Here is a 55,917-nt window from a genome sequence, read left to right as displayed (position 1 = left end):
GGACCTGTTCGGCCGGAACGGGTACGAGGGCGCGACGATCCGCGCGATCGCCGCGGAGGCGGGCGTGAATCCCGCGCTCGTGCACCATTTCTTCGGCAGCAAGGACCAGGTTTTCGCGACCGCGCTGCACCTCCCGGCCGACCCCGGCGTCGTCGTCGCCGCGATCCTCGACGGCCCTCGCTCCGAGGTGGGCGAACGTCTCGTCCGGCTGTTCCTCACCCTCTGGGAAACCCCCGCTTCGCGCGACGCGTTCTTCGGCGTGCTGCGCTCGGTCTCCACCACCGAACAGGCCGCCGACATGCTGCGCGGCTTCATCCAGGGCGCGCTGCTGGACAAGATCGCCGACGCGCTCGACATCCCGCCGTTGCGGGTCACCGGCATCGCCGCGCAGCTCGTCGGGCTCGCGATGGTCCGGTACGTCGTGCAGGTCGAGCCGCTCGCGCGGGCCGCGCACGAGGACGTGGTCGGGTTGATCGCTCCTGCCGTGCAGCAGTACGTCGACCAGGCCTGATCCGCGCTCTGGACCTCCCGCTTCCGCCCTCCCCGGCCTTGACAGCGAAATTCCGCGCGCGCAGAATTAACCGCATGATTAATTCCGCGGTGGTCATCGACGGCCTGCGGGTCGTCCGCGGTGGCCGGGAGGTGCTGCGCGACGTGAGCTTCCGCGTCGAGCCCGGTTCGGTGACCGGGTTGCTCGGGCCGAGCGGCTGCGGGAAGACCACGTTGATGCGCGCGGTCGTCGGCGTGCAGGTGACCCACGGCGGCACCGTCACGGTGCTCGGCGAACCGGCCGGCAGCCGACGGTTGCGCAAGCGGATCGGGTACGCCACGCAGGCGCCAGCGGTCTACGCCGACCTCACGGTCACCGAATCCCTGCGTTACTTCGCCTCCGTACTGGGCGCGCCGTCCCGGTCGGTGCCCGAGGCGATCGAGCAGGTCGGCCTCGGTTCGCACGCCGACGCACTGGTCGGGCGGCTTTCCGGCGGCCAGCGCAGCCGGGCCAGCCTTGCCGTCGCGTTGCTCGGCACGCCTGAACTGCTCGTGCTCGACGAACCGACCGTCGGGCTGGATCCGTTGCTGCGCGAGCATTTGTGGAACGTTTTCCATCGGCTCGCCGCCGAGGGCACCACGCTTCTGGTGTCCAGCCACGTCATGGACGAAGCCGCCCGCTGCACCCGGTTGCTGCTGATGCGCGACGGCGCGCTGCTCGCCGACGATTCGCCGGACGCCCTGCGCGCGGCCACCGGCGAACAGGACCTCGAACGCGCGTTCCTGCACCTGGTGAAGGCCCAGCGATGACCGTCTCGATCACTCTCGCCACCACTCGCCGCATCCTCGCCCAGCTGCGGCACGATCCGCGCACCGTCGTGATGCTCGTTCTCGTGCCGACGCTGCTGATGGTGTTGCTGCGCTTCGTGTTCAACTCGGCCGAGACGTTCAGCCGGATCGCGCCCGCGCTGCTCGGCGTGTTCCCGTTCGTGATCATGTTCCTGATCGCGTCGATCACGACCCTGCGCGAACGCACCGCGGGCACCCTGGAGCGGCTGATGACGCTGCCGCTGGGGAAATTCGACCTGCTCGCCGGGTACGCGCTGGCGTTCGGGCTGGTCGCGGTGCTGCAGGTGGCGGTCGCGACGGCGGTCAGCCTGTGGTGGCTGGGACTGTCGGTGGCCGGTTCGGCGTGGTCGCTGCTGCTGATCACCGTGCTCGACGCGTTGCTCGGCATGGCGCTGGGCCTGTTCGTGAGCGCGTTCGCGACGAGCGAGTTCCAGGCCGTGCAGTTCATGCCGCTGTTCGTGCTGCCGCAAACGTTGCTGTGCGGGCTTTTCCAGCCGCGCGACCAGATGGGCTGGGTGCTGCACTGGTTGTCCGACGTGATGCCGCTGTCCTACGCCGTCGAAGCGCTCACGCAGGTGACGCACAGCGCGGACTGGACGACGCCGTTGACCCGCAACATCCTCGTCGTGCTCGGCTGCGCGGTACTGGCACTAGCTCTCGGAGCGGCGACGCTGCGCCGTCGCACGCCTTAGAGCCGCCTCGCCGCCGCCTCGTAAGCCGCGCGGTTGCGGTTGAGCCATTTCTCGAAGTACTGGTCGGACTGCGCGTAGACATATCCCGGCGGCACGAACAAAACGGCGAAGACCACGAAGGTGCCGAGCCCGATAATCACCAGTTTCAGCAAGGCGTCCGGCGGGTTTCTGGACATAAAGGACAGTCCACATACGACAGCGGCTAAACAGCCCATCCCCGCTGCGGCAAAGAAAGCGCCCCGCACGTTCCCCGGCGTACGACCAGCAGGTGGACGCGAACCCGGGTTCAACGCACGTTCGGTCGCGGGCCTGCCCCGCCAGATCAAAACTCCGCCGAGCCACAGCACCGCGAAGAAAACACCGCCGCCCGCCAGGCTGAATCCTCCGGCCGCGGAATGAGCCAGCACCCCGACCAAAATCCCGCTGACGCCGAAAAGCCCGGCGAGGCTGGCCGTCATCACCCGGTAGACCCGCCGGGTGGTGACGATCGCCTGCAGCCGCGTCGTGTAGTCGCGCAGCCGTTGCTCGGGAGTATCCGCGACCGCGCGAACCTGATATCCGCTCACGGCTTCCGGACGAAACCGGCCGCGCGGAGCCGCTCGGTCTCGCGGATGTCGAGGTGCGTGCGCACCCCGCTCCCCACCGTGGTGTCTCCGTTCAGCACCCCGAGCGCGATGATCACGAACCCGAGCGTGCGGATCAGCATCGCCCAGCCCGCCTTGCCGAGCCCGATCCGGCCGCCGTCGCGGAGCCGGACCAGGCGGATCCCGTTGAAGAGCGCGCCGAGGCCGCGTCCGTTGCCGTAAAACCAGCCGTACAGCAGCGGCACGACGATCAGCCCCGCCACCCCGATCACGCTCGCCCCGACGGCGGCGTCGAAGGCGTTCGACTTGAAGTAGTACGCCACCGCCGCGGCCGCCGACAGACCGGTGACCAGGAGGAAGTCGACCAGCCACGCCCAGAGCGTGGAAGCGGTGCGCGCCTCGACGTACAGGTCGCCGTTCTCGAACGCACGAATCCGCGCCGCCGCGCCCTTGCCGAGAACGGGTTCGGCCTGCGCGCGGAGGCGGGCCATGACGTCTTGCTCAGTCTTCACGCCACACTGACGCCGCGCGCGAGCCGCGGGTTCCCCTGGCGAACGTAAATCACCCTCGGCTCAGGCGAAGCTGTAGTCCTCCAACGGGAACCGCGCCGCCTCGCGGTGGGCGCTGATCGTCGAGGTCGGCCGGAGCAGGGTCGCCTCGCCGTGCTGGTTGAAGTAGTAGCTGTTGGCCGTCGCGCACTGGCCCAGCGCGAACACCGAGTGTCCGACCTTGTGCTTCATCCGGCCGAGGAACTCGTCGTTCGCCCGCTGGGTCACCTCGAACACGTCCGAGCCCCGGGCACGCATCCCCTTGAACAGCCGGTCGATGTGCTTCATCTGGCATTCGATGGTCGTGAAGTACGAGAGCCCGCTGTAGGAATACGGGCTGTTGAGCGAAACCAGGTTCGGGAACCCGGGCACGGTCACGCCCTCGTACGCCTGGAACCGGTTGTCACGCCACCACTTCCCGAGGTTCTTGCCGTCGCGGCCGATGATCTCGATCGCCGGGAAGTTCACGTCCCACAGGTTGAAGCCGGTGGCCAGCACGAGCGTGTCGATCTCGGTGCGCTTGCCGTCCGCGGTGACGATCCCGGTTTCGTCGATCCGCTCGATGCTCGTGGTTTCGAGGTGCACGTGCGGGCGAGTGAAGGCCGGGAAGTAGTCGTTGGAGAACGTCGGCCGTTTGCAGCCGAAGGAGTAGTCCGGCGTCAGCTTGCGGCGCAGTTCGGGGTCGCGGACCTGGCGGTACAGATGCGCGCGGCACCAGCGTTCGGCGATCCGGTTGGCGCCGCGGAACTGCCGGTACTGCACCACGCCGGAGATCATCATCAGTTCCAGCACCGAGCTGCCCGCTAGCCGCACCGCGCGCTGTACCAGCGGCAGCTTCGCGAACGCCTGCTGCAGCGGCTTCGGCACGGCGTAGTCCGGCTTCGGGCTGACCCAGATCGGCGTGCGCTGGTACACCGTCAGTTCCGCGGCGACCTTGGCGATCTCCGGGATGAGCTGGACGGCCGTCGCGCCGGTGCCGATCACCGCGGCGCGTTTGCCCGCCAGGTCGTAGCTGTCGTCCCACTTGGTGGTGTGGATGACCTTGCCCGCGAACCGGTCGATGCCCTCGATGTCCGGCATCTTCGGCTGCGACAGGAAACCGGTGGCGGTGAGCAGGTACTTCGCGGTGACCGTCTCGCCGCCTTCGATGCTGACCCGCCAGTTGGAGCCGTCCCAGGTCGCGCCGGTCACGACGGCGCCGAAGCGCATCGAGGCGCGCAGACCGTACTTGTCGGCGACGTGCTCGGCGTACTTTTTCAGCTCCGCGCCCGGCGCGAACAGCCGTGACCAGCACGGATTGGGTTCGAACGAGTAGGAGTAGGTGGACGACGGGATGTCGACGGCCAGCCCCGGGTACCGGTTCACGTGCCAGGTCCCGCCGAGGTCGTCCTCGCGATCGAGAATCAGCAGGTCGCGGTAGCCGAGGCGGCGGAGCTGGATGGCCGCCCCCATGCCGCCGAAGCCCGCGCCGACGATGACTGCGTCGTACTGCGCGTCCATGTCCGACCTCTCGTCCGGAACTACTTGTCAGTAACGGAACGGTATGTCACTTCGGCGGACTTGGCAATACACTGCAGTGCGTGACAGCCCAGGAGAGCCCCCGCACCACCCGAGCCGAGCGCAAGAAGCAGGAACTGCGCCGCGAGATCATCGACGCGGCGTTCGATTGCTTCGCCGACCTCGGCTACCACGCCACCGGGATCTCCGACATCGCCACGAAGCTCGGCATCGGGCACGGCACCTTCTACCGCTACTTCCAGAACAAGCGCGACATCGTCGACCACGTCATCGACGACCTGGTCGCCCGCATCGTCACCGCGCTCACCGCGGAAAACGCGCCGGACGCGGTGTCTACTTTGGACGCCTACCGCGAGCAGACCGCCCGGATCGGCGACGCGCTGGCGCAGATCTTCGGCGAGGACCCGCGCGTGCCGCGGCTGCTGCTGTTCGAGGCCGCCGGCATCGACAAAGCGATGGCGGCGCGCGTACTCGACTTCTTCGAGCTGGCCACGGAACTGACCGCGGCGTATCTGTCGCACGGCGTGGAGCTCGGGTACCTGCGCGCGGACCTCGACATCGAGAACAGCGCGCGGGCGATCAACGGCATGATCCTGGCGTCGGCGATCGCTTCGCTGCGCAACCCGGACCCCGAGGAGCAGCGCCGGGTGAGCGAGGCCGTGCGGCGGATGATGTACGACGGGATCGCGGCTAGGCGAGAGTGATCTCGGTCAGCTTGTCGGGGTTGCGCACGAAACACAGCGTCGACACCCCGGCATCGCCCGCGCGGACGGTGACTGTGGTCGTCGCCTTGCCGTCCTGAAGGAAGACCGCACCGGGGCCGCCGTTGATGATCGCGGGCACGATCGTCACCTCCTCCATCGTGGAAATCCCGATGAGGAACTGCGCGATCCGGTCCCGGCCGAACAACGGCTTGCGCGCGGCGAGCACCTTGCCGCCACCGTCCGAGTACAGCACCGCGTCCGGTGCGATCAACGCTGCCACCTTGTCGATCTCGCCGGACAACACCGCTTCGGCGAGCGTCGCCAGCGCCTCGGCGTCACGATTCCCCTGGTCTGGCAAGGAATCCCCGATCGCCGAGGTCACCGCCCGCTGCGCGCGCGAGACGAGCTGGCGGGCCGCCGCGGGCGTCGTCTCCAGCACCTCGGCGACCGATGGATAGTCGACGTCGAGCACCTTCCGCAAGACAAACGCCGCCGCCTGCTCCGGGGTCAACGTGCTGAGCACGAAGTCGAGCGCCTGGCCCAGACCGTCGCGATGCAGCACCTCCCACTCCGGCGAATCCCCCTCGACCACCGGATCCGGCAGCCAAGGACCGGGATAGTTCTCGCGCCGGCGCCGCTGCGCGCGGACCGCGTTGAGCGCCAGGCGCGAGACCATCACCGACAGAAACGCGTGCGGGGTGCGGACCGTCTCGAGGTCCACCCGGGACCAGGTTTCCCACGCGTCCTGCACGACGTCCTCCGCGTCGTACCGCGATCCGGTGATGTGGAAGGCGGCGGCGAGCATCGTCGGCCGATGCGCGGTGAAGACGTCGCCGTGGTCCATGGCGGCCAAGTCTAGGCGCCGGCCGGCCACGAGTACCGGCCCGCGCGATCCCGTTCCTGGCTCAGCCACCGCACGGTCATCCGGCAGATCGTCTCCTTGACGAGCCCGCCCGCGCGCCCGTCGATCGCGATCGCGCGCTCGGTGTCGTCCGGGTGCAGGAACTGGACACGACCACGTCCGCTGCCGAGGTCGGTGCACTGGAGCACGTAGCCCATCCGGAACGGCTTCCCGGCCTGCCCTTCGCGGCGCGCGGTGATGACGTCGGCGACGTGCGCGCCCATCGGCAGCGCCGTCGCGCACGCGGCGCGGAAGGAGGTGTGCACGGCGTCGCCCGCGCCGAGGATGTTCGGGTGCCCGGGGACGGTGAGTTGCTCGTCCACCAGCAACCGGCCGAACTCGTCGACCGGCAGTCCCGAATCGGCGGCGAGACTCGGCACGGTGAACCCGGTGGTGTCCACGACGAGCCCCTCGAGCTCGGCCGGATCGACGCGTCGGCCGAGTTCGATCTCGACGCCTTGTTTGGCGAGAAACCGCAGGTGCGCCCGGATCGCGCGGCGATCCGGGGCGGTGGAGACCAGCTTCACCGCGCGTCCGGCTTCGCGCAGCGCCCCGGCCAGCTCGACGCCGGTCAGGCCTGCGCCGACGATGGTGACCGGCGCGTCCGGTGCCTCGGCGAGGGCGGCGCGGAGCCGTTCGGTCTCCTCCTCGGAGACGATCCGGTAGGTGCCGTTGTGGACGCTGGTCCCGGATCCGACCGCGTAGACGAGGGTGTCGTAGGGCAGGTTCTCGCCGGAGGCGAGCTGGATCTTGTCTTCACCGATCTTCGTCACGGTGTCCTGGACGACCTCCACGGCCGGGTTCAGCACGGTCTCCAGGTCGAGCCGGGCGTTCTCCCGGATACCGGTGGCCACGCGATGAAGCCGGATTCGCTCGACGAACCACGCGTTCGGCGTGACCAGCACCACTTCCTCGCCACGCCCAGCGAGCCGGTTCGCGGCCATGACCCCGGCGTATCCCGCGCCGAGCACTGTCGTCGTCATGCTGTCCTCCTCCGCTTTCGGGGTTTTCAGCGGATGGACACCGGTCGCGGAAAATCTGTGACAGCTTCAGAGACGGCGAGACAGGTAGGTGCTGTTCGGGTCGTCTCGGTAGTTCCCGAACGGCGCGCACGGGGTGAAGCCCGCTCGCGTGTACAAGGCACGGGCCGGGGCGAAGAAGTCCATGCTGCCGGTTTCCAGGGAGACGCGCTCGATGCCACGGTCTTTGGCGTCCTGGAGCAGGTAGTCCAGGAGCGTGCGGGCGATGCCTTGCCCGCGTCGTGCGGGGTCGGTGCGCATGCTTTTCAGTTCCTCGTGCCGCGGCTCCAGCGTCGCCAGTGCGGCGGTGCCGACGAGGTGCCGGTCGTCCCGGACAGTCCAGAGCCGGACGTGGGGACGCTGGAGCGCGGCCAGGTCGAGGGCATGCCTGCTCTCGGCCGGGGAGGTGGGCGCGAGGTCGTCCAAGTGTGCCTGCAGGAACCGCCGAAGCTGCGGGTCCGCGAAGTCAGCACGCTCGATCAGCAGAGGCATTGCCCCAGACTGCCCTGTGGATGTTTCACCGCTGTTACCTCGCGCCCATCGCGTCAGAGCGCCAACCGCGGCCAGGAAGCCGTGTCGCGCAACAACTGCCGGTCGTGCGTAGCCACCACCACTGCCGCCGACGTCGAGTGCAGGGCGTCGGTCAGTTCGTCGACCAGCGTTGCCGACAGGTGGTTCGTCGGCTCGTCCAGCAGCAGTACCTGCGGGCGCGCGGCCAGCACCAGCGCCAGATCCAGCCGCCGCCGGGCTCCGGTCGACAGTTCGGCGATCGGGCGGTGGCGGTCGTATCCGCTGAGCAAGCCAAGGTCGGCCGAGCCCAGGAGCTCGGCCGCGGTCCGCCGGGCCGGCAGCGCGGATTCCTGGCCCAGCCAGCCGATCCGCACCGACCGGGCGCGGGCGACTGTGCCCGACGTCGGCTCCAGCGTTCCGGCGAGCACCGCCAGCAGCGTCGACTTTCCGGCCCCGTTCCGGCCGGTGACGACGAGCCGGTCCGCGCCGCCGAGGGTCAGGTCGACCGGATGGTCCAGCCGCCCGGCGACGGTCACCCCGGCTGCCCGCAACGCGACGGTTCCTTGGTGCTGCGGCAGTTCCGGCATGGCGAACCGCGCGGGCGGCGGCGGAACAGCCACCACGTGCGCGTTCAACTCCTCCTGCCGCCGGTGCACAGCACGGACCAGACCGGGTGCCCGGGTCGCGCGGCTGTGCTTGCCGTGGCCCTTTTCCGGACGCCAGTTGTCGCGCAATCTGTTCTGTGCGGTGGAAAGGTCGTCCGAGAGCCGCTGCCGTTCGGCGAGTTGCTCGGCGTGCAGCGCTTCCCAGCGAGCCCGTTCGGCTTGCCGGGCCTCGACGTACGCCGGATAGCCGCCGCCGTAGCCGCGCGGCCGGCCGTCGCTCGACGGGTCGAGGTCCAGCACGGACGTGGCGACGTCGGCGAGCAACGCGCGATCGTGGCTCACCAGCACGACCACGCCCGGGTACGCGCGCAGCCGTTCGGTGAGGTGCGCGAGCCCGGACGCGTCGAGGTGGTTGGTCGGCTCGTCCAGCAACAGTACGGAATGTCCCGCGCCGAGCAGGCACGCCAGCCGGACCCGATGCCGCTGCCCGACCGACAACGTGCCGAGCGGGCGGCTCCGGTCGTCGACCGCGTTCAGCGCGGCCAGCGAGACCTCGACCCGCCGGTCCGCGTCCCACGCGTCGAGCGTTTCGGCGGCCGAAAGCGCGGCAGCGAAGGCGTCGTCCGCGCCAGGTCGCCCTTCGGCGAGCGCGGTCGTCGCGTCCTCCAAGCAGGCCAGGGCATTGCGCACGGCCGCCAGTTCGAGGTCGATCAGATCGCCGACGGTTTCCTGTTCTCCCAAGGGAATCTGCTGGTCGGCAACACCGATCGGGCCCGCGCGGCGAACCTCGCCGCGGTCGACCGGCTGCGTCCCGGCGAGCACGCGCAACAAGGTGGTCTTGCCACGACCGTTCTCGCCGACAATGGCGACCCGGTCGCCGGCCGCCGCGACCAGATCGACCCCGGCGAGCACCGGGCGGCCGCCGAACGAGACATGGACGTCGGACAGCCGGACATGCGCCGTACGCACGAGCGCAGGCGAAAGCGGAGATGTCATGAGGGAAATGCCTCCGATGAAACGTGATCAGCAACAAGGACGAGGGCCGGTGCCGCGAACGCGCGCGGTACCGGTGGAGGCGGTGATCCCTCAGAGGTAGAGCTGGTGCTGTATCACGATCACCAGGGTAGGCGTCCGCGAGAAGGCGCGCATCCGAATTTCACGCCACGAGCGACGGGAGCTTCGCGGCGGTCTCCGGATCCGCCGGCAAGCAGGTGAACAGCTTCCGGCCAGTGTCGTCCATAGTGGACAGTTTCACGTAATCGAAGGCGAGCACCCCGGCCCGCGGATGGTCGAAAACGCGCCTGTTGCCCGTGAACGGCGCAACGTCGTGGGCGGCCCACCATTCGGCGAACTCCGGGCTTGCCTCGCGCAGCGCCCGCACCAGCTCGGTCGAACGCGCGTCCTCGGCCCGGGTCGCGGCGTCGGCACGGTACTGCGCGAGGAGATTTCGGGCCTGCCCCGGCCAGTCGACCAGCAGCGTGCGGATCCGCGGCACGGTGAACACCAGCCACAGCAGGTTCCGCTCGCCGCCGGGCAACAGCGCCGGATCGCCGATCAGCGCGGCCTCGGCACGGTTCCACGCGACGAAGTCCCAATGCGGGTCGAGCACATACGCCGGGTTCGGGTCCAGTGCGTCGACCATGCCCTGCAGCAGCCGCGGCGAAGACTCCGCGGGATGGTCTGGCGGTTCCTCAGCGAGAGCGAACAGATGCTGCCGTTCCGTGTCGGAAAGCCGCAGTTCCCGCGCGAGACTTGCCAGGACCTGCCTGCTGACAGTGATGTCCCGAGCCTGTTCAAGCCACGTGTACCAGGTGACGCTGACCCCGGCCAGCTGCGCGAGTTCCTCCCGGCGCAGCCCTGGCGCGCGCCGCCGCGGCCCCGCCGGAAGACCGACCTCCGCCGGAGTGAGCCGATCGCGCCGCGAACGCAGGAAGTCCGCGAGGACGCGCCGGCGCGATGCAGACGACATGCGTTCCTTTCCGGTCCTGGTAGTGGCGATACCAGCATATTCGCCCGCTACCCCCGCGTCCGGCCCGCTGCCGACGATCAAGCCATGCACTCCGTTTCCCCGCACTGGCGCGCGCTCGCGATCCTGCTGGCCGGCGTTTTCATGGCGGTGCTGGACACCTTCATCGTGTTCGTCGCCGCCCCCGCCATCCGGTCCGACCTCGGCGCCTCGCCCGCCGAACTCCAGCTGCTGCTCGCCGGTTACCAGCTCGCGTACGCCGTGGCACTCATCACGTTCGCCCGGCTCGGCGACCTCCGCGGCCGCAAACCGGTGTTCCTGGCCGGACTGCTGCTGTTCACCGGCGCGTCGGCCGCGTGCGCCGCCGCTCCTGGCGCCGGGTGGCTGGTCGCCGCGCGGTTCGTCCAAGGACTCGGCGCCGCGGCGATGTTCCCGCAGGTCCTCGCGATGATCCACGTCGTGGTGCCCGGCCTGCAGCGCCCGAAAGCGTTCGCCGTGCTCGGCGCGGTCATCGGACTTTCCGGCGTCACTGGCCAGCTGCTGGGCGGGATCCTCGTGACCGCGAACCTCTTCGGCAGCCCGTGGCGGGCGATCTTCTGGGTCAACGTCCCGATCGGACTGCTCACCCTCGCCCTCGCCGCCCGCTTCCTGCCGCGAACCCAGCCAAACGGCACCGCGCGACTGGACCTCCGCGGCACCGCCGTGCTGACCGTCGCACTCACCCTGCTCGTCCTGCCGCTCATCACCGGCCGGGAAGCGGGCTGGCCGCTGTGGTCCTGGTGCAGCCTCGCCGGCGGTGCCGTCGCACTCGGAGTCTTCACGGCCGTCGAACGCCGGGTCCCCGCTCCGCTGGTTCGCCCGGGACTGCTGCGGCAGCGCGAATTCAGCCTCGGCATGGGCCTCGTGCTGCTGACCTACGCCGGGATCAATTCGTTCTTTCTCGTGCTTTCCCTTGCCCTGCAGGACGGTCTGGGCCTCAGCCCGCTCGACGCCGCGCTCACGTATCTGCCGTTCGCCGCCGCCTTCCTCGCGCTGAGCCTGCTCGGCAGCCGGGTGCCCTTCGCGCCGCTCCTCGGGGCTGCGACTGCCGGGCTCGGCTACGTCGTGCTGATCACGCTCTCGACCACTCCCTGGTCCTTCGCTCCCGCGCTCGCCTTGATCGGCGCAGGTCAGGGGTTGCTCGTCCCGCCGCTGTTGAACCACGTGCTGGCCTCCGTCCCCCGCGCCGACGCCGGGATGGCCTCCGGCGTGCTGGCGACTGGGCAACAGATCGGCGGAGCGCTGGGAGTCGCGGTGATTGGCGCTGTTTACTACTCCGCTCTACCCGGCTTGCCACTGCACGCACTCGCGCTGGCGTGCGGCGGGATTCTGGTGCTCACTGTCGGGGCGATGGTTGTTCTCCGGATGCTGCCGCGCCGACGAACGCACGGAGCGCCAGCACGATCGGCACCGGCGACCCGGTCTCGGCGAACCGGTCGAACGACAAACCGGCGGCCAGAAACCCGTTCAACAGCTCGGCCAGTGCGTCGTGCTGGGGTTCTGGAGCACACCGTTGGCGCCGTACTCGTTCTCGGTTCCTGCAGCGCCGACGAACGCACGGAGCGCCAGCACGATCGGTGCACCAGCACCGAAACGACCGCATCGACGCTGCGGTCCCCGATCGGCAACCGCTCAGCATCGGCCCGGACGGTCGGCAGCCGAGCCCGGGCGTGCCGCAGCATCCCGCTGGACAGGTCGACTCCGAGCGGTGTCCAGCCCAGCTCCCGCACCAGGTCCGCGTGCACACCGGTGCCGCAGCCGATCTCCAGGCACACCCCGCTGCCTTCGCCGAGAAGATCCCGCAGCGCGCTCGCCCCGGGGTTCACCGGCTGGGCGCGGAGAAACTCCTCCTCGTACCAGTCCGCGATCTCGTCATAGGCCGCCACCACTCCAGTGCACTACCGAATCGCCCCCGTCCGCGACCGATTACGCGTTCGGCGAAGAAACCTTGCGGGCACAGAGAATCGTGTCGTGCAATTCCCCGCCATGCACCTTCCGCGTCCGGTTCTCCGCGACCGTGATCTCCCACTGCCCAGGATCCAGACCGACGTCCTGGACGGTGATCGTCGACTCCGGCGGATGCATCTCCCCGTGGTGATGCCCGACCACCAGCAACGTCCCGCCCGGCGCGACCCACTCCGCGAGCCGCTCGAACAGCGGGCCCGCCGCGTGCACGTAGTGCGTTGCGACCAGGTCGAACTTCCCGTCCGGAGTCCATTTCAGCAGGTCAGCGCACACCCACTCGACCTCGCTCGACCGTTCGCGCGCGTGCCGCAGCACCTCCTCGGACAGGTCGATCGCCGTCACCTGCCATCCGTGCCCGGCGAGCCAGATCGCCTCGTTTCCTTCGCCACAGCCAGCGTCCAGCGCGCGTCCCGGCGGCAGCTTCCCCGCCTCCTCGACCAGCTGCGGATGCGGTTCGAGCTGCGCGTGTCCGGCGGCACCATGCCAGTGCTCGTCCCAATAGGACTGATCGAATGCGTGCGGCACAACGGTTCCTTTCCTGGGGTTCCCGGTTCCACCTTGCAAACCCTCCGGCACATCTGGCAAGGAAGCTTGCCAATCTGTCAAACTCGGGCAATGGACGACGACCGAGCCCTGGACGCAGTCGGCCCCCGGTTGCGCGAGCTGCGCCGGAAGCGGGACGTCACGCTGGCCGAACTAGCCGCGCAGACCGGCATCGCGGCCAGCACGCTGTCGCGACTGGAATCCGGCAACCGGCGGCCCACCCTTGAACAACTGCTGCCGCTGGCCCGCGCGCACGGCGTGACCCTCGACGAACTGGTCGACGCCCCGCAAACCGGCGACCCGCGCATCCATCTTCGCCCGATCAGCTGTGCGGACGGCGTGACAATCCTGCCGCTCACGCGCCGTCCGGGCGGGATCCAGGCGTACAAATTCATCCTGCCCGGACAACGGAAAAAGCAGGAACCCGATCCCAGGACGCACGAGGGCTACGAGTGGACTTATGTCCTCAATGGACAGTTACGGCTGGTGCTCGGCGAGCACGACATGACGCTTTCTCCCGGCGAGGCAGCGGAATTCGACACCCGGGTACCGCATTGGTTCGGCGCGGCGTCGGCGGAACCGGTGGAGTACCTGTGCCTGATCGGACGACAGGGGCAGCGCGCGCACGTGCGGGCCGCACCTAAGGCATGACCGTGGCGGGCAGTCCGAAGGCCGGGAAATGCTCCGCGCCAAGGAAAGACGTGAGGTCGCAGATCCGGTCCTCCCGCAGGGTCAGCACGGTGATGGACCACGCCTCGTGCGGGACAGTTGCCGAACCGCCGAGGTAGAACGCCACGGCCGGTTGGGCATTAGCGCTGATCAGCCGGACGCGCCAGCTGGGGCAGCGCGTCATCGGGACTTGGAAGGCGAACTCCGTGACGGCGGCGCGGCCGCGGTACCAGTGCGGCAGCGGCGGCATCGACCAGGTGACGTCCTCGGTCAGCAGGCTCACCAGACCGTCGACGTCGCCTTCGGCAAGGGCGGTCGCGAACCCGGTCGCCAGCTCGTGAAGGCGAGAGTCGCCGAGCATCTGCTGCTGAGTCCGGGCGGGAACGTGCGCCGCGATGGTCCGGCGGGCGCGGGCCAGGGCGGAGTTCACCGAGGTCACGGACGTTTCCATCATCGCGGCGATCTCGGCGGCGGAGAAGCCGAGGACGTCGAACAGCAGCAGCGCCGCCCGCTGGTTACCCGGCAGATGGCGGCACGCGGCGACGAAAGCCAGCTCGACCGCCTCGCGTTGTTCGTAGCTGGCCGCGGGGAAATCGGGGCAGGGGCCCAGCCAAGCCACGTCGGTACGCGGGGCGGAGTCGAGGACGACCTGCTCGCTCGCCGGGCCGAGGTCGACCGGCAGTGCGCGGCGGCCGCGCTGCTCGATGAGGTCCAGGCAGGTGCGCGTGGCGATTGTAAACAGCCAGGTGCGCAGCGCACTGCGGCCCTCGAACCCGGGCAGCCCGCGCCACGCTCGCAGCAGCGCCTCCTGCACGGCGTCGTCGGCGTCGTGGATCGAGCCGAGCATGCGGTAACAGTGCGCACGCAATTCCACCCGCAACGGGGCCACCGCACGGGTGAACGCGGCTTCCGAAGAAAATTCCCCCACGACCGACGATTCTGCCGCATCCGGCCGGTCTCACCTGGCAACGACTACCGAGGAGACCTGGAATGACCGCGACCTGGCAGCAGATCCACGCCGAACGCGCCGCACTGGCCGACGATCTGTCCGACGCCGCATGGAGCACGCCTTCGCTGTGCGAGGGGCTCTCCGTCCGCGAGGTGCTGGCCCACCTCACCGCCGGCGCGTCGCTCACGCCGCTGCGCTGGATGGCGGGCGTGCTCCGCTGCCGGTTCGACTTCGATCGGCAGGTCGCGATGCGATTGGCCGAGCACCTCGGCGACAGCCCGGCCGACACGTTGGCCCGCTTCCGCCGGGTCGTCACCAGCACGACGAAACCGCCGCTGCCGGTCGTGGCGATGCTCGGCGAGACGGTCGTGCACGGCGAAGACATCCGCCGTCCGCTCGGCATCCACCATGAGTATCCGATCGACACGCTCACCGCGGTGGCCCGCTACTACCTCGGCTCCGACCTCGTCGTGCTCGCTAAGGGACGCGTCCGCGGCCTCCGCCTCGAAGCAACCGACAGTGACTTTTCCGGCGGCTCGGGACCCCTCGTGTCGGGCCCGACACTCGCCCTGATCATGGCCATGACCGGCCGCTCCCGGTTCCTCGACGACCTGGACGGGGACGGCGTCGAGGTGCTGCGGCAGCGCTGACGGGCTTGCGCTCCGTCGCCAAGAGTTCTATAACAGTGGAGACAGTTATAGAACTCTAAGGAGCCGCTCATGCGCACCCCACCCCAGGAAGGACGCTTCGGGGAGTACGGCGGGCGCTGGGTGCCGGAATCCCTGGTGCCCGCCTGCCTCGAAGTCGCCGAGGCGTTCGAGAAGGCCTGGGTCGACCCCGGTTTCCGCGAGCAGCTCCAGACGATGCTCGCCCGGCACGTCGGCAGGCCCACGCCGGTGACGCCCGCCGAACGGCTGTCCGCGGAACTCGGCGTGACCGTCGCGCTCAAGCGGGAAGACCTCACGCACACCGGGTCGCACAAGATCAACAACGCGGTCGGCCAGGCGCTGCTCGCCAAGCGGATGGGCAAACAGCGGCTGATCGCCGAGACCGGGGCCGGGATGCACGGCGTCGCGACGGCCACCGCGGGCGCGCTGCTCGACCTGCCGGTCACGGTGTTCATGGGCGAACAGGACGTCGAACGCCAGTCGCACAACGTGTTCCGCATGCGTTACCTCGGCGCGGAGGTCGTCCCGGTCAGCTCCGGCAGCCGCACGCTCAAGGACGCGACCAGCGAGGCGATGCGGCACTGGGTCAGCTCGACCGAGGAGGCGCACTACTGCCTCGGCTCGGTCGTCGGACCGCATCCGTATCCGTGGATGGTGCGGGAATTCCAGCGCGTGATCGGCGACGAAGCCCGCGAACAGCACGGGACCGTGCCGGATTTCGTCGTCGCGTGCGTCGGCGGCGGATCCAACGCGGCGGGCACGTTCGCCGGATTCGCCGACACCAGCGCCCGGCTGGTCGGAGTGGAAGCGATCGGCGGATCGGGCGCGACGTCCGGCCAGGCCGGGGTGCTGCACGGTTCGCGGTCGCTGTTCCTCCAGGACGAGCACGGGCAGATCCTCGAAGCCCATTCGATCGCGGCCGGGCTGGACTATCCCGGTGTCGGGCCGGAACACGCGCACCTGCGCGACCTCGGCCGGGCGCAGTACTTCGCGGTCAACGACGAAGCAGCGGTCGCCGCGGCCGCGCAATTGGCTCGGACCGAGGGAATCATCCCGGCGCTGGAATCCGCGCACGCGCTTGCCTGGGTGGCCGAAGCCGCTGGCACGCCGGATCTTCCGGCGGGTTCCACGGTGCTGCTCACCCTGTCCGGTCGTGGCGACAAGGACATCGCCACGCTCATTGCCCGCGCCGAGGAGTCCCGCGCATGAAAACCGACCGCAAAATCCTGATGCCGTATATCACCGGCGGCGTTACTCCACAGTGGACAGAATATCTTCCGGCGCTGGTCGAAGCCGGTGCGGACGCGATCGAAGTCGGTATCCCCTTCTCCGATCCGACCCTGGACGGCGTGACCATTCAGGAGGCGTCCAACGTCGCTCTCTCCAACGGAACGACTCCGCGCAGCGTCCTCAATGTACTGTCGGAGACCACAGTGGACGTTCCGGTCATCGCGAGCACCTACGCCAACTTGGCCGTCCGCAAAGGTTTCTGCGCTGACTTGAAAGAAGCCGGAGTCGACGGTCTGATCGTGCCCGACCTTCCGCTGGAGGAAGTACCCGCGATCGAGAATGAAATCGACCTGGCACTCCTGGTCTCCCCCGCGACGCCGACCGACCGCGCGCACGAGATCGCCGCGCGCAGCCGAGGTTTCGTCTACGCCGTCTCGTCGATGAGCACCACCGGCGAACGCGACCACCTGCCCGCCTCCGCGATCGACCTGGCGACCCGGCTGAAGAACTCCACCCACCTGCCGGTCCTGGTCGGCTTCGGCATCTCGCGACCGGAACACGCCACCGAGGCCGCCCGCGTGGCCGACGGCGTGATCGTGGGCGCCGCGATCATGCGGCGGGTGCTCGACGGCGCCGGTCCAGCGGAGGTCGGCGAGTACGTCGCGACCATGCGGGCCGCGCTGGACTAGAATCCGCTGGTCCCCGCAGAACCGGACCAGAACGGACGCGCATGGCCCGATACCGAGCGATCGCCGCGGATCTCGCCGCGAAGATCCGCGCCGGGGAGTACGCGCCCGGCGAGGCCCTGCCGCCGCAGCGGGAGCTCAGCGCGTCCTACGGCGTCACGCTCATGACGCTGCGACAAGCGCTGCGCGAACTCAGCGACGAAGCCCTGATCGTGCAACAACCCGGCCGAGGCACCTTCGTGGCGCCGACGCCGGCCTCGTACCAGCTGGGCTCCTTGCGCAGCTTCACCGAGGACTTGCGCGATCAGGGTTACGTCGTGCGCACCGAGGTCGTCAGCCAGGCAGTACGCCGGTTGCCCACTCGCATCGCCGCGCGACTGCAGGCCCGGGCGACCGATTCCGGCCTGCGGCTGGAACGAGTACGCGAGTTCGGCGGCCGGAGAGCGATCCATCAGGTGTCGTGGATCGCTCCCCCGCACGGGGAACGCTTGCGGGACACCGATTTCACCGCGGTGTCGCTCTACACCGCACTGTCCGAACTGGACGTCGTGGTGGACCGCGCCGCCGAAACCATCCGCCCGGACGCGCTCGACGACAAGCTCGCCCGCCTTCTCGACGAACCGGTCACCACCCCGGTCCTGGTCAGCGAGCGCACCACAAGCACCCCGGACGGCACAATCGTCGTCATCGACCGCGCGACCATCCTCGGCAGCATGATGCACATCAGCACCGAACGCGCCGCCGACCGCCTCTCACTGCGCTGGGGAGCCGGAAGCTGAACCCCGATGCCCATGCGCCAAAACCGCCAGATGCAACGAAAGCCGAGTGTCCGAATCAGACAGATCCACACCCAGCAACCGCTCGATCGTCGCCAACCGCGAATACGCCGCCGGACGGCTCAGGTTCAACGCCTTCGCGAACTCCGTCATCGAGTACCCCGACTCGACAAACGCCCGCAACGTCGCGAACGCCCGGCTGGCCCGCGGTTCCGGCAACGTCAGCAACGGCCGCAGCTGCGCCTCGGTGAACTCGTGCAACCGCGGATGCTCCCGCAACCACCACAACAACCCGCGCACACCCAGGTCGCCAGCCCGCCGAAGTCCAGGCGTACCAGGCGATTCGACATCCGCGACGTGCACCGCCTCCTGCAGCGCCGCCGGTAGCTCACCGAGCCGGCGCACCGGTCCGGCCGCCCCGAACGCCGCCGCCAAGCCAGCCGGAACCCCGGCGACCACGCGCTCCAGCAACGCTTTCTCCGCAGCCACCGAGGAGCACGGGAACACCGCCGCCACCCGGCCTTCCGCCAGTACGCCGCCGATCCCGTCGCTGGTCAGCACCGCGTCCAGCAGCGCCCGCTCCTGACCGGCCCGAGCCGGACGGCACACCAGCACCGTGTAGTACGCCGCCGCAGCCAGCCCCAACGCCCTGGCCCGCGCGCGGACCGAACCCTCGTCCGCGCCATGCAGCAGGTCCCGCAGCAAGTCGCCCTGCGCCTCGATTTCCACTGACAACGGCGAGCGTTCCAGCAGCTTCCCGACGGTCAACGCCTCCGCCGCGCGTTCGAGCACCATCCACGCCGACGGCTGCTCCGCCGAGTGCGCGGGCACGACCAGCCGGCCCCAGCGTTCCCGCGGCGGCCCCACTGGCGTGCACATCCAGCCCTCCGGACCGCCGACCGCGGTCGCCGCGGAAAACGGCACCCGGCGCGACCGGGCGGGCCAGTCGCGCAGCAGCGATTCCGCCGAACCGGCCCCGGCGAACGCGAGCGCCCGATGCGTCCGGTCCTCCAGCACCACTGGCAGCCCGATCAGGTCCGCCGCGTGCGCGAGGACCGCGTCCGGCGCCTGCGACGCCGAACCGACCGTGCTGAACGCCTCGTGCGCACGCTCGGCCAGCCGCAACCTCTCATAGTGCGCGTTGACGATCCTCGCGTGCACGATCTCGGTCACCTCGATGAAGCGGATCGTGCTCCGCAGTTCCACCAGCGGGAACCGGGCCGCCCGCGCGGCCTGCACCAATCCGCTCGGCAGCGCCTTCGGCCGCTCCCACGGGTCCACGACCAGCCCGATCGCGCCGGCGTCGCGCAGCGAACGCACGTACGCCACCGGGTCGAAGCCCGGCTCGGCGAACGCGCGCCCGATCGAGAGCACCAGAACGTCGCTGGTCAGCGTCCCGGCTACGTCGCTCAGCTCGCTCACGTGCACCGACCGCACCGGCACGTCGACCGCGTCCGCGGCCGAGCGCACGACCGGCGCCCCGGCGGCCATCACGGGCAGCTCGAGAACGTCTCGCAGGGTCAGGTCCACCCGCGCAGCATAACCCGACGAAATGTAAAGCTCGGGGTCAACAACGTGACGATCCGTCGGTTACCTCAGACCCGTCCGAGAGGGACCCTCAGAGGGCGAATACCAGGAAGAAAGGTGGCTCGATGAGCGATTCCGTGCCGACGCTGTCCCAGTGGATCGCCGGTGGCGAGGCAGCAGGCTCGCCGGACGGCTACGGGGACGTCACGAACCCGGCGACCGGGAAGGTCACCGCGCGCGTGCCGCTCGGCTCGGCCGCGGACGCCGAGGCCGCGATCGCCGCCGCGAAGGCCGCGTTCCCCGCCTGGCGCAAGACGTCGCTGGCCAAGCGCAGCCGTGTGCTGTTCCGGTTCCGCGAACTGCTCGACGCGCGGTCAGGAGAACTCGCCGAAATCATCACCTCCGAGCACGGCAAAGTGCTGTCCGACGCAGCGGGCGAGGTCGCGCGCGGCCTGGAGGTCGTCGAGTTCGCCTGCGGCATCCCGCAGTTGCTCAAGGGCGCGGCGACGGCCAACGCGTCCACCGACATCGACGTCACGTCGCTGCGCGAACCGCTCGGTCCGGTCGCGATCATCTCGCCGTTCAACTTCCCCGCCATGGTCCCGATGTGGTTCTTCCCGATCGCGATCGCGGCCGGGAACACCGTGGTGCTGAAGCCGTCGGAGAAGGTGCCGACCGCCGCGAACTGGATCGCCGAACTGTGGCGCGAAGCCGGTCTGCCCGAAGGCGTGTTCAACGTGTTGCACGGCAACAAAACCGCGGTCGACGCGCTGCTGCACAGCCCGGACATCGAAGCGGTTTCGTTCGTCGGATCGACGCCGATCGCGCAGTACGTCTACGAGACCGGCACTGCGAACGGCAAGCGTGTCCAGGCGCTCGGCGGCGCGAAGAACCACATGGTGGTGCTGCCCGACGCCGACCTCGATCTGGTCGCCGACCAGGCGGTCAGCGCCGGTTTCGGGTCCGCGGGCGAGCGCTGCATGGCGGTCTCGGTCGTGGTCGCGGTGGGCGACGTCGCCGACGCGCTGGTGCCGCGGATCGCCGACCGCGCGAAGACGCTGGTGACCGGCGACGGCACCCGCTCCTGCGACATGGGCCCGCTGGTCACCGCCGCCGCGAAGGACCGGGTCTCCGGTTACATCGCCGCCGGTGCGGAAGCCGGCGCGACGCTGGTCCTGGACGGCCGCGAAGGCGAGTTCGACGCGGACGGCGAGGGATTCTTCGTCGGCCCCACGGTGTTCGACCACGTCCGCCGGGACATGCCGATCTACACCGACGAAATCTTCGGCCCGGTCCTTTCCGTGGTGCGGGTGGAAACGTTCGCCGACGCGATCGAGCTGATCAACGCCGGCCCGTACGGCAACGGCGCGGCGATCTTCACCAACGACGGCGGCGCGGCCCGCCGGTTCTCCGCCGACGTCGAGGCGGGCATGGTCGGCGTGAACGTGCCGGTGCCGGTCCCGGTGGCCTACCACTCGTTCGGCGGCCGCAAGAACTCGCTGTTCGGCGACACTCACGCGCACGGCGGCGAGGGCGTGCACTTCTTCACCCGCGCCAAGGTCGTCACCACCCGCTGGCCCGGCGCCGGACAGGGCGGGCTCGACCTCGGCTTCCCGCAGAACGTCTGAGAGGGATCTGCAATGGACACTCAGTCGGCAGCAGCCCGGCACCTGTGGATGCACTTCTCCCGCATGGGGAATTACCCGGACTCGCCGGTCCCGGTGATCACCCGCGGCGAGGGCGTGCACGTGTGGGACGACCGCGGCCGCAAGATCCTCGACGGCCTGGCCGGACTCTTCGTCGTGCAGGCCGGACACGGCCGTCGCGAGCTCGTCGAGGTCGCCGCGCAGCAGGCGAACGAGCTGGCGTACTTCCCGATTTGGGGCTATGCCACGAAACCCGCGGCGGAACTGGCCGAACGGCTCGCGCATCTCGCGCCGGGCGACCTCAACCGCGTCTTCTTCACCACCGGCGGCGGCGAAGCGGTCGAGTCCGCGTGGAAGGTCGCGAAGCAGTACTTCAAGCTGACCGGAAAACCCGGCAAGCACAAGGTGATCAGCCGCGCGGTGGCCTACCACGGCACCCCGCACGGCGCACTCGCGATCACCGGGCTGCCCGCGATGAAGAAGGACTTCGAGCCGCTCGCGCCGGGCGGGTTCCGCGTGCCGAACACCAACCTGTACCGGCATCCGGAGTTCGCCGACGACCTCGAAGCGTTCGGCCGCTGGGCCGCGGACCGGATCGAGGAAGCCATCCTGTTCGAGGGCGCGGACACGGTCGCCGCGGTCGTGCTCGAACCGGTGCAGAACTCCGGCGGCTGCCTCACGCCGCCGCCCGGGTACTTCGAGCGCGTGCGGGAAATCTGCGACCGGCACGACGTCCTGCTGGTCGCCGACGAGGTGATCTGCGCGTTCGGCAGGCACGGCGCGACGTTCGCCAGCGAGAAGTTCGGTCTCCAGCCGGACCTGCTGACCTGCGCCAAGGGCCTCAGCTCCGGGTACAGCCCGATCGCCGCGCTGATCGCGTCCGACCGGGTGATGGAGCCGTTCCTCGCCTCGAAGGTCGCCTTCCCGCACGGGTACACCTTCGGCGGGCACCCGGTGTCGGCCGCGGTCGCGCTCGCGAACCTCGACCTGATGGAACGCGAGGGCCTCAACCAGCGCGTACTGGACAACCAGGACGCGTTCCGCTCGACGCTCGACAAACTCCTGGACCTGCCGATCGTCGGCGACGTCCGCGGCGACGGGTACTTCTGGGCCGTCGAACTGGTCAAGGACAAGGCGACCCGCGAGACGTTCAACGCCGACGAACGGGAACGCCTCGTCCGGGGTTTCCTGCCGGGCGCGCTGTTCGACCGCGGCCTCTACTGCCGTCCGGACGACCGGGGCGACGTCGTCGTCCAGTTCGCTCCGCCGCTGATCGCCGGGCAGGCGGAGTTCGACGAGATCGAACAGATCCTGCGAGACACGCTGCTCGAAGCGCAGAAACTCGTCTGAGCCAACCGGCGAGGGAGGAGGCCGGGACCGTCTGGTCCCGGCCTTCTTCCGTGCTGTCGCTGATCCTGGTGACAACGAGCCCTCACCGCGAGACGGCGCGCATGCCCGCGCACGAACCCGGCCTCGACCGGCGCGAGCAGGCAAGGGCCTGACAACTGCGCCGCCTCAGCCGTGCCAACCGGTCACAACGCCCCGATCTCCTCGCACGCCTTCCGCACCCCAGCGCCGTAAGCCGGATCCGCCTTGGCGCAATTGTCGATATGCCGCTCGACCGTCTCCCTGCGCGCGCCCTTGATCCCTCGCGCCGTGTTCTCGAACAGCCGCTGCCGCGCGCCCTCGTCCAGCAGCCGGAACAGGTTTCCGGGCTGCTCGTAGTAGTTGTCGTCGTCCTCGCGATAGTCGAACCGGTCCGCGACCTCGCCGCCCGGTCCGGCGGGCTCGGCGTACTGCGGCTGCTCCTCCCACCGCCCGAAGGAATTCGGCTGCACGCCCGGCACTCCGCCCTGGTTGCCGTCTACGCGCATCGCGCCGTCGCGGTGGTAGGTGTTGACCAGCGCCGCCGCGCGCGGGCAGTTGACCGGGATCTGGTGGTGGTTCACGCCGAGCCGGTAGCGGGTGGCGTCACCGTAGGAGAACAGCCTGCCCTGCAACATCTTGTCCGGGCTGACCGAGATCCCCGGCACCAGGTTGGCCGGGGTGAACGCGGCCTGTTCGACGTCGGCGAAGTAGTTCTCCGGATTGCGGTTCAGCTCCAGTTCGCCGACCTCGACGAGCGGATAGTCCTTCTTGCTCCAGACCTTCGTGAGGTCGAACGGGTGGAACCGGTAGGTCGCCGCGTCCGCCTCCGGCATGAGCTGCACGTACAGCGTCCACTTAGGATAGTCGCCGCGTTCGATCGCGTCGTACAGGTCGCGCTGGTGCGATTCGCGGTCCTCGCCGATGAGCGCGTCCGCCTCCGCGTCGGTCAGGTTTTCGATTCCCTGCTGGGTGCGCAGGTGGAACTTCACCCAATGCCGCTCGCCCGCGTCGTTGATCAGGCTGAACGTGTGCGAGCCGAACCCGTGCATGTGCCGGTAGGTCTTCGGGATGCCGCGATCGCTCATCACGATGGTGATCTGGTGCAGCGCCTCGGGAAGGTTCGTCCAGAAGCCCCACTTGTTCTCCGCGTTGCGCAGGTTCGTCCGCGGATCGCGCTTCACCGCGTGGTTCAGGTCGGGGAACTTCAGCGTGTCGCGGTGGAAGAAGACCGGCGTGTTGTTGCCGACCAGGTCCCAGTTGCCTTGCGAGGTATAAAACCGGACGGCGAACCCGCGGATGTCGCGTTCCGCGTCGGCGGCGCCGCGTTCCCCGGCGACGGTGGAAAACCGCACAAACGTCTCGACCTCGTTGCCGACCTTGCTGAACAGCGCGGCCCTGGTGTAGCGGCTGATGTCGTGGGTGACGGTGAACTTGCCGAACGCACCGGACCCCTTGGCGTGCATCCGCCGCTCCGGGATCACCTCGCGGTCGAAGTGCGCGAGCTTTTCCACCAGCCAGAGGTCCTGGAGCAGAACCGGACCGCGTGCGCCCGCGGTGAGGCTGTTCTGGTTGTCGGTGACCGGCGCGCCCGCCGCGGTGGTCAACGGGTCGGTGTTGTCAGCGAAAGTCATCGCTCCTCTTTCGTTGCATTCGTCCGCGAAAAAGGACTTTGCCGCCAAGATGGTACCGAAGCGCGAAGGTGATTCACTGCGACAAACAGCGTAAATTGCCGCAGGAATATTCCTCATTACGAGAATAGATTCGCATCCTGCGTATTCATTCCGGAATACGTGCCCGGCACTGCGGATTTCCGGTTATTCCTCGCTGTCGCGCACGACGAGCGCGATCTGCACCCGGTTCACCACGCCGAGCTTCGCGAACAGGCTGCTCGTGTGCGCCTTCACCGTCGCCACGCTGATGTGCAGCCGCGCGCCCACCTCGGCGTTCGACAGCCCTTCCGCGATCGCCCGCGCGGTGTCCCGTTCGCGTTCGGTCAACGCGGCCAGCCGCGCCCGCGCCGCCTCGCGCGCGGCACGCCGGCTCCCCGACGACTGCGGCCCCATCGCGGCGGTGATCAACCGGCTGGTGGCGGCCGGGGACAGCGCGGGGTTCCCGTCGGCGACCGCGCGCACCGCGGCCAGGATGTCCGGCGGCGGGGTGTCCTTGAGGACGAACCCGAGCGCCCCGGCGCGCAGCGCGCCGAGCACCATCTCGTCGGAGTCGAAGGTGGTCAGCACGAGGATCCGCGGCGGGTCCGGCCAGCTGAGGATGGCTTCGGTCGCGCTCAGCCCGTCGCGGCCGGGCATCCGCACGTCCATCAGCACGACGTCCGGCCGGAGCCGGCGGACCTCGGCGATCGCGGCGTCGCCGTCCGCGGCCTCGCCGGCGACCTCCAGGTCGGCTTCGCCGTCGAGCATGAGCCGCAACGACATCCGCACCAGCTGATCGTCATCGACGATCACGACCCGCACCCGGTCCACTCACTCGCTCCCTTCGCCGCGGGCAGGCCACGGCAGCCACGCGGTCAGCACGAACCCGCCGTCCGGGTCCGCGTGATGGTCAAGGTCGCCACCGGCGAGCTCCACCCGCTCGGCAAGCCCCAGCAACCCGAACCCGGCGGACGGCGGCGGCGCCACGTTCTCGGTCGCTCCGGAATCCCGCACCGTCACACGTAGCCCCTCGCCCTCCCCGCCCTCCACGGTGACACACACGTCGGCGCCAGGCGCGTGTTTCCCGGCATTGGTCAGTCCTTCTTGGACGATCCGGTACACCGTGCGCGCCAGCAGATCCGGCGGATTCCCGACCGCCTCCGGGGTATAGGTGACCTGCACCCCGAGCGCCCGCGCGTCAGCGACCAGCGCGGGCAGATTCGCGAGCGACGGCTGCGGCGGCTCAAGCCCGCCCGGACTGGCCCGCAGGACCCCGAGCACCTCCCGCAGCTCCTCCAGCGCCTGATGCGCACCGTCGGCGATCCCTCTGGCCAGCAGCGACACCTGGTCAGGCGGCAGATCGGCGCGATGCCCCAGCACGCCGGCCTGCATCGCGACCAGCGACACCCGGTGCGCGAGGACGTCGTGCATCTCGCGCGCGATCCGGTGCCGCTCGACAATGCGCGCCTCAGCTGCCCGTGCGACCTGCTCGCGTTCGGCGCTTTCCGCGCGTTCCCGCAGCGACTGCAGCTCCTCGCGCCGCGCCCCGATCGCCGCTCCGACCGCCACGACGATGCCGGTGACCAGCACGATGAACGAAATGGACCACCACCACGGGTCCGGGTCGGAACCGCGCGGGTAGAGCCCTTCGGTGACCGCCGCGGTAGCGACGCACGCCAGCCCGATGAAGGTGGTCTCGAACAGCCGGCGCCGAGTGGCGAGCGACCCGAGCACCAGGAGCGCGGCTCCCCCGGCGGAGGTCGACACCGCCGAGACGATGATCACGCCGGTCGCGATCGAGAGTGGGTACTTCCGCCGCCACAGCGACGCGACCAGACAGCCGAGCCCGACGATCGGGTCGCCGAAGATCAGCCACCCGACCCGCGGGTCGTCGGATCCCGCGGGCAGATGAGAGGCGACCGCCACCCAGGCAACCACGCCGAGCAGCGCGGCCACGGCCAGCCGCCACCCCTGCTGCCACGGCTTGAGCTTGACCTGCGAAACGATCACCAGCCCATCTTCGCCGATCCGCCCCCGCCGTGCAGCCGCCCTCGGCACACCCCGCGCCCTAGACCAAAGTAGTACCCCTCGACTTTGGTCGGCCCCGGTTCGCTCCGCAGGTCCGATGCGCACCGTAGCCGCGGCCGACACACTGGGAGCACCACGACTCAGGGAGAACACATGAGCAAGGGCGGCTACTCAGCAGTGCAGATCGTCGGCATGGTGATCACCGTCGTATCCGCACAGGCCGCGATCCGCAGTTTTTTCGACCACGACGCACGCCAATTGTGGGGAGCGCTTGATTGGGTCCCCGGCGGCTGGGGCGGACAATTAGCCGCACTGGTAGTGCTGACCCTCGCCGGGGTGGTCCTCGCCGGCTGGGCGCACGACCGCACCAAGGAGAAAAGCTGAGTCCACTGCGGACTCAATGCACCTCCGGCCCGAGCGCCGCATACGTCTCCGGACGCTTGCGTCGCAGATACTCCGCCATCGCCAGCCCCGCGACGATCAGGATCGGCAACAACCACGGCAACAACCCGATCCACGCCGCGTCGGACCCGGCCATCGTCGGAAAATTCAGCACCGCCAGCACGATCACGCCAATCAGCCCGGCCCCGCCAAGCCCCGGCGCGACAAACGTGCTCCACCAATGCGGATCCCGCCGCTGCCGGAAAAACACCACCACCGCGATCGACGCCATCGCCTGCAACACGAGGATCGCCAACGTCCCGAACCCAGTCATCGACGACGTCAAGAACGCGACCGGATCAAGCCCCAGCACCGCGAAGATCGCCGCTACAACCGTCGCGAACCCGATCTGCGCCGCACTGGCGTTACGCGGCGTACCAGAAACCGTACGCCCCAACACCTTCGGCAACACGCCGTCCCGGGCAAGCGCGTAAATGTACCGACTAGCGGAGTTGTGCAACGCCAGCAACGCGGCGAACAGACTCACCACAAGCAACAACTGCATGACATCGGTAAGCACGGTCCCGAGCACATCCTGCGAGGTAGCCAAGAGCAGGTCCCCCGCCGCGAGATGATCCTGCGCCACGGCTTTCGCGTTCCCCACGCCGATCGCGCTGACCAGCGCAAGCGAGGTAATCGCAGCGAAAACCCCAATAGCGATCACCGCGATATAAGTAGCACGCGGCACTGACTTGTTCGGGTCGCGCGCTTCCTCGCTGAACAACGCAGTCGCCTCGAACCCGATGAAACACGTGGCAGCAAACAACAACCCAAGCCCGATAGACCCAGACGTGACGACCGCAGGCGACAACGCACTGAGCGAATACCCAGACTTCACGAGCACCGCAACGTCGAAGACAACCAGAATGCTGACCTCAAGAATCAGCGACACCGCAAGCACCTTCGCCGAAACGTCCACCCCACGACGACTCAGCAAAAACACCGCGACGACGGACAACGCAGCCCAAAACTCCCACGGCAAGTCCAAATGAAAGACCCGGTTGACGACCCCGCCCGTCAACGCACCAGAGGTCCCCACCGCCCCCGCGACGAAACAGTTGTATCCAGCCAACGCCACAAACGCCCCGGACAACCCCGCCGGACGCCCTAAGGCCGCAGTAAGATACGCGTAGAACCCACCAGCGTTGGACACGTACCGGCTCATCCGCGCGTAGCCAACACCGAACAACAGCAACACAATCCCCGCGATCAGGAATGATGCAGGCATCCCGCCGCCATTGCCGAGCGCGATCCCGAGCCCCGCGATCACCACCATCCCGGTCAACGGCGCGACCGCAGCGAGCACGAGAAACGCAATCCCGCCAGTGCCGAGCGCATTAGCGCGCAGCTGCCCTCCGACAGCCTCCGGTGTCGACTGCTGTGCCATCCAGGCCTCCCGATCCGCTACAAGGCGCCCATTTGCCCCGCAGCGACCCAGTGTCGCTTGCTAGAGGCTGAGGGCCTTGTCATCGCAGGCAGAGGTCTTGCCAATCCGCGCACCCCCACTCCGGTGAGGTTCGTGGGGCCACCCTCACAGCCGCTGATTTCCCCAGGGCCCCCTCACGACCACCGGCGGTCCGTCAGGGACCCCTTCACGGACCCAGATTCCCTCAAGGACCCCCTCACGACCCACTCGCCCGCTCCGCGACGACCGGGCATGCGCCCCAATGCGGCATTGGTTGCGTCCCACGCACCGAACGCCACATTGGGTGCATCACATGCACCCAACGCCACATTGGGGATTTTTCATCTTGTTGGTGCTGGTTAGGTGGGGTTGACGGGGCTGGTTGTGGTTGTGCTGTAACGGAGTTGCGGGGCGGGCGTGGGCCGGGCGGGAACGCGGCGGAGCCCCCGGATGTTGATCAAGTCGTGACTCAAGAAAAAACGTCCGGGGGCTCCGCTCTCACTGTCTCACAGCAGGTTCTGGCCTCGTATCGCAGCGTGCTGCCGGTGTCGCCGCCCACGATCGCGATGCTGGCCGGGTTGATCGGCCGCCGCCGCCGGGCGATCGGGTCGCGGTGGCGCAAGGCGTCCCCGGCCGAGCAGGCGGTGCTGGTGCTGGCGATGCTGCGCCACGACCAGCGCCTGCTGGACCTGTCCCGCGCCAACGCGGTGTCGGCCGCCACGCTGCGCCGCTGGCTGCTGGAGGCCATCGACCTGCTCGCGGCCCGGGCGCCGCGGCTGGGGCGGGTGCTGCGGCGGCTGGCCGCCCGCGGCGCGGCGGTGGTGCTGGCCGACGGGACCCTGATCCGCACCCGCCGCCGCACCGGCACAGACAATCGCCGCAACTACAGCGGCAAGCACAAACACCACGGCCTCAACGTCCAAGGCCTCACCGACGAACACGGACGGCTGCTGTGGGTCTCGGCCGTGCTGCCGGGCAGGACCGCCGACATCACCGCCGCCCGCCGCCACCGGCTGCGCGACCGCCTCCACGCCCACGGCCTGACCCCCGCCGCGGACAAGGGCTACCAGGGCTGGCACAAAGACGTCCGCGACACCCGCCACTGCCCGGACTGCGGCGGCCCCTGCGCGCAGATCGTGCTCACCCCGTTCAAAGCCGAAACCAACCGGCCGCTCACCGAGCCGCAGAAACAGGCCAACAGCGTGTTCAACGCGATGCGCTGCGCGGTCGAGGGCGGCTTCGCCGCCCTCAAAACCTGGCGCGTCCTCGACAAACTCCGCATCGCACCACGCCACGCCACCACCCTCGTCCGCGCCCTGCTCGTCCTCACCCAGCACGAACAAGCCGTCCGCGACACCGCCCAGCCCACCCCGGCCTGACAACTACCACACCCCGTCAACCCGCCATGAACAGCACAAACCAGGATGAAAAATCCCCAATGTGGCGCAAACCCCAACCCCCACCCCAACCGCAGCCGATGCACCCAACGTCGAGGCACCCACACCGCCCCCAACCCCGATCCGAAGCCCCACTGCGGTCGGTGGGTGCTTGTCAAGGCATCTTTCCCGCCTTGACAAGCACCCACCGACCGTCAGCACAATAAAACTTCGGGGTGGCGGCCCCCCTAACGAGCGCAATGTCGCCGCCAGGCGACGAGCCGAACCCCCCGGCGAACCAACCGTCCACAATAGACCAAGCCCCCATCAGCTATGCTCAACAACGTGCCAAACCCAGCAGGCAGCAAAGGAATGCCGCGCCCCGAACGGGAGCGGCTGATCCTCGACGCCGCCGTCCAGGAGTTCGGCACCCAGGGCTACGCCCACGCTTCAGTAGCCGCCATCGCGCGCCGAGCGGAAATCTCCAAACCCCTGGTATACGGCTACTTCGAGTCCAAAGACGGCCTCTACCTGGCCTGCCTCCACCGAGGCGCAGCCCCGCTGGTCGACGCCGTCACCGAAGCCCAAACCGGCACCGGCCTCACCCGCGCCCTAGGCACCCTCGAAGCGATCTTCCGCACCCTGGAACCCCGCCGCCTCGACTGGGCCGTCCTCTGGGACCCGACGCTGCCCCCAGGCTCCGCAGTGGACGAAGCAGCCCGCTCCTACCGCCGCAAACTCTCCACACTCGGCGCGGAAGGCACCCAGGAAGCCTTGGCCTCAGCGGGTTTCGCCGACCCCGCCGATGCCTCACTGTTCGCCCGCATCTGGTATGGCGCGGTCGCCGCCACTGTCAACTGGTGGCTCGAGCACCCCGAAGAGCCCGCCGAAACCACCACTCAGCGCTGCGCCCGCATCCTCACCTCCCTGCGCGGCTGACCTCGCAATCCACCCACTCGAAGTACCCGCTCCCCGAAACCGGCCGCCCCCGAAACGCACCGGAATACGTGTACGCACCGACATAACCGCGCCCATGGCCGTACCGCAGCGGACTGTCCACCACCGCCTCCACCGCCACGACCTCCTCCGCGCCGTCCCGCACCGTCCACCGGAACCGCTCCGGCACCCGCATCTCCCGCCCGCGCGGATCAACCTCCGGCTCAGCCCGATGCTCCACCTCGACCCGCACATCCCGAAACACCGCCGCATCACCGTCGAGCGTGCGCAGATGCGCCAGCCGGCAAGCCGTCGCCCCAGCCGCGCGGACATCGGTGAGCAACAACTGCGTCCGGTCATCGAGATTGATGATCTGATAGGTGAAGAAGTCAATCGGCAACTTGAACCGCTGCGGCAACGGCGAACGCCGAAGTGCTTGCGGCGAAAGAGATCGCGCGTACTCCACAGTGCAAAGTCCGTCGATTTCCGTCTCACCAGTGTCGTCGGTGATCATCCCGGTAAAGGTGGCGAGCAGACTCAAGTGGTCGTAAGCCGGATTGCGCACGAACCACGAGACCTGCGGCGTCGCGGTGATCTCCAGGTCCGCCGAGAACCCGTCGTACCGCGCGTGCACCTGATACGACGGATGCGCTGCTTCGATAGCCAGATCCGAATCCCACTCCAGCCGCGAACCGTCCTCGGCGAACCGGCATTCGGTGCGCGAGTCGTAAGCCCGGTAGTGGTGGTGCCCAGGCGCGACAGTGGACGAGAGAACGGTCGTGGTGCGGCGGGCGTCGGAGGTCGCGAGATAGTCGTTGTCGAAACAGACCGCGCCGGTGCTGCCGATCAGGGTCATGGTGTTCAGGTAGCGGTGCGGCCGCGGCAGCTCCGGCACGAAAATGCCGTAATGCGTCCACGCCCAGGTCCGCGAGCCCGGATGCGGCCGCAGCAGACCGGGCCGGTCGAACGGCTTCGCGGACTCCTCGATCCGCTGGTCGAAGCGAGGAAGCAGCTTGTTCACCACGAACGGCGCGGCAGCGGTCAGCACGCTCATCTTTCCTCCTCAATGCCTATTACCCTAGAGTAAGTTACTCAAGGGTCAATTCGGAAGGGAGCAGACGGATGACACGGTCCTGGTGGGGTTGGGGCGACGTCGAGGAAGCACTGACCGCCGAAGAAGCGGAGGCGCTGGTCGCGCGCACGGCCGCCTTCCTGCCCGCCCACGACTTCACCGACCACGCCCCGCCCCCGCCGGACGACCTGCCGGTGCCGCCGTCCCGGCTCCGCCCGCCCACCGCGCTGGCCCGGTTGTGCTCGACCGACTGGACCGACCGGCTGTCGCACGCGCGCGGCAAGGCGTTCCGCGACGTCGTCCGGAACCTGGAAGGCCGGGTCGAAGCGGTGCCGGACATCGTCGCGCGTCCGGAATCCGAGCAGGACGTGCTCGATCTCCTGGACTGGTGTTCCACCGACGGCACGCCGCTAATCCCGTATGGCGGCGGCAGTTCCGTCGTCGGCGGCATCGAACCGCGGTTCCCCGCGCCCGCGGTGTCGCTGGACCTCGGCCGCCTCGACCAGGTCGTGGAGATCGACCGGACGAGCCGCGCCGCGCGAATCCAGGCCGGGGTGTACGGACCGGCGCTCGAGGACCAGCTCCGCCCGCACGGGCTGACGCTGCGGCACTACCCCCAGTCGTTCACGCACTCCACGCTCGGCGGCTGGCTCGCGACCCGCGCCGGCGGTCACTTCGCCACCCTGGCCACGCACATCGACGACCTCGCCGAGTCGCTGCGCGTCGTGACCCCGGCCGGAGTCAGCGAGTCGCGGCGGCTGCCCGGATCGGGGGCCGGACCGTCGCCGGATCGGTTGTTTCTCGGCTCGGAAGGCACCCTCGGCGTGATCACCGAAGCCTGGATGCGGCTGCAAGAACGCCCTCGCTGGCAAGCGAAAGCGTCAGTCAGCTTCGCCCGGTACTCCGACGCGGTGCAAGCGACCCGGGCGATCGCCCAGTCCGGCCTCTACCCGGCGAACTGCCGTCTCCTTGACGCCGCCGAAGCGTTCCTCAACACCGGCGTCCAGGCAGACGGCTTGCTGCTGCTCGCGTTCGAGTCTGCCGACCATCCGGTGGACGCCTGGCTGGACCGCGCCCTCGAACTCACCGCCGACCACGGCGGCACCGTCACCGCCCGCCGCGGCGAGTCGGGTTCGACGTGGCGTTCGGCGTTCCTGCGCATGCCGTACCAGCGCGACGCCCTCGCCCGCCGGTCGATGGTGGTGGAGACCTTCGAGACCGCCTGCACCTGGGACGCGTTCGAGACCCTGCACGAAGCGATCACGACGGCCGCGAACGCGGCGATCGCCGAGATCTGCGGCGCGGGCGTGGTGACCTGCCGGTTCACCCACGTCTACCCGGACGGCCCCGCGCCGTACTACGGCATCTACGCGACCGGACGCTGGAGCAGCACCGTCGCACAGTGGGACGAGCTGAAAACCGCGGTGTCCGAAGCGATCCTGGCCAACGGCGGCACGATCACCCACCACCATTCGGTCGGCCGCGACCACCGCCCGTGGTACGACCGGCAGCGCCCGGACCCGTTCGCCGCCGCCCTCTCCGCGGCGAAAAACGCCCTCGACCCAGCCGGGATCCTGAACCCGGGCGTCCTTCTCCGCTGACCCGTCACCGCCGCAGATACCGCAACGCCCGCGCCGCCGCGTGGCTGCCGCACATCCCGTGCGCACCCGGTCCCGGCGGCGTGGCCGCGGAACAAACGAAATGCCCGGGGACACCCACGTCATACGGCTGCAACGTCGTCCGCGGGCCGAAAACCAGCTGCCGCAGGTCTTTCGCGCCGGTGAGGATGTTGCCGCCGACGAAATTCGGGTTCTCCGCAGCGAATTCCGCCGACGACGTCGTCACCGAACCAATGACCCGCTCCCGGAAACCCGGCGCGAACCGTTCGATCTGCGCAGTGATCGCCTCAGTAGCGTCACCGGTGAATCCATGCGGCACATGCGCGTACGCCCACACCGGATGCACATCCCCGACCGAACGCGTCGGATCAGCCAGATACTGCTGTCCCAGCAAAACGAACGGTCGCTCCGGCATCCGTCCACTGTGTACATCACGTTCGCCAGCAACGACCTCCGTCGCCGATCCTCCCAAGTGGACAGTCCCGGACGCCCGCGCTTCCGGTGACCGCCACGGAATCCCGCCCTTCACCGCGAAGTCCACTTTGAACGCGCCGGGACCGTAGCGAAACTTCTCGTACGCCCGTCGAATCCGCGGCGGCAACCGGTCGCCGAGCACCTGCGCGAGAGCGCTCGGGCCGACGTCCCACACCACCACGTCCGCCCGCGGCAGCTGCGAAACCGACTCCACCCGCACGCCAGTCTCGATCTTCCCGCCGAAGTCGGCGATCAGTGCGGCCAAGGCGTCGCTGATCGCCCGCGACCCGCCCTCGGCGACCGCCCAGCCGTGCCGGTGACCAGCGGTGAGGATGCCGAGCCCGATCGCCGACGACAGCGGACGGTCGAGCGGCCGGAACGCGTGCGCCGCCACCCCGAGCCACAGCGCACGAGCCTGGGGAGTGCGGAAGTACCGGGCCAGCACGGTCGCCGGCGCGACCGTCGGCAGACCGAACCGACCCAGCAGCAACGGATGTTTCGGCACTCGCAACAGTGGCCCGAGGATGTCCTCGCTCAGCGCGTCGTAGTTCTGCGCGGGCGAGGAGAACAGCGCTGACCAGCGACGTTCGTCCGCGCCGAGCCCGGCGGCGGTGCCGGAGACCGAGCGTCGCAGGACACCGGCGGTGCCGTCGTCGAGCGGATGCACGCAGTCGATTTCCGGCAGCCGCCAGCGCAGGCCGTACCGGTCGAGCCCGAGGTCGGTCAGCACCGGGGAGCCGACCGCCATCGGATGCGTCGCGGAGCAGTGGTCGTGGCGCAGGCCGGGGACGATCGCCTCGTAGGTGCGGGTGCCGCCGCCGATCTCGTCGGCGGCCTCCAGCACCGTCACGTCGACCCCGGCGCGAGCCAGCACAGCCGCCGCGGCGAGCCCGTTGGGTCCGCTGCCGACCACCACCGCCGTAGTCATGCCAGCACGCTGCTCGTCGTCGCCGGGCTCGCGGTCCAGGTGACGGTGAGCGGGATCGGTCCGTTCGGCAGCCACGGCTGTTCGTTGACCGCGTCGGCCACCGTCCAGTGGCCGCGTTCGATCACGCCCAGCGCCGCGTCAATCACCTGGTAATGCTGCACCTTCGAGTGGATGGCCTGCGACTCGACCCACACCACGATCCATTCGCCAGGCGCGAAGCCGACCCGCTTCTGCACCGCGTTGACGAAGCTGAGGTCGTGCAGGTGCCCGTCGCCGAAGTTGAACCCGATGATCGAGTTGCAGCCGAACTCGGCCTCGCGCACGGTCCGCGTCTCGAGGTCCGGCAGGTTCTTCGCCAGCACCGAGAACAGCCCGCGGCCCTGGCTGTGCATCGACCGCCAGGCGATGGTCTGCTGCATGGTGATCTCGGCGATCTCCGCCGGATAACCCATCGCCTGCAACTGGTCGACCTGGTTCTTCGTCGGCCGGTGCGGCAGCGTGTTCAGCTTCGCCTCGGCCCCCGGCGCGAACGCCCACAGCGCCGACGCCCAGTTGCCCGCGTACTGCCGCATCGACGGCAGGAACGACACCAGGTCCGGCCGCAGATTGCCCAGGATCGGGAAGAACAGCAGCGCGGCCGCGATCACGACGGCGAGCCAGCCCGGCGTCATGTCGCCGACGCCGTATCCGGCGCTCGCCGGGAAGCCGAGGAACAGGAAGATCGCGAGGTAGCCGAAGAGAATGTTCCACTCCAGCGGCACCGCCAGCGGGAACGTGGACGTGATGAAGAGGTGGAACGCCACCATCAGCGCGACCCCGGCGAGCGTGACCCAGTGATTGGTGGAGAACAGCAAAACCAGCGGCGTGATGATTTCCACCGTCGTCCCGCCGACGTGCGCCATGAACGACGCGAGCTTCGACGGACGGATGTCGTTCGGGAAATTCCGGTAATGCGCGCGCTTCAACCACTTGAACGGAACACACGGACTGTTGGACACCATCGGCGGCACCACATTCGTGAAGTGCTTGCCGAACTTCGAGACGCCCGCGCCGATCCAGACAGTGCAGATCAGCAGTTTCGCGGCGATGATCATGTTCACGAACGGCAGGAAGGCGAAGAACACCAACGCGGGCAGATACTGTTCACCGCGAGCGGCGAGGAAAATTGTCTTGTCCCGCAAGCCATTCAGCACGTACAGCACGATCGGCGCGATCAGCAATGCCGGACGCACGAGTCCGGAGGTGTTTCCGGGCAATGCGGCCGACAACGCGGCGTCCGGGACACCGGGAAGCACGATCGCGGTCAGCAGCGTGACGAGGAAGGCCAAGTACAGTAGCACATCGAAGCCGTTCCGCCGGTCGCCCGTGGTGAACGGCACACGCTTCCACGGCCGCAACCGGATCGTTCCGGGCCGTGCCCAGAACAGGATCCCGCCGGTCATCGGCTTGAACTTGCCCGCGATCGGACCCCAGGAGCCGGCGACGCCGACCGTTTCCAGGAATACCGTCCACAGCACGAGCTTTTGATAAACCACAGGCTCGTGCCACCACGCGGCGACGTCCCAGAACGGACCGACACCGGACGTCGCGGTCGCCAGCGCGACCCCGGCCAGTACGTAGAGGAAAACCAGCTTCACCACGTACGTGGCCGGAATCATCTTGGGCGAGCCGAATCCGAACTGGACCCAGTGCAGTGCGAGCGCCTTGGTTCGTTCGAACAGTGGCTTCCGCAGGAAAGTTTCCGGATCGACCGGGGGAAAGTCCCCTGTCTTGAACCCCATTGTTCTCCGCCTTTCTCCGGGCAGCATCGACCGGGCCCGCCACTGCGGGCACGGATTTTTCTTTCAGATTCGGATCAGCCGGCCGCGGCGAGTTCCCGGCGCAGCGCGGGTTTGTCGATTTTGCCGACCGGGTTCCGCGGCAGCGCGGGCACGATGTCGATCCGCACCGGCACCTTGACCCTGGTCAGCCGTTCCCGGCAATGCGCAAGCAGTTCGGCCTCGCTGGCGGTCCTGGACGGGTACAGCGTCACGGTCGCCACCGGCAGTTCGCCGAGCACCGGATGCGGCGCGCCGACCACCGCGGCTTCCAGCACCGCCGGGTGTGCGTGCAGTGCGTTCTCGATCTCCTTGGGGTAGAGGTTCTCCCCGCCCCGGATGATCATGTCCTTGATGCGGTCGACCAGGACGAGGTAGCCGTCCTCGTCGAACCGCCCGACGTCGCCGGTGTGCAGCCAGCCGTCGACGATCGTGGCGGCGGTCGCCTCGGGCCGGTTGAGGTAGCCACGCATCACGTTCGGACCGCGGACCACGACCTCGCCGGGACCGTCGGTCACCAGCTGGCCTCGCGGATCCATCAGCGCGACCTCCTGCCCAGGCAACGGAAGCCCGACAGTTCCCGGTTTACGCGGCCCGGCCAGCGGATTCAGCGTCGAAGCACAACTTCCCTCGGACAGTCCGTAGCCCTCGACGACCACCACGCCGAACCGTTCCTCGACGCGCTGGATCAGCTCGGCGGGCATCGGCGCGGCACCGCAAACCGCCAGCCGCAGCGACGAAGTGTCCGGCCGCACGGTTTCCGGCAGACCTGCCAACCGGGCGTAAATCGCTGGCACGGCAGAGAAATACGTCGGACGGACGCGTTCGATTGTGTCGAAGAAGTCGTCGGCGCGGAATCTCGCAGTGATCGTCGAGCGGCCACCAGCGAGCAGCGGCGCGAGCACGCTGACCACGATTCCGTTGACATGGAACAGCAGCAGAATCAGCAAACTGTGGTCTGCTGGGCCGAGTTCGAGCGCGTCGACGATCATTTCGGTCATCACTCGCACGTTGCGGTGGTCGAGCACCACGCCTTTCGGCTGTCCCGTGGTGCCGCTGGTGTAGATGAGCAGCGCGACCGCGTGGTCGTCGTCGGCCACCGGACCGTCGTCGGGAGCGGCGGTCGCCAGTTCCTCGACCCGCATCGTCACCAGGTCCGAATCACCGTGTCCCACCACGACTTTCGCCCGCGCGTCGGCGATCTGGAACGAGGCTTCGCCGTCGGTCAGCTCCGGGTTCACCGGCGTGACCGCGGCACCGAGCCGCCAGGCAGCGAACAACACCACCGCGAACTCGACGCGATTCGGCAGCAGCACCGCGACGACGTCGCCAGCGCCGACCCCGCGGGCCCGCAACGCGGCCGCCGCGCTGCGCACCCGCACCGCGAAACCGGCGTTGCCGAGTTCGCCGTGTTCGTCAGCGAGACACGGCCGGTTCGGGTTTCGCCGGGCCCGTTCCTCAGGCAGCGCCGCGAGGTGCATCGTCGAAGTCCTTTCCCAGTGCGGCTCAGGTGGGAAAGGACGGTAAGGACGGGCCGTGACCCAGGCCATAGGCCGCAGAACCGAAGGGTCCGCCGGTCGTTGTGCCGGGGTCACAACCGCCTGCACCGAGGGGGTGAACGACGCCGCTCGCCTGTCGCTGAGGCGGTCCGGTGGTTACCCTGACCGCCATGTCCGACGCCGTCGACGCCGTCGTGGCCGAGATCGCGCACGCCATCGACGCCGACCTCGCCGCCCGCACCACCGAACTCACCGACTGGTTCGTCGAGATGATCCCGGAATTCCGGCACGACGAGACGGTCCGCAAGCTCATGATCGCCAGCACCTCGGCGAATCTGGTCGCGATCCTCGACATGCTGTCGCATTCCATCCCGCTCGACCGGATCACCGTCCCGCCCGCCGCGGCCGAGTACGCGCGCCGGTTCGCCCAGCACGAGCTGTCGCTGGAGGCGCTGCTGCGCGCGTACCGGCTCGGTGAGCACCGGTTCGAGCAGTGGGCGATCGAGGCGCTGGAACGGCAGTCGAACATCGACACCCAGCTGGCGCTTGCGGTGCTCGCCGAACTGTCGCGGCGCACCAACCGCTACATCGACCAGGTCATCGAGGGCCTGATCGACATCTTCGAAACCGAACGCCGGCGCTGGAGCAGCCGCACCGGAGCCGCGCGGGCGGCGCAGATCCGGCTGGTGCTCGATTCGGACACGCTGACCGAGGACGCCGCGCAGCAGCTGCTCGCCTTCCCGATGCGGCAATGGCACTGCGCGGCCGTCGCGTGGCTGCCCGCCGAGGGCGCGGGCGAACTGCAGGCCGCGGCGCGATTGCTCCAGGAGCTATGCGGACGAGGTCCAGCCCTCACCATGCTGGCCGACGACCGCACACTGTGGAGCTGGACAGTCAGCACGGAACGTGACGACATCGAGGTCGAACGCCTCCGCTCGGGCGTGACAACCATCGGCGGCGGCCTGCGACTGGCCCTTGGCGCGCCCGGCTACGGACTGGCCGGATTCCGCGGCTCCCTGCGCGAGGCGGTCCGGGCACGGGCGGTCGCGGAGACCGACGAGGACCAGAGCCAGAACGTGGTGCTGTTCGACGACGTCGCGATCGCCGCCCTGCTCACCGAACAGTCCGACGACGTCTACCGCTGGATCGCGCGCGTCCTGGGAGACCTCGTCGCCGATGATCCCGGCACCGAGCAACTGCGCGAGACGCTGCGAGTCTTCCTCGACACCGACGGCAGCTACACGCACGCCGCCGCCCGGCTGCACCTGCACAAGAACACCGTTCACTATCGCGTCCGCAAGGCCGAGGAACTGTGCGGACGACCGCTCGCCGAGCATCGGCTGGAAGTGGAAGTCGCCCTGCGTGCGGCCACTTCGCTGCGCAAGCGGCTGCCGTGGAACGAGCCCGGCTGAGCCGTCAGTCCATTGTGGATTCTTTTGCCTTCGCGCGGCGGCGTGTTAGCCTGTCGCCGTGCTGCGCCTCATGACGTCCGAGCGACTCGTAACCCGGCGCGCCGGCTGAACCAGGCTGCCGGCGCGCGATGCCGGTATGCGGTTTTTGCTTCGGGACCTGGCCCTTCTTTCCCTCGCCAGAACTTCCTCCCGGAGTACGCCATGTCCTTGAGCACCTTTTCCTCCGCCCCGTACACCTCCGCCCCGGCGATGCTGGTCCGCCGCCGGATCGCGACGTACTTCGTCGGCGGCATCGACCAGATCCCCGCCTTGGTCGCGACGCTGACCCAGCACGGGAAGCTGATCCACGAGCTGTCCGTCGACGTCCGTGAGGGAGTCCGGGAAAGCAGCATGGTCAGCACCGTCCTGGTCAGCCCCGACGCACTCGACGCCCTGCTGGACGCGCTGCGGACCCTGTCGTCGGTCGTCTCCGCCGAACTGGCCTGATCCGGCCCGCCCCGCGACGCGACGGCAGACTGGGGTCCCCACCAGCGAAAGGCACCCCACATGCGATTGGCGGACAAGATCGCCCTGATCACCGGCGCTTCGAGCGGCATGGGCAAGGCAGCAGCCCTGACCTTCGCCCGCGAAGGCGCGACGGTCGTCGTCACCGACGTCGAAGACGCTGACGGCACCGCCGTGGCCGAAGAGATCCGCGCCAACGGCGGCCAGGCCGAATACCGCCGCCTGGACGTCACCGACGAAACTTCCTGGACCGCCGCCATCGCCGCCGTCCTGGCCCAGCACGGACGCCTCGACGTCTTGGTCAACAACGCCGGCATCAGCGGCACCTTCGACCCAGACCTGACCAGCACGGCTTTCTACGACCGCCTGCTGCAAGTCAACGCCCGCGGAGTGTTCCTGGGCATCAAACACGGCACCGCGGCGATGTCCGGCCGAGGCGGAGGTTCAATCGTGAACCTGACGTCGATCTCGGCGTCCATCGGGCAAGTCGGCGTGCATCTCGGGTATGCGGCCTCTAAGGGCGCAATCAAGTCGATGACCACCACCGCAGCCGTCCACTATGCGGCCGAGGGCATCCGGGTCAACGCGGTAGCCCCCGGCTTGCTGCCCCCAATGCGAACGTCCCGCGGCTCGACGGATCCGGTGTGGCGGGCGAAGCAGGTCGAGGGCGTGCCGATGGGACGGACTGGGGAGGTGCAGGAGGTCGCTGATGTGATCCTGTTCCTGGCCTCGGCGGAATCCTCGTATGTAACCGGAGTGGAAATCCTGGCTGACGGGGGTTACACGGCCCAGTAGGCGGTTTTTGGACGCTGGGGCTCCTGCGGGAGGCGGCGGGAGTCCCAGCGCCGTGAAGGTGACATCGTGCCGCCGCCTAGCTGCTGTCTCGCACCGACTCCCGCTTCGGCCTGGGCTTCCCCCGACCCGCCCTTTTGACCACCGCTTGTCCCTCGCCCAACCGGCGCTCAGGACCTTCCAATCGTCCGCATCGCGCCAATCCCAGCGGCCGATCGCCCCCGGTCCGGAGCGCCCCCGATTCGCCCACAGGTCACTGCTGGCCTCGCCCCTCCGGCACCCGCCTCCTCCGCTGCCTCTCGACCTCGCGCCAACGCCTCCCGCTGCCCCTCCGCCTCACGCCAACTCGTCCCGCTGCCCCTTCGCCTCGCGCCAGTTCCTCCCGCTGCTACTCCGCCTCGCGCCGGTCATCCGCCTCCCGCAACGCCTCCCGCCCTTCCTCCGCCTCGCGCCAGTTCCTCCAGCCGAGCCCTTCGCGCCACGCCTGCCCGCCGTCGAACTCCGCTGCCGTGATCCCCACCTCTACCTCAACCGGCCGTCACCGACCGGCCCGCGCGGTACGTTCACCGGACCACCCCCGCGGTGGCGAGACGGAGGCGAAGCCGGTGGAACTGAGGCAGGTCGAACACTTCCTGGCGGTAGTCCGGCACGGCAACTTCACCCGCGCCGCCCAGGACGTGCACGTCGTGCAGTCCGCTCTCAGCGCATCCATCCGGAAGCTGGAAGCCGACCTTGGCGCGGAACTGTTCGACCGCACCACGCGCCGGGTCACCCTCACCCCCGCGGGCGAGGCCCTCCTGCCGCTGGCCCGCCAAATCGCCGCGGATGTCGACTCCGCCCGAGGCGAGGTAGCCGCCGTGACCGGCCTCGCGCGCGGCCGGGTGTCGATCGGGACCATCCAGACCCTGACCGTCATCGATCCGACGCTGTCCCGCACGATCTACCTGACCGGCCGCTCGGCAAACCTCACCAACCCGGCGGCACGGGCGCTGCTGGCCCACCTCCTCGCCTGACCCCGCGCACCGGCGCGAGCACCAACGCGAACCCCAGCAACCCCAACACCAACGCGACGGTCGTCAACCCGGTAATCCCGGCAACGAACGCCAACGCGAACGCCCTGCCGCCGAACCGCCGCAGCAACCGAACAACATCCCGAGTAGCTCCGTCGACCTGCTCGACCTCGACTGCCAGGTTGACGGTGGCCGCCGAGCCGACGTCAGTCGCAGACCCGGCGCTAACCGCCGCCTCGACACTGGCCGCAGCCTCGACACCGACCATCGGATTGGCGCTGGGCACCCGGCGGTCGCTCGCCACCGGCTCGCCGCAAGCCGACGGGTCGACGTTGGCCACCGAGTCGCCGTTGCCCGCAGGCTCGGCACTAGCCACCAATTCGACGTCGGCCGCAAGCCCGCCGCTAGGTACCGATTCGGCACCGGCCGCAGATTCGGGGCCAGCCGCCGATTCGATCTCGGCCACAAACCCAGCTCCAGCCACCGACCCGATCTGGTACGCAAGCCCGGTGCCAGCCACCGACTCGACGTGCGCCGCGGGCTCAGGGCTCGCCACCGGCCCGACGCCGACTGCCGACACGACCTGCGCCGCGGACTCGGGGCTCGCCACCGGGCCGACGGCCGACACGTCACGCGCCGCCTCATTGACGCTGGCCACCGTGCAATCGACCGCCGCCGCGAGGGTGGCGTCCTCAGGCGCGCTCCCACGCTCGTCCGTCGCGTCGAGGGCAGCGTCGTCCGGTGCGATCCCGCGGACGTCCACGTCTCCCCCACCGACTAGACCGGTTTCGGTGTCGGCGGACCGGTCCGCCGACACGTCGCCGTCGAGGTGCCGGTCGTCGTTTCGGCCGGAGTTCTCGGCGGAATCGCCAGGCGCAGACGTCATGCGCTGAGTATTGGCGTGCGTCGACTTCCCAGTCCAACACCTGTTTTCGCTGCGATTCAGCGATGAAATCGATCGCCCGCTCGGAGGCTGATCGACGTGACTGTCGCCGTCGGCTCGACGGCACCCGGGTCAGGCAAAGACCACCTCCTCACTTCCGACCAGCTTCACGCCTGCCGTGGACAGTTCCTCGTTCACGCGGGCGCTCTCCTCGGCGGCGGAGCGTTCGTCGTCGTACGTGGCGTGGGCGTCTCGGACCAGCGTGACTTCATGGCCGCGGTTGAGGGCGGCCAAGGCGGTGGCTCGGACGCAGAAGTCGCTCTGCATTCCGGTCACGACCAGCGGGGTCGACTCCGGCAGCAGGGAGCCCAACTGGGTGTCGGCGAAGGAGTCGGGTGTCCGTTTGTCGACTACGTGCTCGCCGGGGCGGACCTCGTGCACCAATTCCCAGCCGGAGGTCCCGGGCGCGTCGGGATCGTCGCCGGTGCCGTTGTTCCGGATGTGCACCACCTGTGCGCTCGCGGCTCGCGCCCGTTCCAGGACATGCGTGATCGCGGCGGCGACGCGGTCGGCATCTGGTACGGGGGTGGGAGGGAGCAGCATGTTGTTCTGGACGTCGATGAGAAGCAGCGCGGGAACCATGCCGGAAGCATCTCAGCGGGCACCGACAAAAACGGAGCCTCGGCGTTCGCCCACAAGGATGAACACAGGACGAGGCTTTCGCAGTGGTCTGACGGCACAGGTATCTGGAGGGCGGCTCTTCGGCATCGTCAAGCTGGCCTCGGATTCGTGCGCGCTACGAGTCTCGCCGTTCCTGGGCGGATTCCTGCTGGGGCGACGGTCGTGGATGCCGCATCGGGCGTTGCCGGGCGACTGGGTAACGCGCCAGGGGGTGCGCCTCGTCCAATCGGTGGCGGGCGCGGCGGGGTACGTCGTCCGATGGGGAGACCCAGCGGCGCGTCGAGTCGTCTGGCGGGGAGGTTCGCGGAGCATTCGGCGGCGGAATGGCGGAGCGACGCCGGGCGGCGCGGCGCAGGAAAACTACGGCCAGCACCACGAACACCGCGGCGACGGCCACCAGGAGCCACCAAGCTTGCATTCGTCCTCCCGTCGTGGGTGGGTCGCACGCAAGGGTGCCCGTTCAGCCTGAGGACAGCGCGATGTCCACACCGCCGGGTGTCACCGGAACGGGGGGTTGTTTGCTGGATAATCGCGGAGTGCCGGACGGGTCCTGCGTTATCGACGCTAACAGCGCCGCATAACAACGAGGCTTCCGCTCACAGCGGCCGCATAACGGCGGGCTTCGCAGCGAAGCACACGGACGGGCCGTGACGAGGCAACGCTCCGGGTGCGAAGAACCTCGTCGGGCAGCAACTCTCGCGGAGTTTGGCATCGAGAGCGACCCGCCACACAACAAGGATGTCGGCTGGAATGGCTGGGGCGGAAACACGCGACTCGTGACGCTGAGCGCCTGAACTCGCAGCGACGCCGAGGCCTCCACTCAAAAATCTCATCAGAGGGCGTGTTCAGCGACGGCGCGCCCGGGTTCTACGTCCTCGGCACGGTCGTGCAGACCGCGGCGGTCGGCTACTGGGTGGTGCCGAAGATCTGGCGCACGGCTTCACCGCGTGCCGCGACATCCACCCGCGGGCGACTCACTTCACCCCATCCCGAAGCGCCGAAACCCGATCCACCGCCGCAGTGAAATCCGCACTCGGCAGGGATCCGTCCGACAACCCGGCGGCCAGCGCGGAAGCGGCATCGTCCCCCTGGCTCACGTCTCGGGCCGAGGCCAGGATCAGATCCATCCCCGCCTTCGCGGCCAGCACGGCGCGGTTTCCCGGTCCGCCATAGGACTTCAGTGCGCCAGCTTCCAAGGCATCCGTCACGGTCACCCCGGCGAAGTTTGTCTTGGTTCGGAGTTCCTGCACGGCAGTTGGCGAGAGCCCAGCGGGGCGGGAGGCGTCCAAGGCTGGGTACACAGCCCAAGAGAGCATCACGAGCTTCACGCCAGCGTCGACGACTGGGTGGTAGGGAGCCTCGTCCTTGGCACGCAGTTCGGACAGGGGCACGTTCAGCGTCACCGGGCCGACGTCCGTGTTGCTTCCGGCGGGGACTGCGCCCAGGCCGGGGAAGTGCTTGGCCGTCGCGGCGACGCCTGTCGACTGCTGTGCCGTGACGAAATCCCGGCCCAGTGTGCCGGCCACCTGGGGGTCTTGGCTGTAAGAGCGGCCGTATTTGTCGATGAAATTCCCCGGTTGGCGGTAGACATCCAGAACCGGCGCGAGGTTGACGTTCATGCCTACCCCGGCGAGGTTCTGGCCCGCACCAGTGCCCGCGGCTTTGGCTGCGGCAGACGGATCCGCGGACTGGGCTATCTGCTTCTCCGACAGCACGGGTTCGCCGGGCAGCCGACGGACCTTGCCGCCTTCCTGATCGGTCATCAGCAGCAACGGACGGTGCACCGGGCTTTGCGCGTTCGCGTCCCGGAATTGTCGTACCACGTTGGTAATCTGCTGGGAGCTTGAGATGTTTTCGCCGAAGAAGATCACGCCTGCTGCCTCGCCGGCGCGGATTCGTTGCAGCAACGAGGCTGGCGGCGTCAGACCAGGATAGGAGTAGATCACCCGCTGTCCGGCCAGTTGCCGCGGCGTGAGTCCAGCGGGAGTGGCGGCGACCGTGCTCATCGCGAGCACCGTCACGGCCATAGCCAGCAATGCCTTCCGACGCTTCATGTGACCTCCGTTCGCGAGCCCTAGGACAACGCTAACCCCCGGCGGGCGGGCGTGCTCAGCTGCCGATGGGGGGTTAGCGCGGCGAACGAGATCGCGGTGAGGCGGAAGGATGGCGGGCAATACGATAGGAGGCGGGCTCGGGCAACGCGATAGCTTGTGAGCTCGGGCAGAGCGACAGCTGGCGGGCTCCGGCAGAGCGACAGTCGGCGAACTCAGACAAAGCGATAGCTGGTGAGCTCGGGCAGAGCGACAGCTGGCGGGCTCCAACAAAGCGGCAGTCGGCGGGCTCGGGCAAAGCGGCAGTCGGCGGGCTCCGACAAAGCGACAGATGACGGGCTCGCGCAAACGACAGTCGGCGAGCTCCGACAAAGCGACAGATGGCGAGCCTGGACAAAGCGACAGTCGGCGGGCTTGGGTACGCGGCGGGTCGTTCGCATGCCCGCGCCTGGCCAGGACCGAGCGGAGCTGGGCGTCCCGGCTCCCGGCTCCCGGCTCCCGGCTCCCGGCTCCCGGCTCCCGGCTCCCGGCTCCCGGCTCCCGGCTCCCGGCTCCCGGCTCCCGGCTCCCGGCTCCCGGCTCCCGGCTCCCGGCTCCCGGCTCCCGGCTCCCGGCTCCCGGCTCCCGGCTCCCGGCTCCCGGCTCCCGGCTCCCGGCTCCCCCGGCTCCCGGCTCCCGGCTCCCGGCTCCCGGCTCCCGGCTCCCGGCTCCCGGCTCCCGGCGACAATGCAACGGCTCGCTGCTGCCCGCACCCGCGGACGCCAGCAGTACCGGCACCTGGCCGTTCCTCGCAACGAACCACACCGACAGTCCTCAGTGGACAATCAAACCCAGTAAGCCACCCGAGCCCGGTAATTGCGCAGCACCAGCATCGCCAGCGACCAACCGACCACGGTCACCACACCGGCGACCAGCCAGTGCGTCCAGCTTTGCTGCTGCCCGACCAGCGGCGCGCGCACGATCTCGACGAAGTGATAAACCGGATTGAGCTGCAGCAAATTCACCGCGAGTGACCCGAATCCTTCGTGCGAGGTCTGGTTCATCGCCCGGACCTGGTCCATCGACCACATGATCGGCGTCGCGTAGAAGAGCATCGTGATGAAGCTCTGGATCACCGGCGGGATGTCGCGGAACCTCGTCGACACCACGCCGAACAGCAGCACCACCCACGCACCGTTCAGCACGACCAGGACCAGTGCGGGCACGGCGAGCAGCATTCCCCAGCCGAGTCCGGGGTGCAGCAACGCGTATCCCTTGTCCACCAAACGATACGGGTGCGAAAGCTTGCCGAAGAAGATCGCCAGCACCATTACATACACGACGAGGTTGTGCGCCAGATACAACGTCTGCCGCCACACCGTGCGCAGCGCGTACACCGACACCGGAGCCGGCAGCTGCTTGATCATCCCTTCGTTCGCGATGAACGTTTCCGAGCCTTCAACGATGCAGCCGTTCATGAAGTTCCACAGGATGAGCCCGGTGGTGATGCTCGGCAGCAGGGTCGAGATGGACGTGCCGAACAACGCGGAGTTCACCACGCCCAGCGCGAGCGCGGTGACCGCCATCCCGACGGTGATCCACAACGGTCCCAGCGACGAACGCCGGTAGCGCTGCTTGATGTCCTGCCACGCGAGCAACGCCCACAGTTCCCGGGCACGCAACCCGGCCTGCAGATCAGCGAAGGCTCGACGCCAGCTTCTCGGGTCCGCGTCGATCGCGGGCGGAGCGGTCATGACGACGAACCTAGCCGCGATCGCCGTTCTCGGCCAACACGCGACTACGGTGTGCCGGGTGAGCTTTTTCCTGTCCCGCGTCCTTTCCGCACTTCGTGACGGCGGCGACACTGTGCTGTTCCACCACGACGACACCACCATGACGTACCAGGCGGCGGCAGACCTGCTGTCGCGGCTGCACAGCGGACTTGCCGAGGTACGCGGCATGGTGGCGATCGACGCCGCCAATCGGCCGGAAGTGGTGCTCACTCAGCTTGCCGCGCAGCTGCGGGGGCTGGAAGTCGTGCTGATCGCGGCGTCCGCGAGCCGTCCGGCGCGGGCGGCGGCGCTCGCGGCGACCGGGGCGACCTTGCTCACCGATGTCGAACTCGACACACTCGCCGCGGCACAACCGTCTATTCCGGACACTTTACCCAATAGCGTCACGGCGATTTTCCCCAGCGGCGGCACCACCGGCACACCGAAACTGATCCGGCACAGCGGGATCTACGATGGCGTGGCCCACATCTTCCAACCGGACGGCACCAAAACCGCGCTCGTCACCGCGCCGCTCACGCACATGACCGGCAACGCGGCCGTTCTGGGTGCGCTCTGCTGCGGCAACACCGTGGTACTGCACCGGGAGTTCAACGCCGAGAAGCTTCTCTCCGATGTGGAGCGTCATCGCATCACTACGCTTTCCCTTACTCCGCCCCGACTCGCCGCCGTACTCGACCATCCGCAGCTGTCCACTACGGACGTCTCCAGCGTGCAGCAGCTCTCCCTCGGCGCCGCACCGCTGCCGCCGACGCGGTTGGCCGAGGCGCTCAAGGTGTTCGGTCCGGTCGTCGGACAGGGCTACGGGCTCACCGAAGCGCCGATGATCGCCAGCATCTCCGCGGACGAAGTCCTTGCCCGGCCGGAACTCCTCGGTTCCGTCGGCCGCATCGTGCCCGGAATGGAGGCCCGGATCGAGGACGGCGAAGTGCTCGTCCGCGGACTGTCCATGATGGACGGCTACCACGGACAGCCGCCGATCGGCGACGGCTGGCTGCGCACCGGCGACCTCGGCCGCTTCGACGAGGACGGCTACCTCTACCTCGAGGACCGGATCGACGACGTCATCGTCACTGGCGAGCACGGCACGAAGGTCTCTTCGACCACCGTGGAGCACGCACTTCTCAGCCACCCCAAGGTGAAAGCCGCCGCGGTCGTCCCCGCACCGGGCCCGGACGGAACCCTGCTGCACGCCGTGGTGGTCGCCGAAAACACGACCGCTGACGAACTGCGCGACCAGGTCCGCGCCGAACTCGGCGGCGAGCACTTTGTACCGTCCACTGTGGAGTTCAGCGACGAGCTGCCGCTGACCCCAGTGGGCAAAGTGGACAAACAGCGGCTCAAGCGTTGACCGACCGGCCCAGCAACCGTTCCCGGTGATGTTCCTCGTGCAGGTCCCGCCGCCGGGCATGCAGCAGCTGCGCCAGCGTCACCTTGCCGAGCACCCGCGACGGATCGTGCCGGTCGACCACCAGCGCCTGCGTCGTGTGCCCGAGCGCCAGTTCGTTCGCGACATCCCGCAGAGTGTCGTCCCCGAACACGACGACATCAGCCGACATCTGCACGTCCGGTTGGTGCGTCATCACTTCATGCACGAAGAACGTCTCAAGTGGATCAGTCGTGTACTCCCGAGTGAGGTGCAGCCGACGCCGCGCGATCTTCTCCGTGAGCACAGAACGCTTGAGCAGCAACACCGAAAGCGCGTACGCCGAGAACGACGCGACGACGAGCGGCAGCAGATAACTCCACGCGTGGGTCAGCTCCAAAGTGAACACAATGCCGGTGAACGGCGACCGCATCACGCCGCCGACGACCGCGGCCAGCCCGCACGTCGCCCAGAACCCGGGCGCGACATGCGGTAGCAAGCCGCCCTCCGCGGCGCCCAGCGCGGCACCGATCATGAACACCGGCGCCAGCACGCCGCCGGAAGTCCCTGATCCCAGGGAAAGCGCCCAGATCAGCGTTTTCACGACCAGGATCCCGACGATCAGCGACGCGGTCGCGTGCCCGGTGAGCAGCGTGTCGATCACGTCGTAGCCGACGCCGAGCGCGTGCGGTTCGATCAGGCCGCCGATGCCGATCACCAGGCCGCCGATCGCGGGCCACCACATCCAGTGCACCGGCAGCCGCCCGAAGAGATCCTCGGCGAAGTAGACGAGCGCGGTCGCGCCGATCGCCAGCAACCCGCCGGTCAGACCGGGGACGAGCGCGAGACCGTCGGCGGCCGGGCCGGGGTTGGCCCCGGTGAACGGGACCCCGAAGACCGGTCCGGTGCCGAGCAGGAACCCACGGCACACCGTCGCGACGCACACCGCGGCAGCCACCGGAACCAGACTGCGCGGCCGCCACTCGAACAGCAGCAACTCCACCGCCAGCAGGACGGACGCGAGCGGCGCGTTGAACGTCGCCGCCATCCCGCCCGCGGCACCGGCGACCAGCAGCGTCTTGCGTTCGTCCGCGGACAGCTTCAGCAGCTGCGCGAGGATCGAACCGACCGCGCCGCCGGTCATGATGATCGGCCCCTCGGCCCCGAACGGACCACCGGTGCCGATGCTGACCGCCGCCGACACCGGCTTCAGCACCGCGACGCGCGGGGCCACCCGGCTGCCTCCGGTGAGGATCGCTTCGATCGCCTCCGGCATGCCGTGCCCGCGGATCTTCTCCGAGCCGTAGCGCGCCATCAAGCCGATCACGAGCCCGCCGACGACCGGGGCGAGCAGCACGAGCCACCACGGATGGTGCTGCGCGCCCGGCGCGACGAGATCCGTGGCGACGCGTTGGTAGAAGACCAGGTTGGTGATCAAGCCGATGAGCTTGAGCAGGGCGAACGCCGCCACCGCCGCCGCGCCGCCCACCGGCAGCGCGATCGCGGTGATCAACAGCATTCGAGGATTGACTGCGAAGTCGCCGAGGTGCGCGGCCCGCGCTGGAACCTTCACAGCCGGCCCGGCCCCGCCGTGGGCACGCCCGGTGCCGATTCCGCCGCCAGGACCAGGTCGCGGACCGCGGTCGAGACCGCCTCGTTCCGCGCGGCCGGAATTTCCGTCAGCAGTTCGGACAGCGCACGCTGGCGTCGGCCGACGACTCCGGCGACGACCTCACGCCCGGCAGTGGTGACCTCCATGGTCACCACCGTGCGTCGATGCTCGTCCTCGCCGCGCACGACGTACCCGTGCGCCTCGAGCTTGTCGGCCAGCCGGGTGACCGACGACGCGTTCACGCCCATCGCCTCGGCAAGCCGGGAACACGGCACGCGTCCCAAGCTGTCGAGCACCACCAGCAATCGCACCTGCGGGAAGGTGACGCCGCGCGGGGCGGCGTGCGCGCTGTCCCAGGCCACGGCCACGAGCACGCGAGTCAGCCGCTCGAGATCGGCCACGTCATCCGACAAACCTTGCATAGTGCAAAAGTTGCTATAGACAAGGCTTCAGGTCAAGGGTGTGTTCGGTCACCAGGGGTTCCTCCCCGGGCGCCGGTTTTGTCGGTGATCTTGGCTAGGGTGGGGTCCGGCGACGCGGAGGTGAGCCGGTGGAGCACCACCCACTCCGGGGCAACCCCGGGGAGCAGCACGACACGTACCCACAGCGCCCCGCGCAGCGGCGGCACGCTCCGCGTGCGAGACAGCGCGGATGAACGGAGAACGAGTCGCCTCCGCGTCGCTGCTCGAACCGATGCCGGTGTGGCGATGGCCGGTCGCCCGGTGGACCACGTTCGACGAATGCGCCGCCGCCCTCGACCTCACGCCGGGCGAACTGTCCTGGTTCGCCGACGAACGCGGCTGGCACCGGCGGTCCCGGCCGGTGCTGCGGCATTACCGCTGCCGCTGGATCCCCACGTCCACCGGCGGCGCGCGGCTCATCGAACAGCCGAAACCCCGGCTGGCCGAGGTGCAGCGCCGGGTCCGCAGGCACGTCCTCGACGCGCTGCCGGTCCACGAGGCCGCGCACGGTTTCCGCCGCGGCCGCTCGATCCACACCTGCGCCCGTCCGCACTCCGGGCAGGACATGGTGGTGCGGCTGGATCTGGCCGGCTTCTTCCCGACCGTGACCGCGACGCGGGTGCGGTCGCTGCTCGACTTGGCCGGTTACCCGCCTGCCGTCGCGGCCGCCATCGCCGGGATCCTTACGACGCGCACGCCGGTCGACGTCCTGCGCTCCGCGCCCGCCCGATCGGCCATGCTGGGCCATCTCGCCGGCACGCACCTCCCGCAAGGCGCGCCGTCGTCGCCTTCGGTCGCCAACGCGGTCACCCATCACCTGGATCGCAGGCTCTCCGGCCTCGCCGACGTGCTGGGCGCGAACTACACCCGCTACGCCGACGATCTGGCCTTCTCCGGCGACGCGAGCCTGCCGCTGCACCGGCTGCTGCCGGGCGTCCGGCGGATCGTGACCGACGAGGGCTTCCGCCTGCGCGACGACAAGACGTCAGTGAAACCGGCTTACCGGCAACAGCGCGTCGCCGGATTGGTGGTGAACGCCGCTCCGGCCGTCGCCCGCGCCGAGTACGACGAACTGCGGGCCCTACTGCACAACTGCGCCCGCACCGGCCCGGCGCCGCAGAACCGCGCGGAGCACCCGGACTTCCGCGCGCACCTGCTGGGCCGGATCGCGTGGATCAGCGCCACGAACGCGACCCGCGGCACGAAATTGCGCGGCCTGTTCGACCGGATCGACTGGTCGTGAACGCACCGGTTCAGACCGATAACAGGCTGAGATTCCGCTCCATCTCGGCCCACCATCCGGCCGCCGGAACATCCCGCGGCTGAATCATCGAGGCTTTGACCAGAATGTCGGGCCGGTTTTCTCGCCAAGCGTAGGAAAAAAGCTCGTCATAATGCACCCGGGGAAGCCATCCCTGTTCCCGGCCCGCTTCCAAACGCATGAGCTGCCGAGCAAGATCCATGCTGCTTCGCTCACAACTGCGAAACGCGCTCGAAAACCTTTGCACGCCCGCCGCGTCACCCCGCCGAACCGCCTGGCAGGCAAGGAAAAGCGCCGTCACGGCCAGGACGTCCGACCGATGCACCCCGCCCTCCGCCGCCAGATGTTCCGCCAGCTGGAAACTGCGCTTTCGTCGCCCTAGGCGCACCATTTCCGCCAGAGCTCGCTGCTGCCGAATGAGATATTCGTCTTCCCACAGGTTCTGCACAGCGTTTCCTCCCCTGCGCCCGGTCCCGACCCAGGCCGCTTCCCGGTACAGGATGCTCCACCAGGGTGACAGATACGTCGGCGACACTCAGCCGTTCGGAGCAAAATATCACCCGGGGGCATCGACAGTACCCGACCGCGCAAGTCCGGGAATCCTTGTTGTGCCTCAGGAATCGGGCCACTCTGGATGGTTGGCAGGAGTTCGGCGCACGGGTCGGTTTTCGCATCAGACTCGCCGCCTGGGTTGGGTTGCCGGTGCGGATGGGGTCGGTTGCTGCGGAATCCGCATTCTTTGGGTGACTGGCCTTAGTGGACACCCGTGTGCGAGCGGGGGCGATAGTTGCGAAACGCTTTCACAGCAAGGGCTTGTTGCCTGCAAGCGGAGCGGGCCTCCGGGCGGTTCGTGTCTTGGTTGCCTTGGGCGGCGTGGTTTTTCGGGTTTGATTTCCGGGCTCGATTTCACCCGTTTGGCGCAGTCGGGGCCGTGGGATCGGGGCGGAGGGCTGCTCTCAGGCGAGCAATGAAGCGTTGGGAGGGAAGGCTTGCGCGCGGAAGAGGTCCGGCACGCGGCAGCCGGGCGACACGGAGAGCGGGCGAAGCTAGTGGCGGCCAATTGGCGGCCCGGCAACGTGAAGAAGTTTGCGGTGCCCAGACAAGATCCAACCCCGCCAGATCCCGTCGAGAACTGAGCTGCTCAGGCAAGGACGCAACCCCCACCGGGCACCGGGCACCGGGCACCGGGCACCGGGCACCGGGCACCGGGCACCGGGCACCGATGGTCGTTCAGCCAAGCTGCAGCCCCGCAAAGTCGCCAGGCGCGCTCAACCGCCCGGTCAGCCCGTCGCTGACCGAACTCCCGGCAGGGTTACCCCACCCGCCACTGTCGAAACCCCCGCATAGAACGCCGAGCCGTCCAGCCCCTCACAACCCGGCCGCGGCCAGCCCGGCCCTCCCCAGGGCCAGGCTGACGCATCAGGCAATCCCGCAACCGGCCCGCACCGGCAGCGGCGTGTTCCCCGGAACCTCGGGACAACCCGGCGGAACCGGAGCGCCTCAGGCGACCTCGGTGCGGCTGCCGCCGGGGGCGTGCAGCCCCAGCATGTCCAGCAGCAGGGCGCATTCCTGCGCGTCTTTGGCCCGCGACGCGACGGCCAGCGCTGCCTTGCGGCGGCGTTCCTCCTGCCGGGCCGCGTCCGTGTCGTCCACGAGGTCTGGCGCCGGGTGCAATCCGGTGGTCAGGTCTCGCATGGTGGCTCCTCCCCGATCGGCGTGGGCACGGGTTGTCCGCGCTCCCTGCACACCCCTTCAACGGCCGACCCGCACCGGATGTTCCGATGACTCCGGTCACGTCAGCCAGTCAGGCCAGAATGGCACACGACGGGAGCCGCCGGGTGCGACGCCGGAAACGGGCCGTGCGCTGGGCGGGAAGTCCAATAGTCCTAAGTGGACACAGCGGGAAAGCGCCCATTCGGGTGGCGTGAGTGGCCTCACCCGGCCGGGCGAGCCACTATCCACGCTGTGCATCCCGACCGGCGCCCCGTGCGCACCGCTCTCGTCGGGATGACTGTGCTCGTCCTCGGCGTCCTCACCGCGCTCCAGGCGCCGAATCTGCCGATCATCGGCGACGGCACCGCGTATGCCGCCGAGTTCAGCGAGGCCGCAGGCCTCCAGACCGGCAACGACGTGCGGGTCGCGGGGGTGAAAGTCGGCCGGGTGTCGGAGGTTTCGCTCGACGGCGCGTCCGTCCGGGTGTCCTTCCGGGTGTCGGGGGCGTGGCTCGGGGACCGGACATCCGCGTCGATCCGGATCAAAACGTTGCTCGGGCAGAAGTATCTCGCGCTCGATCCGGTCGGCGTCGGGTCGCTGGATCCGGACACTCCGATTCCGCGCGACCGGACCACGGTTCCGTATGACGTCCTGCCCGCGTTCCGGCAGCTGGCCACGACCGTCGACGCCATCGACACCACTCAGCTGTCACAGAGCTTCCGCGCCATTTCCGACACGTTCGCGCACACCCCGGCCGACGTCCGCGCCACGCTGACCGGACTGTCGCGGCTGTCCGATTCCCTCTCCGCCCGCGATACGAAACTGGCTCACCTTTTGGCTCAGGCACGCACGGTTTCCGCCACCCTCGCCGACCGCGACACCCAGCTGACCCGGCTTCTCACCGACGGCAACCAGCTGCTGGACGAGGTACAGAAACGCGAATCGGCCATTCAGTCGCTGCTCGACGGAGCCCGCCGGTTGAGCAGCGAAGTGTCCGGACTCGTCGCCGACAACGACCGTGAGCTCGGCCCAGTGCTCGCCCAGCTCGACCAGCTCACCGCGTTGCTCGAACGAAACCGCGCCTCGCTCGCGGACGGAATCCGCGAACTGGCCCCGCTCGTCCGCTTCGCCGCGAACCTCACCGGCAACGGCCGCTGGATCGACGGTTACCTGTGCGGCCTGATCCTTCCCGCGATCGGACCGGTCAACGAGCACGGCTGCTTCAGTCCATGAGCCCCGGTCCGCCGGTGATCCGCACGGTGACCTGGTTGTCGTTGTACGTGTAGGCCTCGTAAGAGAACTCGACGCCGGTCTTCTCGACGTGCTCGGTCCACGCCCGGTACTCGTGCCGTTTCCAGCCGGGGAAGTTGAAGAACTCGTCGAAGTGCACGATGCTGCCGACGCGCAGCCGCGGGCCGACGTTGTCCAGCACCGTCTTCGCCGAGCTGTAGAGATCGCCGTCGACGTGCACGAAATCGACCGGACCGGAGTGCTTCTCGAGGAATCCGGGCAGGCTGTCGGAGAACAGTCCGACGACGAGTTCGGCTCCCGGCACGTCGGGCAGATCGTCGCGGGCGAAGGCGCCGGCGGGCATGCCGTTGAGCCACGCTTCGGGCAGGCCGTCGAACGAATCGAAGCCGTACACCTCGGTCGCCTCGCGCGCGGCGGTGATGGTGCGCAACGTGTTTCCGGACGCGACGCCGAACTCCAGCGCCATCCCGCCGGTGGGCGCGAGGGAAAGCGCATATTCCAGTGTTTCCTTCGGGCTGCCGAAATGCTGTGCCCCGATCAGGCTTTCGCGCGCGAAGATGTTGCTCTCCAACGCCGCGTCCTGATCGCCGGCGTACACGATGTCGCGACGGCTGCGGATCTCGAACTCGACCACGCGGTCCAGCAGGCGGTCGCCCTGCCGGACGACCTCCGACCGCAGGTCCTCGCGCGTCCGTTCCAGTTCCGCGCGCAATTCCGCGCGCAGTTCGGTGATCTGCTCGGCGTGCGGATCGTGCAGGCGGGCCGCGGCCCGGCGCAGCACCAGGCCGGCCTTCCGGCGCAGCGCAGGGCCCAAAGTCCTTGTCGTCAGCCGATCTTGGCTTTCCTGGTTCATCCCGGGACGATAGCGGACAACCGGAAACCCGTCCGAACTGCCCGGTCTACCCGGAAGCCGCCGACCGCCTGACCACCGCGGATCCTTGTGCCGCCGCGCATAACGTCGCGTTTCCTTCTCCGTCCACTGTGTACAGATCACAGCGGCACGTTGCCCGCGAACGGCTTGCTTGGACGACCGTCGCTTCCGCCCGCAGCAGCACGCCGTCCGCGGGAACGAGGTAGTCGATGGAAAAGCCGCTCGTCAGCAATTGCGGACCGAGCACGGTTCCGGCGGCGAAGGTGAGCGCGTTGTCGGCGGCGTAGGCGAGGACGCCGCCGTGCAGATAGCCGTTCTGCTGCCGGAGCTCGTCGCGGACGTCCAGTTCCAGCACCGCCCGTCCGTCGCCGAATTCCTCGATCCGCGCGCCGAGCAGAACGCTGAACGGTTGCGCGGCGAGCCCGGCGCGCGCGAAGTCTATGTCCATTTTCAGTCCTCACTTCAGTAGTGAAGTACTTCAGTAGTGAAGTGAGGATGGCGGCGCGGAGAGAACACTGTCAAGATCCCCGCATGGCCGCCGACGAACGTCTTTTCTTCCTGCTGCAGAGCGCGGCGCACCGGCTG

Annotated in this window: 54 protein-coding genes and 1 pseudogene (2 of these 55 cut by a window edge); 24 read left to right on the top strand and 31 right to left on the bottom strand. The window is 68.8% G+C overall.

The annotated features are described in order from the left end of the window. From DMP23_RS42080 to DMP23_RS42070, 3 genes are all read left to right on the top strand, one after another. A protein-coding gene (locus DMP23_RS42080) for a TetR/AcrR family transcriptional regulator (RefSeq protein WP_037816986.1) crosses the window boundary here: on the top strand, positions 1-511 show its 3' portion. It extends 65 nt beyond the left edge of the window; only the last 511 of its 576 coding nucleotides appear in the window; its start codon lies beyond the left edge, outside the window; the stop codon is at positions 509-511. 74 nt (positions 512-585) lie between these two features. Continuing rightward, positions 586-1,299: an ATP-binding cassette domain-containing protein gene (locus DMP23_RS42075; RefSeq protein WP_037816989.1), complete on the top strand. Its 714-nt coding sequence runs from the start codon at positions 586-588 to the stop codon at positions 1,297-1,299. Continuing rightward, the gene (locus DMP23_RS42070) at positions 1,296-2,030 is read left to right on the top strand and encodes an ABC transporter permease (protein ID WP_337824262.1); all 735 of its coding nucleotides are present in this window, start codon (positions 1,296-1,298) and stop codon (positions 2,028-2,030) included. Before DMP23_RS42075 ends, DMP23_RS42070 begins: the two co-directional genes overlap by 4 nt. Here DMP23_RS42070 and DMP23_RS42065 read toward each other — a convergent pair. Genes DMP23_RS42065 through DMP23_RS42055 form a run of 3 tightly spaced genes read right to left on the bottom strand, consistent with a single transcriptional unit; the run spans position 2,027 to position 4,662 of the window. Beyond that, entirely contained in the window at positions 2,027-2,596 is a 570-nt protein-coding gene (locus DMP23_RS42065; protein WP_337824261.1) for a hypothetical protein, read from the bottom strand. The genes DMP23_RS42070 and DMP23_RS42065 overlap by 4 nt on opposite strands. Then, the gene (locus DMP23_RS42060; protein WP_337824260.1) at positions 2,593-3,126 is read right to left on the bottom strand and encodes a hypothetical protein; all 534 of its coding nucleotides are present in this window, start codon (positions 3,124-3,126) and stop codon (positions 2,593-2,595) included. The genes DMP23_RS42065 and DMP23_RS42060 overlap by 4 nt, the downstream gene beginning before the upstream one ends. Positions 3,127-3,186: 60 nt before the next feature. After that, the gene (locus tag DMP23_RS42055) at positions 3,187-4,662 is read right to left on the bottom strand and encodes a flavin-containing monooxygenase (RefSeq protein WP_337824259.1); all 1,476 of its coding nucleotides are present in this window, start codon (positions 4,660-4,662) and stop codon (positions 3,187-3,189) included. Positions 4,663-4,742: 80 nt separating this feature from the next. Here DMP23_RS42055 and DMP23_RS42050 point away from each other — a divergent pair, with 80 nt between their 5' ends. Continuing rightward, a complete protein-coding gene (locus DMP23_RS42050) occupies positions 4,743-5,384 on the top strand; it encodes a TetR/AcrR family transcriptional regulator (protein ID WP_037817003.1) in 642 nt (213 codons plus the stop codon). On the opposite strand, the gene DMP23_RS42045 is transcribed toward DMP23_RS42050, so the two are convergent. From DMP23_RS42045 to DMP23_RS42025, 5 genes are all read right to left on the bottom strand, one after another. Continuing rightward, positions 5,371-6,228: a sigma factor gene (locus DMP23_RS42045; protein WP_275295250.1), complete on the bottom strand. Its 858-nt coding sequence runs from the start codon at positions 6,226-6,228 to the stop codon at positions 5,371-5,373. The two genes, DMP23_RS42050 and DMP23_RS42045, sit on opposite strands and share 14 nt — an antisense overlap. Before the next feature lie 11 nt (positions 6,229-6,239). Next, positions 6,240-7,268, bottom strand: a complete 1,029-nt coding sequence (locus DMP23_RS42040; RefSeq protein ID WP_337824258.1) for an NAD(P)/FAD-dependent oxidoreductase — start codon at positions 7,266-7,268, stop codon at positions 6,240-6,242. A gap of 66 nt (positions 7,269-7,334) precedes the next feature. Then, positions 7,335-7,796 (bottom strand): GNAT family N-acetyltransferase, encoded by a 462-nt coding sequence (locus DMP23_RS42035; protein ID WP_037817004.1) that lies wholly within the window; start codon positions 7,794-7,796, stop codon positions 7,335-7,337. 53 nt (positions 7,797-7,849) lie between these two features. After that, positions 7,850-9,415, bottom strand: coding sequence for an ABC-F family ATP-binding cassette domain-containing protein (locus DMP23_RS42030; protein ID WP_337824257.1), 1,566 nt, complete (start codon positions 9,413-9,415; stop codon positions 7,850-7,852). A gap of 160 nt (positions 9,416-9,575) precedes the next feature. Further along, the gene (locus DMP23_RS42025) at positions 9,576-10,388 is read right to left on the bottom strand and encodes a helix-turn-helix transcriptional regulator (RefSeq protein WP_337824256.1); all 813 of its coding nucleotides are present in this window, start codon (positions 10,386-10,388) and stop codon (positions 9,576-9,578) included. A gap of 84 nt (positions 10,389-10,472) precedes the next feature. Here DMP23_RS42025 and DMP23_RS42020 point away from each other — a divergent pair. Continuing rightward, a pseudogene (locus tag DMP23_RS42020) lies at positions 10,473-11,774 on the top strand (MFS transporter); the annotation flags it as partial. On the opposite strand, the gene DMP23_RS42015 reads toward DMP23_RS42020, so the two are convergent. Together DMP23_RS42015 and DMP23_RS42010 are read right to left on the bottom strand one after the other, a co-directional pair. Next, entirely contained in the window at positions 11,696-12,154 is a 459-nt protein-coding gene (locus tag DMP23_RS42015) for a class I SAM-dependent methyltransferase (protein ID WP_337824510.1), read from the bottom strand. The pseudogene DMP23_RS42020 and the gene DMP23_RS42015 sit on opposite strands and share 79 nt — an antisense overlap. A 196-nt stretch (positions 12,155-12,350) precedes the next feature. Beyond that, positions 12,351-12,914: a class I SAM-dependent methyltransferase gene (locus DMP23_RS42010; RefSeq protein WP_337824255.1), complete on the bottom strand. Its 564-nt coding sequence runs from the start codon at positions 12,912-12,914 to the stop codon at positions 12,351-12,353. A 90-nt stretch (positions 12,915-13,004) separates the two neighbouring features. On the opposite strand from DMP23_RS42010, the gene DMP23_RS42005 reads away from it, so the two are divergent. Beyond that, a complete protein-coding gene (locus DMP23_RS42005) occupies positions 13,005-13,583 on the top strand; it encodes a helix-turn-helix domain-containing protein (protein WP_037817009.1) in 579 nt (192 codons plus the stop codon). Here DMP23_RS42005 and DMP23_RS42000 read toward each other — a convergent pair. Continuing rightward, a complete protein-coding gene (locus DMP23_RS42000) occupies positions 13,573-14,529 on the bottom strand; it encodes a sigma-70 family RNA polymerase sigma factor (RefSeq protein ID WP_337824254.1) in 957 nt (318 codons plus the stop codon). The genes DMP23_RS42005 and DMP23_RS42000 overlap by 11 nt on opposite strands. A 62-nt stretch (positions 14,530-14,591) precedes the next feature. Between DMP23_RS42000 and DMP23_RS41995 the strand changes: the two genes are divergently transcribed. The 4 genes from DMP23_RS41995 to DMP23_RS41980 all read left to right on the top strand — a co-directional run bounded on the left by DMP23_RS41995 (position 14,592) and on the right by DMP23_RS41980 (position 17,913). After that, complete coding sequence (locus tag DMP23_RS41995; protein ID WP_037817013.1) at positions 14,592-15,200, top strand: maleylpyruvate isomerase family mycothiol-dependent enzyme; 609 nt, start codon at positions 14,592-14,594, stop codon at positions 15,198-15,200. 69 nt (positions 15,201-15,269) lie between these two features. After that, positions 15,270-16,427 carry a tryptophan synthase subunit beta gene (gene trpB, locus DMP23_RS41990; RefSeq protein ID WP_037817014.1) on the top strand — a complete coding sequence of 386 codons (1,158 nt, stop codon included), beginning with the start codon at positions 15,270-15,272 and terminating at the stop codon, positions 16,425-16,427. Next, positions 16,424-17,137, top strand: a complete 714-nt coding sequence (gene trpA, locus DMP23_RS41985) for a tryptophan synthase subunit alpha (RefSeq protein ID WP_336157530.1) — start codon at positions 16,424-16,426, stop codon at positions 17,135-17,137. The genes trpB and trpA overlap by 4 nt, the downstream gene beginning before the upstream one ends. A 41-nt stretch (positions 17,138-17,178) precedes the next feature. Further along, a complete protein-coding gene (locus DMP23_RS41980; RefSeq protein WP_037817016.1) occupies positions 17,179-17,913 on the top strand; it encodes a GntR family transcriptional regulator in 735 nt (244 codons plus the stop codon). Here the strand turns inward: DMP23_RS41980 and DMP23_RS41975 are convergent. Then, positions 17,887-19,440, bottom strand: a complete 1,554-nt coding sequence (locus DMP23_RS41975) for a PucR family transcriptional regulator (protein WP_037817019.1) — start codon at positions 19,438-19,440, stop codon at positions 17,887-17,889. The two genes, DMP23_RS41980 and DMP23_RS41975, sit on opposite strands and share 27 nt — an antisense overlap. 122 nt (positions 19,441-19,562) lie before the next feature. Here DMP23_RS41975 and DMP23_RS41970 point away from each other — a divergent pair, with 122 nt between their 5' ends. Continuing rightward, the gene (locus DMP23_RS41970; protein WP_337824253.1) at positions 19,563-21,065 is read left to right on the top strand and encodes a CoA-acylating methylmalonate-semialdehyde dehydrogenase; all 1,503 of its coding nucleotides are present in this window, start codon (positions 19,563-19,565) and stop codon (positions 21,063-21,065) included. Between the two features lie 12 nt (positions 21,066-21,077). Further along, positions 21,078-22,433: an aspartate aminotransferase family protein gene (locus DMP23_RS41965; protein ID WP_037817024.1), complete on the top strand. Its 1,356-nt coding sequence runs from the start codon at positions 21,078-21,080 to the stop codon at positions 22,431-22,433. 182 nt (positions 22,434-22,615) lie between these two features. On the opposite strand, the gene DMP23_RS41960 is transcribed toward DMP23_RS41965, so the two are convergent. The 3 genes from DMP23_RS41960 to DMP23_RS41950 form a co-directional block, all read right to left on the bottom strand. Further along, entirely contained in the window at positions 22,616-24,082 is a 1,467-nt protein-coding gene (locus tag DMP23_RS41960; protein WP_337824252.1) for a catalase, read from the bottom strand. A gap of 183 nt (positions 24,083-24,265) precedes the next feature. Beyond that, the gene (locus DMP23_RS41955) at positions 24,266-24,931 is read right to left on the bottom strand and encodes a response regulator transcription factor (RefSeq protein WP_037817028.1); all 666 of its coding nucleotides are present in this window, start codon (positions 24,929-24,931) and stop codon (positions 24,266-24,268) included. Next, positions 24,932-26,110, bottom strand: a complete 1,179-nt coding sequence (locus DMP23_RS41950) for a sensor histidine kinase (RefSeq protein ID WP_337824251.1) — start codon at positions 26,108-26,110, stop codon at positions 24,932-24,934. Between the two features lie 171 nt (positions 26,111-26,281). Between DMP23_RS41950 and DMP23_RS41945 the strand changes: the two genes are divergently transcribed. After that, positions 26,282-26,512 (top strand): hypothetical protein, encoded by a 231-nt coding sequence (locus DMP23_RS41945; RefSeq protein ID WP_037817030.1) that lies wholly within the window; start codon positions 26,282-26,284, stop codon positions 26,510-26,512. A 13-nt stretch (positions 26,513-26,525) separates the two neighbouring features. Here the strand turns inward: DMP23_RS41945 and DMP23_RS41940 are convergent, their stop codons facing one another. Next, the gene (locus DMP23_RS41940) at positions 26,526-27,956 is read right to left on the bottom strand and encodes an APC family permease (protein ID WP_037817032.1); all 1,431 of its coding nucleotides are present in this window, start codon (positions 27,954-27,956) and stop codon (positions 26,526-26,528) included. 563 nt (positions 27,957-28,519) lie between these two features. On the opposite strand from DMP23_RS41940, the gene DMP23_RS41935 reads away from it, so the two are divergent. Both DMP23_RS41935 and DMP23_RS41930 read left to right on the top strand, forming a co-directional pair. Continuing rightward, the gene (locus DMP23_RS41935; RefSeq protein WP_337820148.1) at positions 28,520-29,353 is read left to right on the top strand and encodes a transposase family protein; all 834 of its coding nucleotides are present in this window, start codon (positions 28,520-28,522) and stop codon (positions 29,351-29,353) included. Positions 29,354-29,695: 342 nt separating this feature from the next. Beyond that, positions 29,696-30,289: a TetR/AcrR family transcriptional regulator gene (locus DMP23_RS41930; RefSeq protein WP_240690824.1), complete on the top strand. Its 594-nt coding sequence runs from the start codon at positions 29,696-29,698 to the stop codon at positions 30,287-30,289. Here DMP23_RS41930 and DMP23_RS41925 read toward each other — a convergent pair. After that, the gene (locus DMP23_RS41925) at positions 30,270-31,340 is read right to left on the bottom strand and encodes a DUF6670 family protein (RefSeq protein ID WP_337824250.1); all 1,071 of its coding nucleotides are present in this window, start codon (positions 31,338-31,340) and stop codon (positions 30,270-30,272) included. The two genes, DMP23_RS41930 and DMP23_RS41925, sit on opposite strands and share 20 nt — an antisense overlap. Before the next feature lie 68 nt (positions 31,341-31,408). Here DMP23_RS41925 and DMP23_RS41920 point away from each other — a divergent pair, with 68 nt between their 5' ends. Then, positions 31,409-32,959 (top strand): FAD-binding oxidoreductase, encoded by a 1,551-nt coding sequence (locus DMP23_RS41920; RefSeq protein WP_037817037.1) that lies wholly within the window; start codon positions 31,409-31,411, stop codon positions 32,957-32,959. A gap of 4 nt (positions 32,960-32,963) precedes the next feature. Here the strand turns inward: DMP23_RS41920 and DMP23_RS41915 are convergent, their stop codons facing one another. The 3 genes from DMP23_RS41915 to DMP23_RS41905 form a co-directional block, all read right to left on the bottom strand. Continuing rightward, complete coding sequence (locus DMP23_RS41915) at positions 32,964-34,379, bottom strand: phytoene desaturase family protein (RefSeq protein ID WP_134728167.1); 1,416 nt, start codon at positions 34,377-34,379, stop codon at positions 32,964-32,966. Then, entirely contained in the window at positions 34,376-36,160 is a 1,785-nt protein-coding gene (locus tag DMP23_RS41910) for a DUF3556 domain-containing protein (RefSeq protein WP_337824249.1), read from the bottom strand. The genes DMP23_RS41915 and DMP23_RS41910 overlap by 4 nt, the downstream gene beginning before the upstream one ends. Positions 36,161-36,234: 74 nt before the next feature. Continuing rightward, positions 36,235-37,677 (bottom strand): class I adenylate-forming enzyme family protein, encoded by a 1,443-nt coding sequence (locus DMP23_RS41905; protein WP_337824248.1) that lies wholly within the window; start codon positions 37,675-37,677, stop codon positions 36,235-36,237. Between the two features lie 188 nt (positions 37,678-37,865). On the opposite strand from DMP23_RS41905, the gene DMP23_RS41900 reads away from it, so the two are divergent. The 3 genes from DMP23_RS41900 (at position 37,866) to DMP23_RS41890 (ending at position 40,406) form a co-directional block, all read left to right on the top strand. Further along, complete coding sequence (locus DMP23_RS41900; protein WP_337824247.1) at positions 37,866-39,107, top strand: PucR family transcriptional regulator; 1,242 nt, start codon at positions 37,866-37,868, stop codon at positions 39,105-39,107. A gap of 201 nt (positions 39,108-39,308) precedes the next feature. Beyond that, positions 39,309-39,593 (top strand): hypothetical protein, encoded by a 285-nt coding sequence (locus tag DMP23_RS41895; protein WP_337824246.1) that lies wholly within the window; start codon positions 39,309-39,311, stop codon positions 39,591-39,593. Positions 39,594-39,653: 60 nt separating this feature from the next. Next, positions 39,654-40,406 carry an SDR family NAD(P)-dependent oxidoreductase gene (locus DMP23_RS41890; protein WP_337824245.1) on the top strand — a complete coding sequence of 251 codons (753 nt, stop codon included), beginning with the start codon at positions 39,654-39,656 and terminating at the stop codon, positions 40,404-40,406. A gap of 385 nt (positions 40,407-40,791) precedes the next feature. On the opposite strand, the gene DMP23_RS41885 is transcribed toward DMP23_RS41890, so the two are convergent. Then, positions 40,792-40,923 carry a hypothetical protein gene (locus DMP23_RS41885; RefSeq protein WP_337824244.1) on the bottom strand — a complete coding sequence of 44 codons (132 nt, stop codon included), beginning with the start codon at positions 40,921-40,923 and terminating at the stop codon, positions 40,792-40,794. Positions 40,924-41,008: 85 nt separating this feature from the next. Between DMP23_RS41885 and DMP23_RS41880 the strand changes: the two genes are divergently transcribed. Then, positions 41,009-41,416: a LysR family transcriptional regulator gene (locus DMP23_RS41880; protein WP_337824243.1), complete on the top strand. Its 408-nt coding sequence runs from the start codon at positions 41,009-41,011 to the stop codon at positions 41,414-41,416. Here DMP23_RS41880 and DMP23_RS41875 read toward each other — a convergent pair. The 4 genes from DMP23_RS41875 to wzm form a co-directional block, all read right to left on the bottom strand. After that, positions 41,370-42,299: a hypothetical protein gene (locus tag DMP23_RS41875; protein ID WP_337824242.1), complete on the bottom strand. Its 930-nt coding sequence runs from the start codon at positions 42,297-42,299 to the stop codon at positions 41,370-41,372. The two genes, DMP23_RS41880 and DMP23_RS41875, sit on opposite strands and share 47 nt — an antisense overlap. A gap of 129 nt (positions 42,300-42,428) precedes the next feature. Beyond that, a complete protein-coding gene (locus DMP23_RS41870; protein ID WP_337824241.1) occupies positions 42,429-42,938 on the bottom strand; it encodes an isochorismatase family protein in 510 nt (169 codons plus the stop codon). Between the two features lie 1,013 nt (positions 42,939-43,951). Then, positions 43,952-45,031, bottom strand: coding sequence for a glycoside hydrolase family 3 N-terminal domain-containing protein (locus tag DMP23_RS41865; RefSeq protein WP_337824240.1), 1,080 nt, complete (start codon positions 45,029-45,031; stop codon positions 43,952-43,954). A gap of 821 nt (positions 45,032-45,852) precedes the next feature. After that, positions 45,853-46,761 (bottom strand): galactan export ABC transporter permease subunit Wzm/RfbD, encoded by a 909-nt coding sequence (gene wzm / locus DMP23_RS41860; RefSeq protein WP_337824239.1) that lies wholly within the window; start codon positions 46,759-46,761, stop codon positions 45,853-45,855. 58 nt (positions 46,762-46,819) lie between these two features. Between wzm and DMP23_RS41855 the strand changes: the two genes are divergently transcribed. Further along, positions 46,820-48,148 (top strand): class I adenylate-forming enzyme family protein, encoded by a 1,329-nt coding sequence (locus DMP23_RS41855; RefSeq protein WP_337824509.1) that lies wholly within the window; start codon positions 46,820-46,822, stop codon positions 48,146-48,148. On the opposite strand, the gene DMP23_RS41850 is transcribed toward DMP23_RS41855, so the two are convergent. Together DMP23_RS41850 and DMP23_RS41845 are read right to left on the bottom strand one after the other, a co-directional pair. Continuing rightward, complete coding sequence (locus DMP23_RS41850; protein ID WP_037817051.1) at positions 48,138-49,682, bottom strand: chloride channel protein; 1,545 nt, start codon at positions 49,680-49,682, stop codon at positions 48,138-48,140. The genes DMP23_RS41855 and DMP23_RS41850 overlap by 11 nt on opposite strands. 50 nt (positions 49,683-49,732) lie before the next feature. Next, positions 49,733-50,176 (bottom strand): MarR family winged helix-turn-helix transcriptional regulator, encoded by a 444-nt coding sequence (locus DMP23_RS41845; RefSeq protein WP_337824238.1) that lies wholly within the window; start codon positions 50,174-50,176, stop codon positions 49,733-49,735. Between the two features lie 250 nt (positions 50,177-50,426). On the opposite strand from DMP23_RS41845, the gene DMP23_RS41840 reads away from it, so the two are divergent. Further along, the gene (locus DMP23_RS41840; RefSeq protein ID WP_337824237.1) at positions 50,427-51,479 is read left to right on the top strand and encodes a reverse transcriptase family protein; all 1,053 of its coding nucleotides are present in this window, start codon (positions 50,427-50,429) and stop codon (positions 51,477-51,479) included. A gap of 10 nt (positions 51,480-51,489) precedes the next feature. On the opposite strand, the gene DMP23_RS41835 is transcribed toward DMP23_RS41840, so the two are convergent. After that, a complete protein-coding gene (locus DMP23_RS41835) occupies positions 51,490-51,945 on the bottom strand; it encodes a hypothetical protein (RefSeq protein WP_037817055.1) in 456 nt (151 codons plus the stop codon). A 1,052-nt stretch (positions 51,946-52,997) separates the two neighbouring features. Then, on the bottom strand, positions 52,998-53,192 hold the full coding sequence (locus tag DMP23_RS41830) for a hypothetical protein (protein WP_037715467.1): 195 nt from the start codon (positions 53,190-53,192) through the stop codon (positions 52,998-53,000). Between the two features lie 312 nt (positions 53,193-53,504). Between DMP23_RS41830 and DMP23_RS41825 the strand changes: the two genes are divergently transcribed. Next, positions 53,505-54,443 (top strand): MCE family protein, encoded by a 939-nt coding sequence (locus tag DMP23_RS41825; protein WP_337824508.1) that lies wholly within the window; start codon positions 53,505-53,507, stop codon positions 54,441-54,443. On the opposite strand, the gene DMP23_RS41820 is transcribed toward DMP23_RS41825, so the two are convergent. Further along, complete coding sequence (locus tag DMP23_RS41820) at positions 54,433-55,314, bottom strand: class I SAM-dependent methyltransferase (protein ID WP_275293366.1); 882 nt, start codon at positions 55,312-55,314, stop codon at positions 54,433-54,435. The genes DMP23_RS41825 and DMP23_RS41820 overlap by 11 nt on opposite strands. A 46-nt stretch (positions 55,315-55,360) precedes the next feature. After that, the gene (locus DMP23_RS41815) at positions 55,361-55,780 is read right to left on the bottom strand and encodes a PaaI family thioesterase (protein WP_337824236.1); all 420 of its coding nucleotides are present in this window, start codon (positions 55,778-55,780) and stop codon (positions 55,361-55,363) included. 83 nt (positions 55,781-55,863) lie between these two features. Here DMP23_RS41815 and DMP23_RS41810 point away from each other — a divergent pair, with 83 nt between their 5' ends. Beyond that, a protein-coding gene (locus tag DMP23_RS41810; RefSeq protein WP_337824235.1) for a MarR family winged helix-turn-helix transcriptional regulator crosses the window boundary here: on the top strand, positions 55,864-55,917 show its beginning. Its footprint extends 366 nt past the window's final position; the window shows 54 of its 420 coding nt (coding positions 1-54); the start codon lies at positions 55,864-55,866; the stop codon falls past the right edge of the window.

The sequence above is a fragment of the Amycolatopsis sp. A1MSW2902 genome (genome assembly GCF_017312175.1).
GTDB classification, from domain to species: Bacteria; Actinomycetota; Actinomycetes; order Mycobacteriales; family Pseudonocardiaceae; genus Amycolatopsis; species Amycolatopsis nivea.
Note: the sequence above shows the minus strand (reverse complement) of the source record. Positions and strands in the feature narration are given on the sequence as shown.

What these genes read in the sequence shown, in the direction of transcription:
- DMP23_RS41960 (WP_337824252.1), bottom strand. Translation starts at nt 24,082, where the DNA reads ATGACTTTCGCTGACAACACCGACCCGTTGACCACCGCGGCGGGCGCG.
- DMP23_RS41970 (WP_337824253.1), top strand. Translation starts at nt 19,563, where the DNA reads ATGAGCGATTCCGTGCCGACGCTGTCCCAGTGGATCGCCGGTGGCGAG.
- trpB (WP_037817014.1), top strand. Translation starts at nt 15,270, where the DNA reads ATGCGCACCCCACCCCAGGAAGGACGCTTCGGGGAGTACGGCGGGCGC.
- DMP23_RS41865 (WP_337824240.1), bottom strand. Translation starts at nt 45,031, where the DNA reads ATGAAGCGTCGGAAGGCATTGCTGGCTATGGCCGTGACGGTGCTCGCG.
- DMP23_RS41940 (WP_037817032.1), bottom strand. Translation starts at nt 27,956, where the DNA reads ATGGCACAGCAGTCGACACCGGAGGCTGTCGGAGGGCAGCTGCGCGCT.
- DMP23_RS42075 (WP_037816989.1), top strand. Translation starts at nt 586, where the DNA reads ATGATTAATTCCGCGGTGGTCATCGACGGCCTGCGGGTCGTCCGCGGT.
- DMP23_RS41945 (WP_037817030.1), top strand. Translation starts at nt 26,282, where the DNA reads ATGAGCAAGGGCGGCTACTCAGCAGTGCAGATCGTCGGCATGGTGATC.
- DMP23_RS42005 (WP_037817009.1), top strand. Translation starts at nt 13,005, where the DNA reads ATGGACGACGACCGAGCCCTGGACGCAGTCGGCCCCCGGTTGCGCGAG.
- DMP23_RS41830 (WP_037715467.1), bottom strand. Translation starts at nt 53,192, where the DNA reads ATGCGAGACCTGACCACCGGATTGCACCCGGCGCCAGACCTCGTGGAC.
- DMP23_RS41875 (WP_337824242.1), bottom strand. Translation starts at nt 42,299, where the DNA reads ATGACGTCTGCGCCTGGCGATTCCGCCGAGAACTCCGGCCGAAACGAC.
- DMP23_RS41895 (WP_337824246.1), top strand. Translation starts at nt 39,309, where the DNA reads ATGTCCTTGAGCACCTTTTCCTCCGCCCCGTACACCTCCGCCCCGGCG.
- DMP23_RS42035 (WP_037817004.1), bottom strand. Translation starts at nt 7,796, where the DNA reads ATGCCTCTGCTGATCGAGCGTGCTGACTTCGCGGACCCGCAGCTTCGG.
- DMP23_RS42040 (WP_337824258.1), bottom strand. Translation starts at nt 7,268, where the DNA reads ATGACGACGACAGTGCTCGGCGCGGGATACGCCGGGGTCATGGCCGCG.
- DMP23_RS41925 (WP_337824250.1), bottom strand. Translation starts at nt 31,340, where the DNA reads ATGAGCGTGCTGACCGCTGCCGCGCCGTTCGTGGTGAACAAGCTGCTT.
- trpA (WP_336157530.1), top strand. Translation starts at nt 16,424, where the DNA reads ATGAAAACCGACCGCAAAATCCTGATGCCGTATATCACCGGCGGCGTT.
- DMP23_RS41840 (WP_337824237.1), top strand. Translation starts at nt 50,427, where the DNA reads ATGAACGGAGAACGAGTCGCCTCCGCGTCGCTGCTCGAACCGATGCCG.
- DMP23_RS42055 (WP_337824259.1), bottom strand. Translation starts at nt 4,662, where the DNA reads ATGGACGCGCAGTACGACGCAGTCATCGTCGGCGCGGGCTTCGGCGGC.
- DMP23_RS42025 (WP_337824256.1), bottom strand. Translation starts at nt 10,388, where the DNA reads ATGTCGTCTGCATCGCGCCGGCGCGTCCTCGCGGACTTCCTGCGTTCG.
- DMP23_RS41900 (WP_337824247.1), top strand. Translation starts at nt 37,866, where the DNA reads ATGTCCGACGCCGTCGACGCCGTCGTGGCCGAGATCGCGCACGCCATC.
- DMP23_RS41850 (WP_037817051.1), bottom strand. Translation starts at nt 49,682, where the DNA reads ATGCTGTTGATCACCGCGATCGCGCTGCCGGTGGGCGGCGCGGCGGCG.
- wzm (WP_337824239.1), bottom strand. Translation starts at nt 46,761, where the DNA reads ATGACCGCTCCGCCCGCGATCGACGCGGACCCGAGAAGCTGGCGTCGA.
- DMP23_RS42045 (WP_275295250.1), bottom strand. Translation starts at nt 6,228, where the DNA reads ATGGACCACGGCGACGTCTTCACCGCGCATCGGCCGACGATGCTCGCC.
- DMP23_RS41980 (WP_037817016.1), top strand. Translation starts at nt 17,179, where the DNA reads ATGGCCCGATACCGAGCGATCGCCGCGGATCTCGCCGCGAAGATCCGC.
- DMP23_RS41915 (WP_134728167.1), bottom strand. Translation starts at nt 34,379, where the DNA reads ATGACTACGGCGGTGGTGGTCGGCAGCGGACCCAACGGGCTCGCCGCG.
- DMP23_RS42030 (WP_337824257.1), bottom strand. Translation starts at nt 9,415, where the DNA reads ATGACATCTCCGCTTTCGCCTGCGCTCGTGCGTACGGCGCATGTCCGG.
- DMP23_RS41820 (WP_275293366.1), bottom strand. Translation starts at nt 55,314, where the DNA reads ATGAACCAGGAAAGCCAAGATCGGCTGACGACAAGGACTTTGGGCCCT.
- DMP23_RS41965 (WP_037817024.1), top strand. Translation starts at nt 21,078, where the DNA reads ATGGACACTCAGTCGGCAGCAGCCCGGCACCTGTGGATGCACTTCTCC.
- DMP23_RS41905 (WP_337824248.1), bottom strand. Translation starts at nt 37,677, where the DNA reads ATGCACCTCGCGGCGCTGCCTGAGGAACGGGCCCGGCGAAACCCGAAC.
- DMP23_RS41995 (WP_037817013.1), top strand. Translation starts at nt 14,592, where the DNA reads ATGACCGCGACCTGGCAGCAGATCCACGCCGAACGCGCCGCACTGGCC.
- DMP23_RS42070 (WP_337824262.1), top strand. Translation starts at nt 1,296, where the DNA reads ATGACCGTCTCGATCACTCTCGCCACCACTCGCCGCATCCTCGCCCAG.
- DMP23_RS41910 (WP_337824249.1), bottom strand. Translation starts at nt 36,160, where the DNA reads ATGGGGTTCAAGACAGGGGACTTTCCCCCGGTCGATCCGGAAACTTTC.
- DMP23_RS41890 (WP_337824245.1), top strand. Translation starts at nt 39,654, where the DNA reads ATGCGATTGGCGGACAAGATCGCCCTGATCACCGGCGCTTCGAGCGGC.
- DMP23_RS41825 (WP_337824508.1), top strand. Translation starts at nt 53,505, where the DNA reads ATGACTGTGCTCGTCCTCGGCGTCCTCACCGCGCTCCAGGCGCCGAAT.
- DMP23_RS41870 (WP_337824241.1), bottom strand. Translation starts at nt 42,938, where the DNA reads ATGGTTCCCGCGCTGCTTCTCATCGACGTCCAGAACAACATGCTGCTC.
- DMP23_RS41920 (WP_037817037.1), top strand. Translation starts at nt 31,409, where the DNA reads ATGACACGGTCCTGGTGGGGTTGGGGCGACGTCGAGGAAGCACTGACC.
- DMP23_RS41815 (WP_337824236.1), bottom strand. Translation starts at nt 55,780, where the DNA reads ATGGACATAGACTTCGCGCGCGCCGGGCTCGCCGCGCAACCGTTCAGC.